Genomic DNA, 57,671 nt, shown 5'->3' with positions numbered 1-57,671 from the left:
TATTTGAATTTAATGGAACTCCAGTTTTTCTATCAATTGCCATAGTTCCTGTGATATCGCCAGTTGCCATTCCTGAAGATTTACCTGTAATTTCTAACTCAACTTTATCTTTTAAAATAGAAGTAACTTTATAAACAAAATCTAAAACCATTCCTTTTTCGTTTTTTTGAAAAGCCCAAGTAGAACCTACTTTTAAAGCTTCTTTTGGATATACAACATTAGATTGATTTGCAAAATCAGTCATTCCAGGCACATTTGGTTCTGCCATAACTTCTATAACTTCCCCTAAATCATTTCCTTTAGCAGTAAGCACAGCTTCTAACATAGGAGACATTTGACCTTTCATCATTTTACCAGCCTCATCCAATTCCTCATCACTTTTGGTAGAATCAAAACTCATTACGTTACCGCCTTGTAACATATCCATCGTCATTTTTGTAAATGTCATTTCGGTAATATTTGTATCACCAGTAACATCAACAACTTTCATATTCATATCTATGTTCATTCCCATAGACATAACGGTTCCCATTTCTTGAGACATCGTCATTTTTGCAGCATAAACGTCTCCTTTTGTGTAATTTAACCTTAACAATACTGTTTCTTGACCAAAGCTAATTGTACATGATACAACTAGAAATAAAACTAACAATTTTTTCATTCTTCTTTTTTAAATTAATATTTCTTTTTGAAAGACGAAGATACTAGTTTAAAACAAAAAACGCTTGGAATATTCCAAGCGTTTTTTACAATTATGTATAGAACGTTTAAAAATCTTGATTAGGATCCCAAGCTTCTAAAATTTCTTTAAGAGTATTAATAAACATTCCACCTAAAGCACCATTTACAACTCGATGATCGTACGAATGAGATACAAACATTTTCTGTCTTATTCCTATAAAATCGCCATCTGGTGTTTCAATTACAGCGGGCATTTTTCTAATAGCACCTAAAGCTAAAATTGCTACTTGTGGCTGATTTATTATGGGTGTTCCCATTACAGAACCAAAACCTCCTACATTTGTAACCGTGTAAGTTCCTCCTTGAATATCGTCAGGTTTTAAAGCATTCTTTCTAGCTCTTGAGGCTAAATCATTTACAACTTTTGTCATGCCAACTAAATTTAGCTGATCTGCATTTTTAATAACAGGCACAATTAAATTTCCATCAGGTAAAGCCGCTGCCATTCCTAGATTTATATTTTTCTTTTTGATGATGTTATCACCATCTATTGCAATATTTATTAATGGATATTTTTTTATTGTAGTTGCAACTGCTTGCATTAAAATTGGAGTATACGTAAGCTTCTCTCCTTCTCTATTAAAGAAAGCATCTTTTACTTTTTCTCTCCATTTTACGATATTCGTAACATCAATTTCGATAAATGATTGCACATGAGCAGAAGTCACAACAGAGTTAACCATATGTTTTGCAATGAGTTTCCCCATTCTACTCATTTCAATAATTTCGTCTTCACCGTTTACAGAAACAGGAGCAGGTTTCGCTATTGTTTTTTCTATTTGTTTTGGTGTTTCAACTTTTATTGCCGCTGGTGTAGCCGTTTTTTGTGGTGCTTTCCCTTTATTTTCTATATACGATAAAATATCTTCTTTGGTTACTCTACCTTCTTTTCCTGTCCCAGAAATACTTTCTAATTCTTGCATCGAAATACTTTCCGTTTGTGCAATATTTCTTACTAAAGGAGAATAAAATTTACCTGAATCAGAAGTTTTAGAAATTGGAGTTGAAACTATTTCTGTAGCTTTCTCAATTGATTTTTCTACTTCGGTAACTTCTTTAGGAGTTTCAGTAGCAATTTCAGCTTTAGGCTTTGCTTCAACTGCATTAGTCCCCACTTCAGTTTCTATAATTGCGATGGTTTCACCAACTGCAACAACATCATCTTTCTGATATAAAATTTCAATTAAAGTTCCTTCTACTTCACTCGGAACCTCAGAATCAACCTTATCTGTGGCGATTTCTACGATAGCTTCATCTAATTCAATGGTGTCTCCTACTTCTTTTAACCAAGAAGTAATGGTTGCTTCCGCAACACTTTCGCCCATTTTAGGTAACTTTAATTCAAATCTTGCCATTTTTAACTGATTTTGAGATTGCAAAAATACTAAAATTCACTGATTTTTCACAAATTTACGAATGAAAATAAAATAATAAATAAAGTGATTTTATGTTATTCGTAAAATACATAGCTATAGAATGTTTTATTTTAACATATCTATCACTTTTGAACTATAAAGCTACTAATTCATTAATTAACTAAACCCAATCTCTAGGATTCATCAAAATATACAAAAGTCTTTCTTCCTCCGAATTTTCTTCTGGTCGATGGTTGTATTTCCACTGCACGATTGGCGGCAAACTCATTAGAATGCTTTCTATTCTGCCATTTGTCTTTAAACCAAAAAGTGTTCCTCTATCGTGTACTAAATTGAACTCTACATAACGACCTCTTCTCACTTCTTGCCAATCTTTATGTGCTTTTGTAAACTTAATTTCCTTCCTTTTTTCAACAATTGGTACATAGCTTTCTAAAAAACTATTTCCAACTTCTGTTACAAAATTAAACCTATCTTCTATTGAAAAAGCTTCTGTTTCTTTCTGATAATCAAAGAACAAACCGCCAATTCCACGCGCTTCGTTTCTGTGTGAATTCCAAAAATATTCATCACACGTTTTTTTAAACTTCAGATAAAATTCCGAATTATGTTTGTCACAGGCCATTTTACAAACTGCATGAAAATGAGTTGCATCTTCATCAAATAAATAATAAGGTGTTAAATCTTGACCTCCTCCAAACCATTGAGTTACAATATTCCCAGCTTCATCATACATTTCAAAATAACGCCAATTCGCATGCACAGTTGGCACAAAAGGATTTACTGGATGCAAAACTAAACTCAATCCACAAGCAAAAAAGTTTCCTTCTTTTACTTTAAATTGATTTCTTAAAACTTCTGGCAATTCTCCATAAACAGCAGAAATATTTACGCCTCCTTTTTCAAAAATAGCTCCGTTTTCAATAACACGCGTTCTTCCTCCTCCACCTTCTTCTCTTTCCCAAATATCTTCTTCAAAGGTTGCAAGCCCGTCAACATCTTCTAATTTAGAAGTAATTTGTTCTTGTAAGTTTTCTATGTATTTATAAAACTGATCTTTCATCTTCTTGATTTAATAAAGCTACCGTTTTTACGGATGCAGCCGTTACAGATAATGGTAAAACGATGATAATTCCCAGAGCAGGGATTAACAAACACAACATAAAAACAATTCCGTTTCCAATAGAAACTCCTTTGTTTTTAGCAATAAAATTGATACTTTCCTTATAGTTTAAATGCCTTTCTAATGTATAATCCATATTTCCAAAACCTGCATAATATGCTTGTACTAGAACCAACAAAATAGTAGAAAAAATATTTACTATAGGAATAAACTTTAATAATAAAATAGGAATTGTAATCAAAATTTCTTTTCCTAAATTTCTGATATTAATTCTAATTCCTCTCCATAATTGCTCCTTGAAAGTAGTTTTTCTATGATTGTGTTTTAAACTTCCATTGATATGAATTTCTATCTTTTCTGAAACAGTACTCATGAATGGCGCTGATAATGCTAAAATAATATGCTTGTACAAAATTAAGCCAATCACTAAAACAAAAATGGCTCCGATAAAAGAAGTAATTATAGTGACAGTTTCTTTTCCCCAATCCCAAATCCATATTTCAGCTAAAAAGACGCCAATATTATCTGACAATCCATACGCTGTAAAACCAATAAATGTTGCCGTTAGAATGCTGATTACAATCGGAATTATAAAATATTGCCAAAGTTTTAGTTTAGAGATTAAACTAAAAGCACCTGCGTAACCACTAATTCCTGAAAGTATATTTTTAATCATTAGCGTTGGTTTGCGTTAGCGATTGAAATGACATCCTTTTATGAGTTTACGAATAAAAGATAAAATGAAAAGCGCGACCTTTAGGTAACGCCCAAAATAATACTATCTTTTTATGAAACTTTATATTCTTTTACTGCATCTACAAATGCTTTCGCATTTTCTACAGGAATATTTGGTAAAATTCCATGTCCTAAATTTACAATATACCGATCTTTCCCAAATTCATTAATCATTTGATGCACCATTTTTTTGATTTCTGCTGGCGGAGACAATAACCTTGATGGATCGAAATTACCTTGTAACGTGATATTTCCTCCTGATAAATAACGTGCGTTTCTTGCAGAGCAAGTCCAATCAACACCCAAAGCTGAGGCACCAGATTTTGACATATCTCCTAAAGCAAACCAGCAACCTTTTCCAAAAGCAATTACAGGTGTAATATCTTTTAAAGCGTCTATAATTTGCTGCATATATTGCCAAGAAAATTCTTGATAATCTACTGGAGACAACATTCCCCCCAAGAATCAAAAAGCTGAACAGCGTTTACACCTGCTTCCACTTTTGCTTTTAAATAAGCAATTGTTGTATCTGTTATTTTTTGCAATAATGAGTGTGCAACAACAGGGTTCGTAAAACATAATTCTTTTGCTTTATCAAAGTTTTTAGAACCTTGACCTTGCACACAATAGCATAAAATAGTCCACGGTGAACCTGCAAAACCAATTAACGGAACATCATCATTCAGCTTTTCTTTGGTTGCTTTTATAGCTTCCATTACGTAGCCTAAAGATTGATGAACATCAGGGACAATTACGCGATCTAAGTCTTTTTGAGTACGAATTGGATTTGGTAAATAAGGACCAAAATCTGGTTTCATTTGTACTTCAATATTCATTGCTTGAGGAATTACCAAAATATCCGAAAACAAAATAGCAGCGTCCATTCCGTATCTACGAATTGGTTGCACCGTAATTTCTGACGCTAATTCTGGAGTTTGGCAACGGGTGAAGAAATCGTATTTCTTTTTGATTACTTGAAACTCTGGCAAATATCTTCCTGCTTGACGCATCATCCAAACGGGAGGTCTGTTTACAGTTTCGCCTTTTAAGGCTCTTAAAAATAAATCGTTTTTTATCATTATATTCTCTTACGTCATTGCGAATGTAATGAAGCAATCTACTTATAAGTTAACAGATTACTTCGTCATTCTTCCTCGTAATGACGGTTTATTATTTACATTTTTGAAACAGCAAGCATCGCTTTATCTACCGCTTCAGCTATTTTTTTAATATCCTTATCTGTTAATGCTGATGACAAAAACCAAGACTCAAATTGACTTGGAGGTAAGAAAACTCCGTTTTTAATCATCTCCCAAAAGAAAACTGCAAATTTCTTAGAATCGGAAGCCTTCGCTTCTTCAAAATTAGTAACTTCTCCTTTTCTAAAGAAGGGGTTGAGCATAGAACCAAATCTATTTACTACTAAATTTACTTTATATTTTCTTGCAGTTTCTATTAAAAATATTTCAATAATACCTGCATGTTCTTCAAATTGCTCATACGGATTTTGTTTTTTCAACTCAGTTAAAGTCGCTATTCCTGCTGCCATAGCAATCGGATTTCCGCTTAAAGTTCCTGCTTGATACATTTCTCCTAATGGCGCAACTTGCTCCATAATTTCGTTTCTTGCACCGTAAGCGCCAACCGGGAAACCTCCACCAATTACTTTTCCTAAACACGTAATATCCGCTTCAACGCCTAATAATTCTTGAGCTCCACCAAATTTAGAGCGGAAACCTGTCATTACTTCATCAACAATTAAAAGCGCTCCTTTTGATTCTAAATATTTTTTTAATTCTTTTAGAAAGTCATCTTCTGGAAGCACAACGCCCATATTTCCAGTAATTGGTTCAATAATTACTGCCGCGATATCGTCATGCCTTTTAAAGTGTTTTTTTACACTTTCTAAATCATTAAATTCCGAAATTAGCGTATTTTTTACAGCGCCTTCTGGAACCCCTTTTGAACCCGGTAAACTTAATGTTGCCAAGCCAGAACCAGCAGCTACTAATAATGCATCTTGATGACCGTGATAACAACCTGCAAATTTTATAATTTTATCTTTCCCTGTAAATGCTCTTGCTAAACGAATTCCGCTTAATACCGCTTCCGTTCCCGAACTTACAAAACGTACTTTGTCCATTCCTGGAAAAGCACTACAGACTATTTCGGCTAAATCAATTTCACTTTCTGTGGATGCTCCATAGGAATAGCCATTCTTCAACGCTTTTTTAATTGCTTTTTGCACTTTTCTATGACGGTGACCTAAAATCATAGGACCGTAAGACAGCACTAAATCTATATATTCATTGTCATCAGCATCAATAATTTTACTTCCTTTTGCTTTTTTAATAAACAACGGATTTCCACCAACAGAAGTAAATGCTCGTACGGGAGAATTTACAGCTCCTACAAGATGAACTAATCCTTTTTCGTATAATTTTTGTGATTTTTCGAATTTCATAATTAATGTGTAATTGTATATTTGTGTAATTGTGTAATTGTTTCCTTTCGGATGCCAACAGGCACACAATTAAACGATTAAACAGTTTAACGCTGTAACAAAACCTTAGCTGCCTCCTTAGCAAAATAAGTGATAATGATGTCTGCTCCAGCTCTTTTCATAGATAGTAAACTTTCCATCATTACTTTTTCGCCATCAATCCAACCTTTTTCTGCAGCTGCTTTTATCATTGCATACTCTCCGCTTACATTATAACACGCAATTGGTCTGTCAAAATTATTTTTTAAATCCCTGATGATATCTAAATAAGACAAGGCTGGTTTTACCATTAAAATATCCGCGCCTTCTTGATCGTCAAAAGTTGCTTCACGCATGCCTTCATCTCTGTTTGAAGGATCCATTTGATAGGTTCTTCTATCACCAAAAGTGGGTGCAGAATCTGCAGCTTCTCTAAAAGGACCGTAAAAAGCGGATGCATATTTTACAGAATACGCCATAATTGGCAAGTTTACAAAACCTGAGTTGTCTAAAGATTCACGAACCATAGAAATTGTTCCATCCATCATCCCTGAAGGCGCAACCATATCAACACCTGCTTTTGCGTGCGAAATTACTTGTTTTGCAATATTCACTAGAGTTGCATCATTATCAACATCATTTTCATGAATAATTCCACAATGACCATGAGAAGTATATTCGCAAAAACAAACATCTGTAATTACATATAAACTTGGGTAGTTTTTCTTGATAAAACGAATTGCTTGTTGCATAATTCCTTTATCGTTCCAAGTTTCTGTGCCCTGGTCATCCTTGGTTGATGGGATTCCGAATAGTAAAACTGCTGGAATATTTAACGAAACAACCTCGTCTAATTCTTTCGATATTCTATCCAAAGAAAAGCGTTTGATTCCAGGCATTGAAACAATTTCTGTTTCTATATTTTCTCCTTCTTCTATAAATAATGGATATACAAAATCGTCAACAGATAATTTAGTTTCTCTTACTAATCTTCTGATTCCTTCTGATTTTCTAAGTCTTCTTGTACGAAACATAAAATTTATTTTTTTATTTCATTTTGAGTTAGATAGAAGTAATCTACTTTTTAAGCTTGAGATTGCTTCGTCATCCTTTCTCGCAATGACATTTATTCTTTTGAAAAATAAGTATTCACCAACTCTAAAGCACTATCAACACTTGGTAAATTAGCAACTTCTACTTTTTCAAAATGTTTTCTTGCTTCTAATGCAGTAGTTTCACCAATACAAAAAGCAACTCTATTTGTATTATTTTTTTGTAGATAACTCTCAATTCCTGATGGACTAAAAAATAAAACTCCAGAAACTTCAGCATCAATTTCTACGGGACTTAACATCGTTTTATATGCCTCAACTTCGTTCACAATGATGTCGTGACTTTGTAGATAAGCTGGTAAAATATCTAATCTCAAATTGCTGCAAAAATAAGTTACTTCTTTATTTTCTAGTTCTTTGGACAAGTATTCCGCTAAATTTTTCGCATTTTTTGCTACATGAACAACTTTACCAATTCTGTTTTCAATTAATTTTTTGGTTCTTCTACCAACGCAGAAAATATTCTTGAATTTTATTTCATCCTTTGTAAAAGAATTTAAAATTGCTTCGACGCCATTTTGACTCGTTATAATAACATTCTCAATTTTAGTTTTCATCACTTTTGGCGAAATTCTATTAAAACGAATTTTGATAAAATCACTATCTAGAATGTCAATTGCGCGAGAAATTATTTCCTTTTGAACTTTAGAAAGCTTTTTGGTAGAATATATAGATTGAAGATTTGCAGCAGTTTCTTGATCTTCTAGAATCAACTCTTTTCCTCCTCTATTAATTACGTAATCTGCACAATCTTTAGCCAAAAGTCTATGGCTTCCCATTTTTGCATTTTGATTTACAGTAATTTTTTTACTACCATCTTTTTTAAGTAAAACTCCTTTAAAATTAATTTCTTGAGTCTTTTCATCAACAAATGCTAATGCCCCAATTGGCGCCGTGCATCCACCTTCTAAAAGGTGTAAAAATTCACGCTCTATACCAACGCATACTTTGGTTTCATAATGATTTAATTGTTCGCAAGCTTCTTTCGTAAATTCATCATTTTCTAGACAAACAACCATAATTGCACCTTGCGCTGGTGCAGGAATCATCCAAGTTAAAGGTATTGCGCCAGCATCTCTGAGACCGAGCCTTTCTAAACCTGCAGCAGCAAAAACGGCTCCATTCCAAGTTTCGCTATTTTCTAACTTCTCTAAACGCGTAATTACATTTCCTCTTAAATCTTCTACTTTGTGCGTAGGATAGCGATTTAACCATTGTGCCTTTCTGCGTATACTTCCAGTTGCTATAATTCCGTTTGGCTGACCAAAAAACTCTTCGGTATCTTTTAAAACTAACAAATCTGTATAATTCGCACGTTTTAAAACAGCAATTTGAATGATGCCTACTGGTAAGACAGTTGGAACATCTTTCATAGAATGCACCGCAATATCAATTTCACCATTTAACATGGCAATATCTAAGCTTTTGGTGAAAATACCTGTAATTCCCAATTCGTATAAAGGTTTATCCTGAATAAGATCACCTGTTGATTTTATAGGAACTAGTACTGATTGATAGCCTAAGGTTTCTAATTCTTTACGGACTTTATTTGCCTGCCAAAGAGCTAATTTACTTTCGCGCGTACCAATTCTTATAATTTTTTGCATGTATTTTTTATTAGTGTTGAAACACTTTATTAATTACTTGAAGACTCTGAGCAACAGACGTTTCTTCATTTTTTAAATGTTTCACAAACTGTGTTGTAATTTTTTGAATGATGCGGGAAGTTAAGATTTCTGCTTGATTTTCATCAAAATTATTTATTTTCTTTTTCTGAAAATTTATTTCATCATTTTTAATATTCTCTAAGGATATTTTTAACGCCGCAATTGTTGGCGTAAATCTTCTGTGATTTAACCAGCTTTTAAACTCTTTTTTATGCGTTTCTATAATGCTTTCTGCAAGGGGAACTTCTTGCAAACGAATTGCCAAAGTTTCAAACGTAATTTGAGAAAGCTCATCAATATTTACCAAAGAAACGCCTTTAAGAGCAGCTACATCCTTCGATACATTTTGTGGCATTGACAAATCTAAAATCAATAATTCTTTATCTTTAGCAATATGTTTTGCAGTAATTGTTGGCTTGATAGCGCCAGTAGAAACGATTAAAACATCTGCTTTTTTTATTTCTTTGGATAAATTTTCAATAACCGATTTTCGAATAGAAACATGCTCCTCTATAAATTTTGCAGCTTTTTCTTCTGTTCTATTTATTAGACAAACCGATTTGTTCTGTGTGTATTCCGCTAAGTTTTTACACGTGTGTTTGCCCATTTTACCTAAACCAAAAACTAAAATATTTTTAGAGTTGTAATCTGGGAAATTTTTAATAATATATTGCACTGCTGCGTAAGAAACAGATGTAGTTCCTGAACTTAATTTAGTTTCATTTTTAACACGCTTACTCGCCTGTAAAACACTGTTTATCAATCTTTCTAAATAGGCATTTGTCGTCTTTAAAGATTTGGCTAATTTAAAAGATTGCTTTAATTGACCAACAATTTCATAATCGCCTAAAATCTGACTCTCTAAACCGGTACCAATTCTAAATAATTGATTTACAGCTTCCTGATCCTTATAAATATTAGATACTTTTGAAAATTCCTGAATTGTTCCTTCAGAGAATTCGCATAAAAGTTCTATTAATTGACAAGGTCGTTCTGCAAAACCAGAAATTTCTGTTCTGTTACACGTTGATAAAATAAATACTCCAGTATAGCCTCTTACTTTAGAAAGCTCTAACAGCGCAATTTGATTTTCTTTAGATAAAGAAAATTTACCGCGCGTTTTAGCATCCGCTTTTTTGTAACTAACTCCAATATTGTAAAAGTACTCTTGCCTGTCCTCTAGCATAATTTGTAAAAGTTATACAAAAGTAAATACTTCATTAATAAAAAAATGTCGCTAAAAGTACTTTTTATAACGATAACAGTTTTTTGTTATATTTTAACATAATAAAATTAAAGAAACCCTTATTTTTGCAAGAGAATTAAGACTATAAATCAATTTTATATAGAATGATTCTAAATAGAACTAAAACAAAAATTATGTTTAAAAATGTCGGAGAAAGTTCTTTTGATGAGATTACGCTAGAAAAAGGTTTTTATGTGCTTCATTTTCAGAATGAAAGCAACATTGTTCAAAATTTTGAAAGAGAAATTAACAGTACATTTATACAAATGCATTTTTGTATGCGCGGAAACTCGAAATTTCTTTTCAATAATGGTTCTTATTCTTTTGATGTTTTAGACAATAGATCCATTTTATTATACAATCCGCAACGAGTTTTATCTATTAATTTAGAAATTCAGCCAAAAACAACTTTAATTTCTTTATTAATTTCTATTGAAAAATTCCACTCCTTATTTTCTAAAGAATCTGGTTATATTCCTTTTTTAAGCAATGAAAATAGCAACAAAAAATACTATGATGATAAGGAAATAAAACCAACGGTATCAATCGTTTTACAACAAATCATCAACTCTAACATCAATAGTTCTATTAGAGAATTATATGTAAAAGGTAAAGTATACGAATTATTGAGTTTACACTTTCAAAAAGATGAAACGGCAGAAGGAGAATATTGTCCTTTTTTAGTGGATGAACAAAATGTTTTAAAAATTAGAAAAGCAAAAGAAATTATTATTTCTAGAATGGCGGAACCACCAAGTTTGCAGGAATTGGCTAATGAAATCGGTCTAAACATCAAAAAATTAAAAGAGGGCTTTAAGCAAATTTATGGCGATTCCGTATTTAGTTTTTTATTTGATTATAAAATGGAACACGCAAGAAGATTGCTAGAAACCAATCAATTTAACGTAAATGAAGTTGGCACACAAGTTGGTTACAGCACTGCAAGTCATTTTATTGCAGCCTTTAAAAAGAAATTTGGCACAACGCCGAAGAAATATGTAATGAGTTTACAAAGTTAAAAGTTAGAAGAAAAATATACAATTTGAAACAACTTACACATTATGATATCGAAAATAATCATAAACAATTTCCAATAACGATTGTTTGTGACGCGATTAGAACTCCAGAAAATATCGGAATGTGTTTTCGTATTTCTGAGAGTTTTGGTGTACAAAAAATCTATTTTCATACAAATTCGCCTTCTGTAGAAAACAGAAAGGTGATTAATACCGCAAGAAATACCATCAATCAAATTGAACATGATTTTTATGCTGATTTTAATACTATTATTCATCAATTAAAAGCAGAAGGAAATACAATTATTGGTATAGAAATTACTGATAAAAGCATCAATATTCAAGATTTTAATTTTAAAAATCATCAAAAAATCGTCTTACTTTTGGGTAGTGAAAGAAACGGAATTGAAAATATCAAATTAGTTGATCATACAATTGCAATACCAATGTTTGGGAGAAATTCGAGCATGAATGTAATTCATAGTTTGGCGATTACGCTTTATGAGGTTACCAACCAATTAGTAAAAAAATAAAAATTAATTCTGAAATAAGCTCAGAATAATAAGAATATAAATAGTTACTGAAATAAATTCAGCACACAATGAAAGGAGTTTTATTAGTTAATTTAGGGTCGCCAGCAAGCACATCCACAAAAGATGTTAGAAAATATTTAGACCAATTTTTAATGGATGAGCGTGTTATTGATGCACCATATTGGCTTCGAGCAATACTAGTTCGAGGAATCATTTTAAATACGAGACCAAAAAAATCTGCAAAAGCATATAAAAAAATCTGGTGGGATGAAGGTTCACCATTAATTGTTTTATCAGAAAGATTACATACCAAAGTACAAGAAAAAACAGAATTACCGGTTGCCTTGTCAATGCGTTATGGCGACCCATCTATGAAAACTGGGTTAAAAGAATTGCATGACAAAGGTGTTACAGATGTGCTGATTATTCCGCTATATCCACAGCATGCAATGGCAACTACCGATACAATTTTGGTATTAGCCGAGCAATTGAGAAAAGATTTTTTTCCGCAAATGACGTTCACAGATATTCCTGCTTTTTATCACAAGAAAGAGTATATCAAAGTATTAGCAGAAAGCATTAAGACTTCTTTAGAGGGTAAAGAATGGGATAAAATTTTGTTCTCTTATCACGGAATACCAGAAAGACATGTTAGAAAATCTGACATCACAAAAAGCCATTGTAAACCTAATGATAGTGTAAACTTTGAATGCTGTAAAACGGCTTCTCCTGCTCATGAATTTTGTTATAAGCATCAATGTTATGAAACGACGAGGCAAGTTGTAGAGTATTTAGGTATAGAGCCACATCAACACTTTGTTTCTTTTCAATCTAGATTAGCTGGTGACCCATGGTTACAGCCTTACACAGATAAAATGCTTGAGAAATACCCAAATGAAGGTGTAAAAAAATTAGCAGTTGTTACGCCGGCATTTGTGTCTGATTGTTTAGAGACTTTAGAGGAAATTGCCATGGAAGGTAAAGAAGAGTTTTTAAAAGCTGGTGGCGAAAAATTTTACGCAATTCCGTGTATTAATGATAATGACGACTGGGTAGATGTTTTAGTAAATTGGATGGAAGCATGATTTTTTTTTTAGCTGATGACTGATTGCCATTCATTAAAATACATCAGTTTAATACGTTCCATACCAAAGTCATTAAAATGTATTACTTTGAAATCAAATTATAAATAAATGGATTACTTATACGTAAAAGCATTACATATCATTTTCGTGGTTACTTGGTTTGCTGGTTTATTTTATATTCCGAGGTTATTTATATATCACGTTGAGGCAGAAAACAAACCTGAACCTGCAAAAGAAATTTTACAAACTCAGTATAAATTAATGACGAAACGGCTGTGGTACATTATTACTTGGCCATCTGCCATTTTAGCAAGTTTCTTTGCGATTTGGCTGCTTGTTAAAAACCCTTATTATTTATCTGAACCTTGGATGCATGTTAAACTAGCATTCGTTCTAGCCTTGTATTTTTACCATTATTATTGTCAAGTAATTTATGGTCAGCTACAAAGAGATATCATTAAATATTCCGCTTTTAAGCTAAGAATTTGGAACGAAGTTGCCACTATTATTCTTTTTGCAGTGGTATTTTTAGTGACACTAAAAAGTGCCATTAATTGGATTTGGGGAGTTATTGGAATTATCCTTTTTGGAGTTTTATTAATGTTAGGAATTAGACTCTACAAAAAAATTAGAGAAAAGAAATCTTGGGAAAAAGCTGAGAAAGAGGTTTTGGAAAACAATAATGATCTTAAATAGTTTTATACTTTTTGAAGGTCAAGAATAATGAAAAAAAACAAAAACCAAGCAGCTTTAGGATTCATTTTTATTACCATTTTAATTGATGTAATTGGCTGGGGAATTATTATACCTGTAATACCTGCTTTAATTGAGGAATTAATTAAAGGTGACATTAGCGAAGCTGCTAAAATTGGTGGCTGGCTTACATTTTCTTATGCAGTTACTCAATTTATATTTGCACCGCTAGTTGGGAATTTAAGTGATAAATATGGTAGAAGACCCATTATTTTAATATCTCTTTTTGGTTTTACATTAGATTATATTTTACTCGCTTTAGCACCTACAATTACCTGGCTTTTTATAGGTAGAATTATTGCAGGAATTACAGGGGCAAGTATTACAACAGCATCTGCTTATATTGCTGATATTAGTACCTCAGAAAATAGAGCTAAAAACTTTGGAATGATAGGTGCTGCTTTTGGTTTAGGCTTTATTATTGGTCCAGTAATTGGTGGATTATTAGGTCAATATGGCCCAAGAATTCCTTTTTATGCAGCTGCAATTTTGTGTTTTGTCAACTTTTTATATGGCTATTTTATTTTACCAGAATCTTTATCCAAAGAAAATAGAAGAGCTTTTGATATTAAAAGAGCAAATCCTGTTGGAAGTTTTATGAATTTAAAAAAATACCCAAAGTTAATTGGCTTGATTTTATCAATGTTTATTTTATATGTAGCCTCTCATGCCATACAAAGTAATTGGAGTTATTTTACTATGTATAAATTTAATTGGGATGAAAAAATGGTAGGTTTATCTCTTGGAGCCATTGGCCTTTTGGTCGCTTTGGTTCAAGGAGTTTTAATCCGATGGATAAATCCTAAATTAGGAAACGAAAAAAGTATTTACGTCGGTTTTGTTTTCTACAGTTTAGGAATGTTGCTTTTTGCTTTTGCAACAGAAAGTTGGATGATGTTTGTTTTTCTAATTCCTTATTGTTTGGGTGGAATTGCAGGACCTGCTTTACAAGCTGTAATTTCCAATCAAGTTCCATCAACAGAACAAGGAGAAATTCAAGGAACTTTAGCCAGTTTAATGAGTGCTTCTGCTATTGTTGGGCCACCGGTTATGACAGGAGTTTTCTATTTCTTTACACATGATGATGCTCCTTTTAAATTTGCTGGTGCTCCTTTTTTACTGGCTGCTTTTTTAATGATTATTAGTGCTTTTATGGCTTTTTATTCTTTTAAAAGAAATAGTGTAAAAACTCCAAAAAAAAAGAATTAGAAAAATAACTTTTTTTTTAGCAAACCTCTTAAATTTAAGTTTTCAAGTATCTATTTGCAAATTAACAATATAAAAATCCCTATATTTTATGAAAAATTTATTGAGTTATTTATAGCAATTATAAGCTTATCTTCCTGTAATTCTTATGATGACTATTTAGATCAAGATCCAATAATCGGAAAATGACAACTAACTTCTGCAAAGGAAGATAATATAGAATATTCTGACGATTGTAGTAGAAAATCAACAATAACATTTTTAGAAAATAAAACTTTAACTGTTACCAGTTATTACGATGATGGTAATGGTTGTGAAAACGAAGCAGACCCTTTTGGATAGGGGAATCTTGGTAATTCTAGTTACGAGCTTACTTATAACTCAACGGATAAAGAAACTATTATATTTATTTTCTCTCAAAACAACACTGTTTTTACTGTAAATGAATCTGAAACTTATGATAATGTTACGTACACTTCTTCTATCACTTACAAAAAAAAATAGAGTATACTAAGAATTAGCTGCCTTGAAGTCTTTTTAGGTAGCATTTTTTATGCTTATAAAGATTTAGAAAAAGGAATTCTATCCATATTACTCTTGCTTACAAAAATTAAAAAATAAAGACTACACTGTGAGATAATTTAAAACTAAAATGTTATGAAAAAAATTATCCTTTTACTTATTACTATTGTAAGTTTATCTTCTTGTTCGTCTAACGATGACGATACAGCTTCTTTAAATGCCATTATTGGGAATTGGCAATTAAAATCCATGACCGAAAATGGTGAAGAAAGCTCAACTGATTGCACAAAAAAAAGCACCTTAACTTTTTTAGAAAATGGAAACGGTTCTAATATTAGTTATGATGAAAATTATGATGGAAATGGAAATGTTGTTTGTAAAAATGACGACAATGGAACTTCTACTTGGCAAAATTCAACTGGTTCAATTTATAAAATTATCGAAGATGGAGATATTTCAGAAGTTCAAATCACTTTTTCTCAAGATAAATCGACCTTCAGTATTGAAATGTCAGAAACATTTAATGACGAAGTTTATTCCCTAATTATAACATACAAGAAGATTTAAATACCCTTAAAAGCTCATTTTTAAAATGGGCTTTTTTTATGCTCTTAAAGATTGAGTAAACGGAATTCTATTTACAATACTTCTTCCTAAAGTAACTTCATCTGCAAACTCTAATTCATCACCAACAGCAATTCCTCTTGCAATTGTACTTGTAATAATTTCAAATTTTTCTATTTGTTTGTAAATGTAGAAATTTGTTGTATCACCTTCCATTGTAGAGCTTAGCGCAAAAATAAGTTCTTTAATTTCTCCTTCAGCTATTTTTTTAACAAGAGACTCTATCTGCAAGTTTTGAGGCCCAATACCTTCAATAGGCGAAATTTTACCTCCTAAAACATGATACAACCCGTTGAATTGCGAAGTACCTTCAATTGCCATGACATCTCTAATGTCTTCAACAACACACACAATTTCAGGATTTCTTTTTACGTTATTACAAATATCACATAAATCAGTATCCGAAATATTAAAACATTTTTCACAATTTTTTACATCATTTCTCAAATGGAGCAATGCTTCAGATAAGTATGCTGTATTTTCTTTGGGTTGCTTTAATAAATGCAATACCAAACGCAAAGCCGTACGCTTTCCAATTCCTGGTAAACGTGAAACTTCATTCACTGCGTTTTCTAATATTTTTGATGAAAAATCCATAGTTTACAAAATTACAATTTTAAAGAGAAATAAGAAGAAAGTTGAAAGAGAAAAGAAGCTCATTTTAGAAACTAAGTCTTTTTTATTTTCTCTATTTTCTATCCTCTAAAATCATATATTCGTATTTTAAAATCATAATTAATTATGCAACCAATTCATATTATTCTATTAATAGTATCTTATTTTTCTGTATTAATTTTTATTTCTTACCTCACAGGAAAATCAGCAGATAATAAAACTTTTTTTAAAGCAAATAATTCTTCTCCTTGGTATTTAGTAGCTTTTGGTATGGTTGGCGCATCTCTTTCTGGAGTAACTTTTATTTCTGTCCCTGGTTGGGTAGAGGCTCAAAGCATGAGTTATATGCAAATGGTTCTGGGTTATATTGTTGGTTACGCCGTGATTGGTTTGGTATTACTCCCGCTCTATTATCGATTGAATTTAACATCCATTTACACCTACTTACAAGATCGGTTTGGAGATTATTCGTACAAAACTGGCGCAAGTTTCTTTTTACTATCTAGAACTATTGGTGCTTCTTTTAGACTTTTTTTAGTGGCAAATGTGTTGCAATTATTATTGTTTGATGCTTATGGAGTGCCGTTTTGGGTAACTGTAACCATCACAATTGTATTAATTTGGTTGTACACTTTTAAAGGCGGAATGAAAACAATCGTATGGACAGATACCTTGCAAACACTTTTTATGTTAATTGCAGTTGGAGTTTGTATTTATACCATTTCTTCTGAATTAGAAATCACTAATATTTTCTCTTATGTTGCTGATAGCGAACTTTCTAAAACCTTCTTTTTTGAGGATATAAATGCAGGAAATTATTTCTGGAAACAATTTTTAGCAGGTGCTTTTGTTTCTATTGTAATGACAGGTTTAGACCAAGATATGATGCAAAAAAATCTAACTTGTAGAAACTTAAAAGATGCACAAAAAAATATGTTTTGGTTTACAATTGTTCTGGTAATTGTAAACTTTTTCTTTTTAGCACTAGGAATTCTACTAACCGATTATGCTCAAAAAAACGGAATTGACGCACACAAAGACGAGCTATTCCCAATATTGGCAACAAAAGGAGCCCTAGGTTTAACAACGGCTATTTTCTTTTTATTAGGATTAATAGCTGCCGCGTATTCCAGTGCAGATTCTGCTTTAACCGCTTTAACAACTTCTTTTAGTATCGATATTTTAGAAATTGATAAAAAGAAAAGCGAAACAGACCAAGAAAAAATAAGAAAGAAAATACATATCCTTTTTTCATTCATATTAATAGGAACCATTTTAATATTCAAATACTTTATTGCTGATGCCAGCGTGATTGCCAAAATATTCACATTTGCAAATTATACCTATGGACCATTATTGGGTTTGTATGCTTTCGGTTTATTTACGAAGCTAAAAGTAAAAGACAAAGCAGTGCCTTTCATTTGTATTGCTTCTCCCTTTTTAACCTTTGTAGTAAGTACTTTGTGTTTAAACTATTTCAATTTCGACTTTGGTTTTGCTTTATTAATCTTAAACGGATTTATCACTTTTATTGGACTATCGCTCTTTAAATTAAAGAATTCGGAATCTTAAAATATTTAAAGTGCTTTTTTATCTATTATAAACAGTTTAAAGCTATTACTAAAATGCTAAAAACCTTGGGTTTTAAATATTTTTATTACAGATTCACTAAATCATTCTAACCCCCATATTATGAACATCACTAAAAACCCTTCTTTCAACTGAAATCATTATACTTTTTATTAAAACAGCGTACAGTTTTAATCTACTATTTTCTAAAAAAGAGTTCAAAATTTTAATAGTTAAGAGGCAACTATTACAACATCAATTAAAAGTTAATTCCTCTTCTTAAAATTGAATAGCAAACAAGTAAATTACGGAACTTCCAAAAATTATGTTTAAATAACCTATTTTAAAAAATAAATCTCAGAAAAAAGGAATGCTTAAAACCTTTCTCTTTTTTTGTATAAAACTATTTTATTCTATACTATTAAAAATAAACATTCGTATTTTTACTACTTATAATATTAAAAATGCAAGAAGACTTAAGTAATTATAGAAAATCTTACGAAAAGCAAGAACTCTTAGAAATTAATTGCCCAGAAAATCCAATCCAACTATTTCAAACTTGGTTTTTAAATGCAGATAATTCTGATTTGCTTGATGAAAGCAATGCCATGACAGTTTCGTCGATTGGTTTAGACGGCTTTCCAAAAAACAGAGTTGTTTTATTAAAAAAATATTCTTGGGAAGGTTTTATTTTTTACACCAATTATCATTCAGAAAAAGGAAAAGCGATTGCTAAAAATAGCCACGTATGTTTGTCTTTTTTTTGGCCAGGTTTAGAACAACAAATCATTATTAAAGGAAAAGCTGAAATACTAGCAGAAAATTTATCTGATGATTATTTTGATTCAAGACCAGACGGCAGTAAGTTAGGCGCTTGGGCATCGAACCAAAGTACGGTAGTTTCTTCAAGAAACGAATTGGATAAAAACTTAATATCCTTTGAAAAAAATTTGAAGGAAAAGAAATTACAAGACCAAAAAATTGGGGGGTTATTTAGTAAAACCTATATCCATAGAGTTTTGGCAAGGAAGACCCAATAGAATGCACGACCGAATAAGATATAATTTAGAAAAAGATTTTTCTTGGAAAATAGAACGTTTATCACCTTAATTTTTATATTTACAATTTTATACTAAATTTGAATGAAAACACTTTATATAGTTCGGCACGCTAAATCTTCATGGGAATATGAAGGCATTGAGGATATAGACAGACCACTAAAAAAACGCGGAATTAAAGATGCCCATTTAATGTCTAAAGTGCTCTCAGAACTAATTTCTAGACCAGACGTTTTTATATCTAGTAGCGCAAATAGAGCTTTACATACTGCTATAATTTTTTGTGAAAACTTTGAATATCCGTTATCAAACTTAAAAATTAGACGTCAATTATATAGTTTTAGTGATGGTTATTTAGTAAAAACTGTAAAAGCTTTGGATGATGGTTTTAGTTCTGCAATTATTTTTAGTCATGACCACGGTATAAATACTTTTGTTAATAAATTTGGCAATAAACCATTAACACATGTACCAACCTGCGGTGTTGTAGGCATACAATTTGAAGAGAAGTACTGGAAAAACATCAAAAAAGGTAAAACTATTTTAACTGAATTTCCTAAAAATCATAAATAAAAATAATTGTTAGAAATAAAAAAATACGGAGCAATCGATATTGGCTCAAATGCAATTAGACTTTTAGTTTCTAATATTATTGTTGTTGAAGGAAAAGAGCCTCAATTTAAAAAATCTGCTTTAGTTCGTGTTCCAATTCGTTTAGGAGCAGATGCTTTTGTTAATGGAATAATTAGTGAGCAAAACACGAGAAGAATGATTGATGCCATGGAAGCATTTAAATTGTTAATGAAAGTTCACAATGTAGAACGCTATAAAGCGTGTGCTACTTCCGCTATGAGAGAAGCTACAAACGGTTTAGAAATTGCAGACAAGATTTTTAAAGAAACAGGAGTTAAAATTGATATTATTGGCGGTAAAGAGGAAGCTGCAATAATATCATCCACAGATTTAAATCAATTAATTGAAGGCAACAATTCTTATTTATATGTAGATGTTGGCGGCGGTAGTACAGAATTTACTATTTTTTCTGAAGGTAAAATAATTATCTCCAAATCTTTTAAGATGGGAACTGTTCGCTTATTAAGTAATAAAAAATCTGTAAATAAAGAGATTTTCTCAAATGTTGAGAAATGGATTAAAAAAAATACAGCAGGCCTAAAGAATCTTTCTTTAATTGGTTCTGGTGGTAATATAAACAAACTTTTTAAAATGTCTGGTAGATTAGAAGGAAAACCGATTTCTTCTATATACTTAAATGCTCAATATCAGTTTTTAAAACAAATGAGCTACCAAGACAGAATATCAGAATTAAGTTTAAACCCAGACAGAGCAGATGTTATTATACCAGCAACTAAAATATATATATCTGCAATGAAATGGAGTGGAGCAACAAAAATATATGTCCCAAAAATTGGACTTTCAGACGGAATTATTAAAAGTCTGTATTACAACAAATTTTAATTTATTTTTATTTACATGAATTTTATAAAGAAAAAGATTGACTAATGGCACTTATTAAATAATAAGAGCAATTACAAATAATTCTATTTAAAAATTCTTGTAATCTCTTATTTAAAAAGGGTTTACCAAACTAAAAATATTTTTAATTGGACATTAATAATTTTAATATTAATCAATACCTCATCAGAAAAGCAGCTATTTGTTCCGTTTTAAACTACCAATCGAATCGAGCTACTTTAGGGCTGATAAATACATAGGAATACTATTTATTATCCTACGAATTAAAAAATGCGAAGCAGTTTATACTACTTCGGATTTCTTTTTATCGTAATTAATTTTTGTTAATAGCCATCTATTTTAGATTGAAAAAAAGGGTAATAATAAGCAGTCATTACAGATCCTTTTTTCTCCGCTAATTTTTTACCTCTATGATTTACAATCATTAAAGTTGGGAACGATTTTACATTGTATTTCTCTTGAATAGAAATATTCTCAAACATTTTTTCCGGAGAAATTATATCTAATATTCTTGGGATATCAACATCTAAAATAATTAAACTCTTATCTGCTAAATCCTTAAATCTAGTTGTATTAAACAAATATTTAACTACTATTTTACGTGATCCACAACAATCTGAGTCTGTAGAATAGATTAAAACAGGTTTTTTTTCTTTTTTGGATTTTATGAAAGCCTTCGTATCAGTTGAAACCCAGTTCAACTTAATTACAGGAATCTCGCGAATTTTTTCATCAGTAGAAACCACATTTTTTGCGAAATAAACTTAAGTTGTAAGTAAATAAATAATAAAAGTGTAAACTATTTTCTTTGTTATTAACTTTTCTATTTTAAAAATATCAAAAATAATACCGCAATTAAAAACGTAAACTGTGACTTCTTAAACTTTATTATGTCATACTACTATCTGGTATTCTAAAAATAAATACTTCTTGCAAAAATCAAAAAAGAACCGGTATTTTTAATAACGGTTTTATTGCATATGGCCTTTTATAATGGCATCAAATTTATGTTGATTTTCTATAAAATTAGTTTCAATCTCCAAAAATGAAAGCTCAATTAACTTACTGTTTAGACGCGTGTAATCCTTTTCTGTTGTTAAAATCAACTTTTTATCAGAATTAATAATTTTAAACTTCTCCTTAATAGCCTTTAAATCTTTGGATGAAAAATGGTGATGATCTGCGTATTTTAAATGTGTAAACTTGATGTCTTTTTTACTCAAAAATTCTAATAACGGACTTGGGTTTGCAATTCCGGTTATCAATAAAACTTCGAACTTTTTCAATTCTTTTAAACTAATTTCTTGACTTCCAGAAATTTTGTCAGCATACGAAATTATTGTAAAAAAAACTTTTTTATTAAATTTTTGTAACTTTACTTCAATACGCTTTTTCTCTTCTTTTTTTAAGTTAAAAGGACACTTTGTAACCACAATTACATCTGCTCTTTTAGCTCCGGCCCTACTTTCTCTTAAATTTCCTGTTGGCAATAAAAAATCATCCGTAAACAAATCATCATATTTAGTAAGTAAAATATAAAAACTCCCTTTCACTTTTCTATGCTGAAACGCATCATCTAACAAAACCACTTCTGGTGATTTTTGAACTATTAAATTAGTAATGCCCGCTACCCTTTTTTCATCAACAACTACATTTATATTTGTAAACTTCTTAAAGTATTGCAAAGGTTCATCACCAACATCATTTGCTGTATGATTTTTATTTACAAGCACAAAACCTTTAGTTTTTCGCTTATAGCCTCTACTTAAAACGGAAACATTATAAGTGTCCTTTAGCAATCGGATTAAATATTCTATTTGAGGTGTTTTTCCTGTTCCGCCAACACTGAGATTGCCAACAACGATGATAGGAATCTTAAATGAAGTCGATTTAAAATAATGAACATCAAACAAAATATTACGAATTGTGGTTATCAAATCGTATAACACTGCAAAAGGAAATAATAAAAATCTTACTAATTTCATCAATGTAAAAATACAATAAAAGATTTTCTTAAAAGCACCTAAAAGTTTTATGAAATCGTAAAAATAGTTTGCTATTTAATTTAGAGTTCAGAAAAATATGAAATTCCATTCTTGAGATTCCCTTTACGTATATCCAATTGCGCATATATTTTACTAGAAAGACCTTTTGAAGGAAACTCGAGTTAAAACCATGAAACTTTTTTGTTTAAAAATGGTAACTTTGGATTTCAATACATATTAAAAATGATCATTAAAGACATCACAAATTACATTGAAGAATTAGCTCCTTTAAACTATGCCGAAGATTTTGACAATGTTGGTTTATTAGTTGGCAATTATAACACAAATATTACCGGTGTTTTGGTAACTTTAGACACTTTAGAAGAAACTGTAAATGAAGCTATTGCCAAAAAATGTAATTTAATAGTTAGCTTTCATCCTATCATTTTTAGTGGTCTAAAAAAATTAAACGGCAATTCTTATGTTGAAAGGGTCGTGTTAAAAGCGATTAAAAATGACATTGCCATTTACGCAACTCACACCGCGTTAGACAATTCTAAAAATGGAGTTTCCGCCAAAATATGCGAAGTTTTAGGTTTGAAAAACACCCGTATTTTAATCCCTAAAACAGGAATTATTAAAAAGTTAACTACCTATGCGCCAATTATTAATGCGGATGCTTTAAAAACGGCTCTTTTTAACGCCGGAGCAGGAAACATTGGCAACTATGACAAGTGTTCTTTTACTGTTTTAGGTGATGGAACTTTTAGAGGAAATGAAGATTCAAATCCTTTTATAGGTACCAAAGGAACCCTTCACACAGAAAAAGAGGCAAAAACATCTGTAATTTATGAAAGTAAAAATGAAACAGCTATTTTAAAAGCATTACAAGAAAATCATCCTTATGAAGAAATTGCCTACGAAATTGTAACCACAGAGAATGTGCATCAAGATATTGGAATGGGAATGATTGGTGAGCTTTCATTAGAAATGGAAGAAAAAGAGTTTTTGTTATTTTTAAAGAAGACTATGAAAACGGATTGTATTCGTCACTCTGCTTTGATCAATAAAAAAATAAAAAAAGTGGCAGTTTTAGGTGGTGCTGGAAGTTTTGCCATTTCTAATGCAAAAAAAGCGGGAGCCGATGCTTATGTAAGTGCTGATTTTAAATATCATGAGTTTTTTACAGCAGAAAATAACATACTTTTAGCCGATATTGGTCATTATGAAAGCGAACAGTTTACAAAAAACCTTTTAGTAGATTATCTTACGAAAAAATTTAGTAATTTTGCAGTCATTTTATCAGAAAAAAGTACAAATCCTATATATTATATATAACCATGGCAAAGAAGAAAGAAGTTTCGATTGAAGAAAAATTAAGAGCATTGTACGATTTACAATTAATTGACTCTAGAATTGATGAAATTAGAAACATTAGAGGAGAATTACCTTTAGAAGTGGAAGATTTAGAAGATGAAGTTGCTGGGTTAAACACTAGAATTTTGAATTTATCTAAAGATCTTGCTAATTTAGAAACAGACATCAATAACAAAAAGTTAGCGATTGAAGAATCTAACGGTTTAATGAAAAAATACGATGAGCAACAAAAGAAAGTTAGAAATAACAGAGAGTTTGACTCCTTGTCTAAAGAAATTGAATATCAAGATTTAGAAATTCAATTAGCGGAAAAAAGAATTATAGAATACAAGGCTAAAATTGCTCAAAAGAATGAAGTGATTGATACTACTAAAGAAAAAATGGCAAAACAAGAAAAACATTTAGGTCATAAAAAATCTGAATTAAATGCTATTTTAAAAGAAACTGAAAAAGAAGAAAAGATTTTATTAGAAAAATCTATAGAATATTCTGATTCCATAGATGACCATTTACTTTCTGCTTACAGTAGAATTAGAACCAAAGTGAAAAATGGTTTAGCGGTTGTTGCAATAGAACGTGGCGCTTCTGGAGGTTCTTATTTTACAATTCCACCTCAAGTTCAATTAGAAATTGCAAACAGAAAGAAAATCACAATTGATGAGCATAGTGGCCGTATTTTAGTTGATGCAGCTTTAGCTATTGAAGAAAAAGAAAAAATTGATAAATTATTTGCTTAATAATACAATACTAATCATAAAAAAACTCGAAGTGTATACTTCGAGTTTTTTTATGCAAAATTGTTAAGGAAAACCTTAAGGTATTACCTAAAGGAATTCCTATCAATTAATAATCTAACTTTTTGAGGTAGCTTAATTTTTCTTTCCAAATTGCTAAATCTTCTTTATGCGCTTCCAGTTTATTTTTTACGTTCAAAAATAAAGGATTATTATGCTTTACATTCGAGAAAAAGCCCATGTTATTTTCTAGTTGTTGAATTTCTTTAAAGATTTCATCTATCTTTTTTCTGACAAATATTTCTTCTGAATCTAGTTTTCTACTATCATTATCATCCGCTAAAGAATCTACAACATTGGTAAATCTCAACATCGAAACTTCATTTTTATCCAAAGACAAGCTTTCTAACATTCTATCTATTTGCTTGTTAAACTTATCTTCTAAATGACGCACTTCCCTTGGTAATCTTCCTAAATCTTTCCAAGAATTAATAGCCTCTAAAACAGAATCTTTGGTTGTTTCTTCAGTTTCCTTTAGAGCATCTAAAAACTCTTTTTTAGCGTCCACAACTGCTTGTTGTTCTTTGCTTACTGCATTTTTTTGTTCATGAAATCTATCAAAATAATGATTACACGCTGCTTTAAAACGTTTCCAAATATCATCAGAAAATTTACGAGGAACATGACCTATTTTTTTCCAATCAGATTGTACTTTTTTCATGGCATTTGTAGCCATTTCCCAATCATCACTATCTTTTATAGATTCTGCATATTCAATTAATGCAATTTTCTGTTCTAAATTTTCTTGCTGTCCATTTTTTTCCTGCTTATAAAAAACATTTTTAGCAGCGTTAAATTTTTTAGTCGCATTTTTGAATTTTTGCCAAACCTCTTCACTTTTAGAATATGGTAATTTACCGGCGTTAAAATAGTCTTTTCTTAATTTTTCAATTTCATTAATACTTTTCTGCCAATCGCTATGAGATTTATTGTTAGAAGGATCATATGCACTAATTGCATTGATAGTAACCATTTTTTTCTCTATAATTTCATCATATTTTGAGCGCATTTCTTTATAATAGTCATGTCTTTTATCATGAATATTTTTAGTGGCGTCACTAAATTTTTGCCAAACCACTTCGCGCATTTCTTTCGCTACTGGGCCTACATCTTCTTTCCACTTTTTATGTAAATCTTGTAATTCTTTAAAAGCAAAATTAATATCAGCCTCTTCGGATAGCGCTTCAGCTTTTTCTATGATTTTTATTTTTTTCTCTAAATTATGTTTAAAATCCAAATCTCTAAAATCATTACTTAGATGCAATAAATCGTAAAAACGTTCTACATGATGATGATAGGTTTTCCAAGTATCGTTATAATGAGATTTTGGAACTGAACCAATTGTACGCCAAGTGTCCTGAATTTCTTTAAAATTTTTATACATTGTAGAAGTGTTTGCTTCGTCAATTAAATTTTTAAGGTTTTCAATAACTTGCTCACGCTTTACAAAATTTTCATTTAAATTATTTTCCAAGTTTTTATAAAAAGCATCTCTTTGCTTTTTATAATCGGATAATAAATTATTATAATTTGTTTTTATAGGACTTGAGAACTGAAAATCGATAGAATTTCCTCCTTCTTCTAAAAAAGCTGCTTTTTTCTCGGCTAAAATTGCTCCAAACTTTTGGTTAAAAGCACTTTTAATACCTTCAACTTGCGATTTTATTTTTTGAACAGGGCTGCTAGACAGCGTCTTTTCTAGACTAGAAACTAGTTCTTCTAATGAAAAAGTATCATAATCTACAGCAGGAGATTCATCTTCTTTAGACTCATCATTTTCAGCATCTTCTGCAACAGATTTTTCAATTTCATCCACGGCATCATTCGTTTCATCAACTTTTACCGCTTTTGGTTCTTCTTTTTGCTGTTCAGGTTTCGAAGTTGTTTCAATACCTATCTTTTCTACTTTTAATCCGTTTTTTTCAACATTTTTTCATTTTCATCTAACATATCTACAATGTTTAAGGTCGTTTATAAAATACTATTTACATAAAGCATAAAGATACAGACAACTTACAAAATCTACAAGTTAAGTGTACAAGTATAATTTATAATAAATTATTCATTCCAAATTCTCCAAGATTCCTCTGCTTGAAGTTGTAACATTTCAAATCCGTTTTTAATAATTGCCCCTTTTTCTTTTCCTTTAGATAAAAAAGTAGAAACTTCTGGATTGTATATTAAATCGTACAATAAATGAGCATCTGTTATAAAATGATACGGAATATCAGGACATTTTTCTATCTCTGGGAAGGTTCCTAAAGGTGTACAATTAATAATTACTGTATATTTTAAAAGTGTTTCTTCCGATAAACTATGGTATGAAATTTCTTTTTTACCCTCAGGATTTCTCGAAACAAATTTATATTTAATACTATTTTTATGCAGAGCAAAGGCTATGGCTTTCGATGCGCCTCCAGTTCCCAGAATTAATGCTTTTTTATGATGCTTTTTTAACAGCGGTTTTATGGAGTTTTCAAAACCAACAACGTCTGAATTATATCCTTTTAAGTTTCCTCTTTTGGTGAATTTTATGGTGTTTACCGCGCCAATATTTTTTGCAGTTTCATCTAACTTATCTAAAAACGGAATAATTTCCTCTTTGTAAGGAATAGTTACATTTATACCTCTTACATTTTTTTCTTCACCAATAATTGAAGGAAAATCTTTTATTTGCTGAATATCAAAATTTAAGTACTTGTATTTATTAAGCTTTAATTTTTCGAACTTTTCTGTAAAATATCCACGAGAAAATGAATAAGAAATATTTTTACCTAATAAGCCAAAAGTCTTACTTTCTTCTTCTTTCATAATAATCTATTGCTAATATTAAACCGATGCCAAAACAGATAAAAAAAATAGCTAAGAATGTTTCTAAGCTAAATGTTTCGGGAATATATCTTTTATAATTTTCAATTACTTTATTTCCTTTTTGGTCAAGCAAAAAGTCACCATTATTATTTGTGTAAATTTTATTTTTCCAAGGCCAAACAATGCCCAAAGAGCCCGTTATAAAACCAATAATAATTGCATTTACAATTTTATTCCAACGTTTTAAAACATATCCTAAAACGTGTGAGATAGAGACCAAACCAAAAGCTGAGCCAGCAGTGAAAACTGATATAATTTTTAAATATCTTATTTTAATAGGATCTGCTAAAACTTCAAAATTTCCTGAAACTAAATTTGTAAACACATTTAATAAAATGTTTACTGAGTCGACTAAAAGTAATACATAGTTTCCTAATAAAATTAAAATAAAAGAACCAGAAAGCCCAGGAAGCGTTATGCCAGAAACACTTATAATTCCGCAAACAAATACAAACCAAAGATTATCATTTTCTCTTGCGGGTGTTAAAAAACTGATTCCTAAACCAAGAGCTATTCCAAAAATTAAGAATACAAAATTCTTTCTATTCCATTCTCCAAAATCTTTTCCAATATAGTAAATAGAACCAATGATCATCCCAAAAAACCAACTCCAAACATACAATTCATAATATTTTAAAAAGTAGTCTAAAATTAAAGAAATGCTAAAGTAGCTAAAAATACTACCTGCCATTATAAGCGCTACAAATTGGGCATTTGTATATTGAAAAAAGCTTTTAAACCTCCCTCTTAAAAGAAATTTTAATGCATTTAAATTTACTTTTCTAAAAGAATAGATTAACTCTTCATAAAACCCAAAAACAAAAGAAACAGTTCCGCCAGAAACCCCAGGAACTTTATTTGCAGCTCCCATAACTAATCCTTTTAAAAAAAGAATTAGTTTTTGTTTAAAGGTTCTCTGTTTTTCCATTTATTGTTTCTTAACCGCTAATTTTTCCATCAATAAAATTAACGAAAAACCAACAAATGCCAAAACAATTGACAGTAATAATTGTGCATCTCCATCAAAAGAAAAAGGAGAAACACTTTGTTCATTAAATGCAACCTCAATTCCTTGAGAATTTGTGCGCCAAGTCAAGGTTTCTTTCCAAGGCCAAATTTTATTTAATGAGCCAATAATAAAACCCGTTAAAGCTGCTAAAGTATAATTTTTATAATTTTCAAATAACCATTTTAGCACTTTAGAAAAACTTAATAAACCAACAATTGCCCCTAAACCAACGGCTGTAACTGTCTTTAAATCTCTATCATTTACTGCAGCTAAAATTGGTTGATAGGCACCTAATAACACTAATATAAATGCCCCAGAAATTCCGGGTAAAATCATAGCGCAGATTGCTATTGCTCCTGCAAAAAACATAAATAGCAAAGAGGAGTTCTCTGTTACCAGCGGATTTAAAGTTGTTATATAATATGCTAAAAAAGCGCCTAAAACTAGTGCTATAATAGAAATGAAATTCCAATTTGAAATTTGTTTTACGATGTAAATAATACTCGCTAACACCAAACCAAAAAAGAAAGACCACAATAAAATAGGTTCATTTTCTAATAAGTATTTAATAGCTTTTGCCAAAGAGACAATACTGATAAAAATCCCAATAAAAAGTGAAAGCAGAAAGTTGCCATTTACTTGTTTCCAAGCCGCTTTAATGCCTTCTTTTTTTAAGGATTTTAACAAGCTTACATTTACATTGCTTATAGACCCTAATAATTCTTCATAAATACCAGAAATAAATGCAATTGTTCCTCCAGAAACTCCAGGGACAACATCCGCTGCTCCCATAGCAATTCCTTTTAAACCAATAACAACATAATCCTTAATAGTTCTACTCATTTTAAGTTTGATTTTTTTGAAAAACGAAGATAATAGAAATTTAAGAAAGATTGAGAAAAGCAATTTTAATTTGGTTTGTTTCTAAGCTTAAAAAAATATAGATAAGCTAACTTCTAAAACATCAAATTAAAACAAAAGTAAAATCACAATGGAAATTACCAGCATGACTATGAAAATTTTAATACTTATTTTTTCTATTTTTTATAACCACAACGAAAGTTATGCGCACAATTAATTAACCTTCAAATCTAAAACACTTGATAGTTCTCCTCTTTTACTAAATAAAGGTATTAATTACAAACTAAAGAAACACGTAAATGAAAAATTAGCTTATAAAAAAACCTGAAAATCAAATTCAGGTTTGTATTTTTAAAAAGAATATAAATTATTCCAAAGCCTTTTTATAATTTGCAATTAACTTCTGTATTTTTTTGTTTTCAAAAACTGTTGGATACAATTCTTTTAAAATTATATGATATTCATAATCTAATTTCATACCAGCAATTAAATGATGAAAACCATATTTTTCTTTGTTTAAAGCGAAAAACAATCCTGTTAATCGATACTCTATTTCCGCTAAATTTTTATGCGTTTTTTGTGCTTTTAACAGCACTGAAATTGCATCTTCAAACTCCCCTAAAAATGACAAAACATCAGTTAAACCAATATAAATTTCCAAAGCATCATCACTTAAATCTAAACAAGTTTCAAAACCAACAACTGCTTCCTCAAAAAAACTAAGTTTTAGTTTAATCTCTGCATATTTTCTCCAGTACAATGCATTCTGTTCATCGATTTTTAAAGCTTTAGAAATATAATACGATGCCTTTTGGTAATTTCCGTCATTATAGTATAAATCGGTAAGTAAAATCCAAGCTCTATCTAATAGAGGATCTTCATGAACTGCTTTCTTGTAGTAAGAAATTGCAGCATCAAATTTATGTATTCTTTCATAACACTCGCCTATTCTAACATAAGCAAATGCAGTTGGGTCATCTAATTCTAATGTAATTAAATAATTATCTATTGCTTCTTGATAACGCCCTAATTCTTCTAAGGTTTTTGCTTTTTCTAAATAACCACCGATAAAAAATTCATCGATTAAAACAGCATAATCAAAAGAATTTAAGGCTTCTTTATACATTTTTAGTATAAAATATTGTCTACCTAACTGATGCCAAGCAACTTCACAATAAGGATTTATATTAATATAGTTATCTAGGTATGCAATAGAATTTGCATGTTTTTGTTCCATATCATAACAATACACAATATTATAAAGGGCAGAATAATCTTCAAAATCTACTTCTATACATTTTTCGAAACTTAAACGCGCCTTCTCAAAATTATCTAAATACAAGTATTCCATACCAATTAAAGACCAAACATCTACTTTATCATCTGTAAAATTTAATGCTTTTTCTAAGTTGATAATTGCCTCTTGGTGCTTTCCTTTCTTCGAATTAATAGTTGCTTTTTGAATAAAAATTTCATCATTACTAGGTTCTATTCGCTCCAATTTTCTGAGTACACTAGAAGCTTTATCTAATTGATTTTCAAATATATAAATCTCTACTTGTAACAATTTTAAATCTACAGATTGCGCATGTTGTTCCAGACCAAGTTTCACCGCTTTTTTTGCCAGCGAAAGTTTACCGACATCTAAATAATGGATAATAATCTCCTCAAACTCAACTAAATCAAAAAAAAAGATATTGTTGGTTTTTAGCATGGATTCAAACTTCGTTAAAGACATAACTTAGGTTCTTTGAATTATAAAATAAAGGTACTACAACTCCTACCGCACTTTTAAACAAGTACTATTTGTTTTCAACAATTTATTAACAACAAATATCAGCCAAATTTTTAAGGATAAAACTTAGATTTGATTTAACATTTAACAAAAATACTTCTATGCTATTGCACTAAATTAAGTAAAATATTTATTTCGACATCCAATTTATAATAATTAGTGTCTTATTTTATTTTGCTCATACGTTTATTTACCCTAATTTTGATTTTCAATAACTATCAACTAAAATTTGATAGACCTCTAATGAGCAAAAAAACCTTACTTAACTCAAAAGATATTGAAATTATTCTTCACAGATTAGCTTGTGAGCTAATTGAAAATCATAATGATTTCTGTAATACTGTTTTAATTGGCTTGCAACCAAGAGGAACATATTTGGCAAACAGATTAAGTGCCTTGCTAAAAAACGAATACGGAATAAATAACCTAAAATTAGGCCTATTAGATATTACATTTTACAGAGATGATTTTAGAAGAAGAGATTCTCCTTTGGCAGCTACATCAACAAAAATCGATTTTTTAATTGAAGATAAAAAAGTAGTAATTATTGATGATGTCTTATTTTCTGGCAGAAGCATAAGAGCTGCATTAACTGCAATACAATCTTTTGGAAGACCCGAAAGTATTGAGTTATTGGTTTTAATTGACAGACGATTTAGCAGACATCTACCTATTCAGCCAAATTATAAAGGAAGACAAGTAGATGCAATTAATGAAGAAAAAGTTTTAGTTTCTTGGAAGGAAACACATAAAAAAGATGCTGTATATATAGAACAGAAATAATATGGATCAATTAAGCGTATCGCATTTATTAGGCATAAAATATCTAAAAGCAACTGATATTGATCTTATTTTTAAAACTGCAGATCATTTTAAAGAAGTTATTAATAGACCTATAAAGAAGGTTCCTTCTTTGAGAGATATTACAATTGCAAACTTATTTTTTGAAAATAGTACAAGAACAAAACTTTCTTTTGAGCTTGCAGAAAAAAGGCTTTCTGCGGATGTTATTAACTTCTCTGCAAGTCAATCATCCGTAAAAAAAGGTGAAACACTAATAGACACTGTGAACAATATTTTATCTATGAAAGTAGATATTGTTGTTATGAGACATGGAAATGTGGGTGCAGGCGTTTTTTTATCTAAACATGTAAATGCTAAAATTATAAATGCCGGTGATGGAACGCACGAACATCCAACACAAGCTTTATTAGATTCTTATTCTATAAGAGAAAAACTAGGCACTGTAAAAGGAAAAAAAATTGTTATTGTGGGCGATATTTTACACTCAAGAGTTGCTTTATCAAACATATTTGCGCTGCAATTGCAAGGCGCACAAATTAAAGTTTGTGGACCAACAACCTTAATTCCAAAATATATTACAAGCCTAGGTGTTGAAGTTGAAACCAATCTTAAAAAAGCGTTGGAATGGTGTGATGTTGCCAATGTTTTAAGAGTGCAACATGAAAGAATGGATATTAAATATTTTCCATCAACAAGAGAATACACGAAACTTTTTGGGATAAATAAAGAACTCTTAGACAATCTTGGCAAGAAAATTGTAATCATGCATCCAGGACCAATTAATAGAGGTGTAGAAATTACAAGTGAAGTTGCAGATTCTGATCAATCCATCATTTTAAATCAAGTAGAAAATGGTGTTGCGGTAAGAATGGCGATCATTTATTTATTGGCGCAACAAATTAAAAGGTAAAGAGATGATCGTAGAAAAAAAAGAAAATTATACGTTTATTTCCTCGGATGAAGATTCGTTTTCAGACTTTTATACTTCCTTTTTAAGATTACAAAAAAACCGTAAAGAAGAACATTTAGTGCTGCAAATTTCTAATAACATTAACATAACACAAGAGGAATTTTCACTATTTTTGATTAATATTAAAAAAGAACCTGACAAATCATTTGTAATCGTTTACAATAAAGTAAATATTGATGATTTACCTCAGAATCTTAACATTGTTCCTACCTTATTGGAAGCAGAAGATATTTTAGAAATGGAAGCTATGGAGCGAGAATTAGGATTTTAAAAAGCGGCATAAAATGATAAAAAAAATACTTTTTATTTTATTTTTAAGTATATCCACAATCGGATTTTCACAAGAAAAATCAATTGAAAAATTATCTGCTGCTCCAAATCCGTTTACGAATTCAACAAAAATAACATTTAACGCTACCAGTAATTCTGACATAATTTTTAAGGTATTAGATGTTTTAGGTAAAACTGTTTACGAAGAAAAAGTAAAGGCCAGTGTAGGTAGTAATTCGTTTACTTTTGAAAAAGGGAACGTTCTTACCGGTATTTATATTTACACATTGCAAGATAAAGAAAGTATAATTTCTAAACGGTTTGTAATTAAATGAGTTTAAACCTAACTATTTTAGGTTGTCATTCTGCAACTCCACGTATAAATGCGTTTCCTACGTCCCAGTATTTAGAAATTAATAATCGACATTTTTTAATTGATTGTGGTGAAGGTACCCAGCGTCAAATGCGGAAATATAACGTTGGTTTTTCTAAAATTGACCACATATTTATTTCTCATTTACATGGAGATCATTTTTATGGTTTAGTTGGTTTATTAGCTACCTACGGTATTTTGAGTAGAGAAAAAGAACTGCATATTTATGGTCCAAAAGACATAAAAAAAGTAACACTATTACAGTTAAAAATTTCTCAGTCTCATGCGCAATATCCAATTATATTTCACGAATTAACATCCAATGAAAGTGAACTTATTTTTGAGGATGATAAAGTTTCTGTGCGAACAATCCCTTTAAACCATAGAGTGTATACAAATGGTTATTTGTTCACAGAAAAAGAAAAACCTAGAAAATTAAACATGCTAAATATTAGCGGATATCCAGAAATTGATAAAGCTGATTACTTAAATATTAAAGCGGGTAAAGATGTTGTTTTATCAACTGGAGAAATTGTTGCAAATAAAGAGTTAACTATTGCACCAAAAAAACCATTAAGCTTTGCTTTTTGCAGCGATACTTGCTACAAGCCAAACATACTAAAAATTATAGAAAATGTTGATTTACTATATCATGAAGCCACTTTTTTAGCCGATAGAGAAGATTTAGCAAAAAAAACAAAACATTCTACTTCAAAACAAGCCGCGCAAATTGCAAAAGATGCTTCTGTAAAACAATTGATTCTTGGTCATTACTCTGGCAGATATAAAGATATTTCTTTGTTTAAAACCGAAGCAAAAGAAATTTTTGAGAACACAGAATTAGCACAACCTGGTAAGGTTTTTAGTATTCATTAATTGACAACATAACCAAAGTACAAGCAATTACGGGTTCTATACTATTTTCTTCTAACAGTTTTACAAACTCCTCATTCTCAGCACCAGGATTAAAAATTACCCTTCGAGGTTTTAAGCCAATAATGTAGTTATAATATTCCTCTTGTCTTTTCGGATTAAGGTACAAAGTAACAGTATCTATATTTTTATAATCTTGTTTTTCGTCATCAATTTTGATAGTTACAACTTTACCTTTTTTTATTCCTAACGCCTTTACAAATAATTTTTTATCTAACAACCTTTTAATTGCAATGTTAGAATATCTGTTTGGATTTGCAGATGCACCAAGAACTAATGTTACATTTTTCATACTGGTAATATTACGTTAAAGGTTGTTTATTCAAGTAACAAATATAAGTAATAGTTGGTCTGTACGCCAATCTATAAAGTTAAAATTAACACATAACGCAAAAAATAATACTCTTTATAATGCTCATGATTATTGGAACCTCATTTGCTCAATTAACAAAAAGGTCTACCAAAACTAAAATCAATTTTAGGAAATACAATTAATAAAGACAAAGGTTTAACTTTGGTTATAAAATAAAAATACTTAGAAAAGGAAAACATACTATTAAAGAAAGTAAAACAAAATGTACTGCAATTCATAAATTTAAATTTATTAAAAAACCCGAAGCAATATTTGCTTCGGGTTTTTAACTTTTTAAAAAATTAAGATTTCTATTTTACCAACGAATAACGACTGAACCCCAAGTAAATCCGCTTCCAAATGCCGCTAAAACGACTAAATCATTGTCTTTAATTTTACCTTTTTCCCAAGCTTCGGTTAATGCTATAATTACGGATGCTGCAGTTGTGTTTCCAAATTTCTGTATGTTGTTATGTACCTTATCGTCCGATAATTGAAACTTTTTTTGAATAAATTGTGCAATTCGTAAATTCGCTTGATGCGGAATTAACATATCAATATCCTCTTTTTGTAAATTATTTGCTTCTAAGCCTTCTACAATTGCTTCAGAAAAACGAGTAACGGCATGTTTAAAAACAAACTGCCCATTCATATAAGGAAAATAAGAAACATCTTCAGGATCATTAGCTTCCAAAATTTCCGGAACCCACCTTTGTGTTGATGGCCCTTCTAAAACCAATTCTTTAGCATGTTTTCCTTCGGAATGCAAATGAGTGGATAAAATTCCTTTTCCTTTTTCTTCACTTCTTGATAAAATTGCTGCTCCCGCTCCATCTCCAAAAATTACTGTAACACCTCTACCTTTAGTTGATCTGTCCAAACCTCCAGAATGATTTTCTGCGCCAATAACTAAAATATTTTTGTACATTCCTGTTTTTATAAATTGGTCAGCCACAGACATCGCATAAATAAAACCAGAACATTGGTTACGCACATCTAAAGCACCAATTGTTGGCATCTCTAACATGTCTTGCACTTGCACTCCGCCTCCTGGAAAATACATATCCGGACTTAAAGTTGCAAACACAATAAAATCAATATCATCATTTGTTAAACCAGCTCTTTCAATTGCAATTCTAGCCGCTTTTGCCCCCATAACTGCTGTTGTATCTCCAGATTTTGGATCAATCCAACGGCGTTCTTTTATGCCTGTTCTTTCTTGGATCCACTCATCCGAAGTTTCCATAAATTCCTTTAAATCATTGTTGGTAACAATATTATCTGGAACATAATATCCAAGTCCGGTAATTTTTGAATTATACATATTTTATGGGTGTATTTTTTAGTGATTTGTTTGTTTGTGTCTAACAAAAATAGTGATAAATTAACATCCTCACAATAAGTTACATTTTGAAACCTTAAAATATCAAAAGATATTTAATTCTTTATCAGAAATTTTACGCATCCCATATTCAGAAATTGCAGTAATTGATAAAGAAGGATTTACAACCGGATTTGGAGAAATCATAGAACCATCACAAACCATCTTATTTTTATATCCGAAGACATTATAATTTTTATTGATTACACCAGAATTAATATTTTTTTCCTTCACATAACCACTCAAAATATGGGCAGTTATTTTAGTTCCTAAAAGCACATCTGTAAAATTTGAATACTGAATTCCTTTTATTTTCTCACCTACTTTTTTACTTAAAGACAATGCTTCAGCGCTTCAGGAATATATCTTCACAAAAGTCTTTATATATTGCAAAGGCTATTGAAAAACAGCAAGCAAAACACCATTTTTTCATTTATCCAACAATGACTCTCTATTTAAATCTTTTTTTTATTACCTTTATTATTATAACAATTAATATATTGAAAACCAAAATCTTATGAAAAACCAATTTTTACTAATCATTTTATTCTTAGCGATCTTTTCGTATGCTCAAGAAAACTTACCGTATCAGAAACCTTCTAAAGAAATTTTAGAATTAGCAGATATCGATGTAGCACCTATAGTGCAAATTGACAGTAAAGGTGAAAATATGGTTCTTATTTACCGAAATCAATATAAATCGATTGCTGAACTTTCTGAAACCGAGTTACGTTTAGCAGGATTAAGAATTAACCCAGTTACGAATATTGGAAGTCGTACTACTTTTTACACTAATTTAAAGGTAAAAAAAACAAGAGATATTGACGCTAAGCAAGTAACGAATTTACCAGAAAATCCTCGTTTATCCGATTTTACATGGTCACCTGATGAAAGTATGATTGCTTGTTTAAATACTACAGAAACAGGTGTAGAAGTTTGGATTTTGAATGTAAGTGAAGGCAACGCCACTAAAATTACTACTGCAAATATGAATGCAAATATGGGAAGTACCATTAACTGGTTTAAAGATAATAAACATTTATTGATAAAAACGTTGCCTGCCGATAGAAAACCTCTAATTAATACAATTACAGCAGTACCAAATGGCCCCACTATTTCTGTTAGTGATGGTGCTAAAGCACAAAATAGAACCTATCAAGATTTACTAAAAACACCAAATGATGAATTTAATTTTGAACAATTAGCATCATCAGAAATAAAAAAAGTATCTATTGCCGGAGAAATAGCAGATTTTCTTCCAACGGACATGTATGAAGATATTAGCTTCTCTCCTGATGGATATTATGTAATGATTACTAAAATTAAGCGTCCTTTTTCTTATTTGGTAACCTATGCTCGTTTTCCCAGTGAAAGTAACATTTATGATTCAAATGCTAAGTTGATACAAATGGTAAATCAAGTTCCTATCGATGAAGTGAGACCTACAGGTTTTATGGCGACTAGGACTGGTAAACGAAACATGTCTTGGCGAGGTGACAAACCAGCCACCTTAGTTTGGGTAGAAGCTTTAGACAATGGAGACCCCGAAGTTAAGGTTGAATTTAGAGATGCTGTGTATCAATTAAATACTCCTTTCGATGGCAAACCTAGAATGATTTTAAAAACTCAACAACGTTTCGCAGGCATACAATGGGGAAATGACAATATCGCGATTGCTAATGATAGATGGTGGAATACCAGAAATACCAAAACTTATTTATTTAATCCTTCGGATATTAATAGTAAAACTAAGGTAATTTCAGACAGAAGTTACCAAGATATTTACAGCGATCCTGGAAATTTTGTTGTGTCTAAAAATGAGTTTGGTATCAAAACACTCGATATTCAAGATAACAAGTTGTTTTTAATGGGTGATGGCTTCTCTAAAAAAGGCCAATTTCCATTTGTTGACGAATATGATGTAAAAACAAATAAAAAGAAACGTTTATATGAGTCTGAGTTTACTGATAAACTTGAAAGTTTGATTTCAGCAATTGACATGAAAGAAGGTGAAATATTGGTTGAAATTCAATCTCAAACAGCATATCCAAATTACTATATTCGAAATTTAAAAAAGAAAAGTATAACAGCGATTACCGCTTTTCAAAATCCATTTAAAAGTTTAGAAAACGTAAATAAACGTGTTATTAGTTATAAACGTGATGATGGTTTAGATTTAGAGGGCACATTATATTTACCTCTTAACTATGAAGAAGGTAAAAAATATCCTATGATTTTATGGGCATATCCCAGAGAGTTCAAGAATAAAGCAAGCGCATCGCAGAGTACAGCAAACCCTAACAAATTTGTGTATCCATACTCCGGTTCTCCAATATATTGGATTACCAAAGGCTATGTAGTTTTAGATGACGCAGCTTTCCCTATTGTTGGCGAAGGATCTAATGAACCTAATGATAAATTTCGGACTCAATTAGTAGGTAATGCGAAAGCAGCAATTGATGCTGTGGATAATTTAGGGTTTATAGACAGAAACAGAGTTGCCGTTGGCGGCCATAGTTATGGCGCATTTATGACTGCTAATTTACTATCTCACTCTAATCTTTTTGCCGCTGGTATTGCAAGAAGTGGCGCCTATAACAGAACTTTAACCCCGTTTGGTTTTCAAAGTGAGGAACGAAGTTATTGGGAAGCTCCAAATGTATATTACGATATGTCACCTTTTATGCATGCTGATAAAATGAAAACCCCTTTATTATTGATTCACGGAGTTGCAGATAATAATTCTGGAACATACCCTTTACAAAGTGAACGATATTTTAATGCGCTAAAAGGATTAGGTGCAACCGTTAGATTAGTAATGCTTCCAAAAGAAAGTCATGGTTATGCAGCAAAAGAATCTATTTTGCATATGCTGTGGGAACAAGATCAATGGTTAGAAAAATATGTAAAGAATAAGAAAACAATTAATTTAAATACAAATACAATTAGAAACTAATCTTATAAAACTTTTAATAAAGCTACTCTTATTATAAGCGCCAAAATCCATCAAAGCTGCATCGTCTACTAAAATGAGTACAATATTTGGTTTTATCTCAGAATTTTGTGAATATGTTACACTTCCGAATATTCCCAAAAACAGAAATAAAAGAATATTTTTTGGGTTTATTATCATAAAATACGAATGTATTAACTTCTATAAACAACTGCATTACAATGCATTCCTGCACCAACTGAAGCAAATACATAGGTTTGGTTTTTTGCTAATTCAAAGCCTTCCATTTTGTTTTTATTGACCAAATCGAACAATGTAGGAATAGTTGCTACAGATGTATTTCCTAAAAACTCAATACTCATTGGAATCTTACTTGCATAGTTTTCATCATCAATATCATACAATTTCATTAAGTTGCTCGCAATTACTTTTAACATTTTTCCATTGGCTTGATGAAAGAAAAAATAATCAACATCTTTTGGATTGATACTCACTTTATCCATCGCTTTTTTAATTACTTGTGGTAACCAAGTTGTAGCATATTTATATACTTTTTTACCATCCATCTTAAAATAACAATCTCCAGGAATCTCTTTATTCAATGAACTTCCCATAGTAATATTATGTAGGTCGTTTTCTGTATGAGAAAACGAAGCGTATGCCAAAATTCCAATATTTCTTGAATCAGATGCAGAAATAATTGTAGCTCCACAACCATCTGCCATCAGCAAAGAGTCTAAATTATGCGGATCTAATAGTCTAGACGCTACTTCTAAACCAGCAACCAATACATGCTTTGCTTCTCCGCAAGCAATTAATCGGTTTGCTTGAATTACTCCTTGTAACCAACCAGGACATCCAAATAAAATATCATACGCGATACATTGATAATTTGTAATTTTTAATTCATTTTTTAAAACAGCTGCTAGGTTTGGTACGGTATGAAAAACTCCGTCCTTATTTGGAAGCATATTTCCAGAATTATGAGCAACTATAATAGCGTCTAATTCATTTTTATCAATACCCGAATTTTCTAGTGCCTTTTTACTAGCATCAAAAAGAATATCTACAGATTGTTCTTCTTCACCTATAAAGCGCCTTTCTTTAATACCAGAAATTTCTTCTAACTTTTTAATAACTTCTGTTCCTTTTTTTGGGTTTTTTGTACCCTCTTTAGTATAAAAAATGTTTTTAGAAAAATAGTCATTTTTTATAATCTGACGTGGCATTGCACTTCCTGTTCCTGTAATTATACCTCCCATAAATTATTTCGTAAATTCTTTAAAATCTTTAGATGGATTATAATCGTTATTTGTTTTAAGAGAATACAATTCACTTCGTGGATCCTTAGATCTTATAAACGGAAACATTAGCTGCACATACCAGGGTTCTTTCATCTGATTCCAAGCTCCAAATCTACTAGGGTATTTTCTTGTAATTTTTGCAGTTCCAAATAATACATCCCAAAAAAAAATTAAATTACCAAAATTACCATTTGGATGCGATATACCATCTTCTTCCGTTAAACCATGATGCGCATAATGTGTACTTGGCAATGTTATTGTACGTTCTATAACCCAAGCAATTGGATGTAGTATTTTGTATTTGAATAAAAATCGATCCCATCTTGTTTCGCTATGGGCTAATAAAATAAATACTAATTTTATTGGAAGATAAAACAAATACACATAGCCCATCCCGAAATAAATAAGCAGTCCTGTAAACCATAGACCTGGCATTAAAGCATAGTATAATGTAGCGTTTCTATAAGTTACCATAACACCCATTTCTTCTACTACGTGATGCGGCCTGTGCAATTTCCACATCGTCGGACTTACATGCGAAAGTCTATGCCACCAATACTGTGTCATGTCATCTAACACTAAAAATGCCGCAACATGCCACCACAAAGAAGAGTTTATAAAATAATCTTCTAACCCTGGAAACCAAGCCTTCATAGCAAACAAAGTTGTTAATAAAATTGCAGGTTGAATTAAGGTGGGTAAAGTTACCAAACATAAAATCTCTATAACATAATCATTTTTAGTTCTTCTATCATTATTAAAATACAAACCTCCTAAAGCCTCTATAACACCTAAAACTAATAAAAATATTGCCGGAGCTAGTTTACTTATTTGCTCTGCTTCCATCTTTTAAAACCATTTAATTGTTAGATTAATTAGTCTTTCTTTAAAATTAGTATATGGTGGCATCAACATTTCTAGAGCACCCGGAATGTGTTGTTTCAAAACTCCTCTTGCATTCGAAAATTCTTGAAAACCAAACACACCGTGAGACTTCCCTATTCCGCTATTATTTGACCCTCCAAAAGGTAAATTATTATTAAAGAAATGAACCGCATTATTGTTTATGCATGAACCGCCTGCTCTCGTATTCTTTAAAATATTTTTTATGTTTTTATTACTCTTACTATAAACGTATAAGGCTAAAGGTTTTTCTTTTGAATTGATAGTATCTATCACTTCTGATATATTTTTGTAAGAAATAATTGGTAAAACAGGACCGAAAATTTCATTTTGCATCACTTTAGAGTCCATATTTACATTGGTTAAAATTGTTGGCTCTATAAAGTTAGAATCACAATCAATTGTACCTCCATAAGCAACAGTTGCTCCTTGTGCTTTTGCTTCTGTTATCATTTCTCCAACTCTACTTTTATGCGATGAGTTTACAATTTGAGTATAATTAGCAGAATTGTTTGCGCCATCTCCGTAAAAAGATTGAATTACTTTTTTGAATTCAGCAACTAATTCCTCTTGTTTACTTTCATGAACATAAATATAATCTGGGGCAATACAAACTTGACCCGCATTCACAAATTTACCCCAAGCAATTCTTTTTGCTGCGGTTTTAATGGATGCTGTTTCGTCTACAATTGTTGGAGATTTTCCTCCCAATTCTAATGTAACTGACGTTAAATGTTTTGCTGCTGCAGACATTACTATTTTCCCTATAGATGGTGCGCCTGTAAAAAAGATGTGATTAAATGGTAATGATAATAAATCAGTTGATGTCTGTATAGCACCTTCAACCAATGTTACTTCATTTTCTTCAAAAACGGAAGCAATTAATTCTTTCATAACTTTTGAAATGTGTGGTGTCATTTCAGAAGGTTTTATGATAACGGTATTACCAGCCGAAATTGCACTCACTAGAGGTGCAATCGTTAAATTTACAGGGAAATTCCATGGTGAAATAATTAAACAAACTCCTTTTGGCTCGTATTGTATTGAAGAACTAGCTCCCATAAAAGCCAATGGAGTAGAAACACTTTGTTTGCGTGTCCAAGAATTTAAATGACTTAACGCATGTTTAATTTCACTAGTTACAGGGTAAATTTCTGTCAAATCTACCTCTGCCTTTGGCTTACCCATATCTTTATAAAGAGCTTCTTGTATTGCGCTTCTAAAAGTAACTTCTACCGCTTTTTTTAACGCTTTTAACTTTCTTCTTCTTTCTGATATTGGTTGGTTTGCTACTGCAAATTGATTTGCTTTTTGCAAATTAAAAACAGCAGTAATGTCTTTTAAACTTAATTGATCTTTGTTCGCTTCCATAATGTATAATTTACGTAGTTCTTTTTTTAATATTTTGCCGGTTGTACTCGATGGTAATGCTTTAATAATTTATATAACTCTAGGATATTTATATGCTGCTATGTTATCTTTAGTAAACTGCCTTAATTCTTCTTCGGTGGCTGAAGTGTTTTCTTTTAAAACAACAAACGCTTTCACTTCTTCACCCATTTCTTCATCTGGAATCCCAATTACAGCTGCCATAGAAATATCAGGATGTTTCATCATTACAGTTTCTACTTCTCTTGGATAAATATTTAAATCTCTACGAATAATCATGTCTTTAGTTCTATCAACAATAAAATAAAAACCATCTTCATCTTTTATCGCGATATAACCAGAATACAACCATCCGTTTTGTTTGGTTTTAGCCGTAGCTTTTGGGTTATTATAATACCCCTTCATTACATTGTGTCCTTTGTACAACAACTCTCCTTTTTCTCCTTGTACAACTTCATTTCCATTAGCATCTACCAATTTTACTTGAACTCCCCAAACTGGAGTCCCAACAGAACCTGGTTTTCTACCAGTATCTAATTGATTAAAAGTAACTACTGGTGAACCTTCAGACATCATAAAACCTTCTAAAATTGGGATATCAAATCGTTCTTCAAATTTTTCTAAAACCGCAACAGGTAAAGATGCTCCTTCTGAAAGACACATTTTTAAATTTAATTTTATAGTAGAAATATCAAAATCATTTGCATCTAAATAACTATTTAAGCCCCAATACATCTTTGGTACACCCGCAAAAACAGTAATTTTATGTTTATCTAATGAATCTAAAACAGCGCCAGCATCAAAACGAGGTAATAAAATAGATGTTGCTCCTTTATATAGTGCAGCATTCATTAAAACTGTCATCGCAAAAATGTGAAATAAAGGTAATACTATTAAAATCGTATCATCTTTACTACAGTTATATAAACCTTCACTTAAAGTAGTATTCTGTATCAAATTACTATGTGATAATTCTGCTCCTTTTGGCTTTCCTATTGTTCCAGAAGTATATACAATTACCGCTGTATCTGTTGCTTTGGTTTCTATCGTGTCAAAAGAAGTTCCTTTATTTGCTAGTAAACTGCCTAAAGTTTTAGTCCCTTTAATTGGCGAAGGCATTTCTGGTTTTGGCATTATCATAAAAAAATGTTCGCACTTTTTTGCTTTAGAGAAACCTGAAAGTCCCATTTTCCCCATAGGTAAATCTTCTGTTCCCATAAAACAAAAGTATGCTTTAGCTTCACTATTTTCTAGATGATATTTAATTTCGTCAGCTTTTAACAGAACACTTAAAGGCACCACTGTTGCACCTGCTTTTAAGATTCCATTATAAATTATTGGAAAATAAGGGAGATTAAAACAACTTAACGCTACTTTATCGCCGGGTTTAATCCCAATATCTACTAATCCGTTTGCAACTTGATTTGCAACTTCATTAATTTGAGAAAAACTCAAACTAGTGTTCATAAATGTAAACGCCGTTTTGTTTGGGAATTTTATAGCACTATTTTCTAATAAAATCGATAAATTTAACACACGCTAAACTTTTATTTTGTTTTTATTCTTAACAACTCCTGGTAAATAATTTTCTACAGTATTCTTGTTTAATAATGTTTCTTTTGGTCTATAATTTCTAAAATTCAATTTAAAAATACCTTCTTTTGGTATGGGTACTCAGTTATTCTTTTTCCCTTCGGGTTCTTCAGATTAAATATAAATGGTTCGACTACAATCTTTATTATATTCTAAGCCTTCACTTCGATCACTGACTGCATAATGTAAATCTTTTCTTGGTACTAAATTATATTCAGCATCGTAAGCCACGATAGACCAAAATGCATCTGCTTGATGCAATTGATCTTTTTGAAAGGTAATTGTATAATTATTGCCTCCCAATAAAGAATTTCCTTCACTATCATAATACCTATGAAAATATTGGCATTGATCTGCATCATGAACAACAAAACCCTGAACAGCGAATTCTGCTCTTGCCATAACATCGACATTGTAGGAACCTCCAATAGGATCTATATTCCAATTACTTTTAGATTTATAGCCTCTTGTTCTTGCTTTCCAAGAAAGAATTTCTTTTGCTTTTGGGATTGCTTGTAACAAGCCTTTTTTTATGTTTGGATCTACATAATTGAAATCAACTGTTTCATTTTTATCAATACCAATTTGTTTCATTAAAAACCAAAAGTGAGTATCATTTTTTAAATCCGGATAGGCTTTTACATATTTTAACATGCTGTTATAAAACTCTATTCCTATTGGCATTTTCTCTTTGGATAAAAGTGGGTAACGGTCTTTTCCTTTTCCTAGAAATGAATTTAATGATTGTAGTTTAAATTGATCTTGTATCGCAATCACCTTCTCTGTATCTCCTTTTTCGTTTGTGTTTAAGATTCTTAAAAGCACAAAACCAATATCGGTTGGCATTTCAATTACTTTAGAAATTGAACTTGGTTTTTCACCTTTCCAATTGGGCTTTACGACCATGTAATTCCCTTCATAATCTTCCTTATTGCTTCCTGCCAAATAATGAACATTTTCTAGATAAGCATCCGTTATCTGAATTGAGTGATATCGAGCTATTTTAGGTACTGTAAAAACAATAGGCCCTTCACTAACATCTATAAAGGCTGGCGAATATTGTGTGTCTATATTTGGTGTTACACCCGATTCAAAATAATGATTGGTAAGAATTCTTAAATGTACAAACTCATTTAGGTGCACTCCATCTTTGCCATTTTCAGAAAAAAAAGATTTGTTTGCGGTATTCACATCGGCAACCATCTTAGAAAATTTATTTCTAAACAGCATTTCTCTAACAATAGGAATACTATAAATGTATGCTTGTACTCCAATGTTTTCCCCTAATTGTCTTTTTGCTTCATCATCTAGCGCTTTCACATCTTCTATAGATGTTGCGTTTAAAATTGACGTGTTTTTAACTTTAGAAGTATTTACGGCACCCTCTTTTGCAGATTCTCCTTTTTGTTTACATTGATAGCTTAATGTTATTAGTAGAAGTAATGCAGAAATTTTAATTACTTTTTTCATTTTTGATTCTTGAAATTCTGGCATTATGCTTCTTTATTTGGAATTTTACTCATTGCATATTCTGTAATTGCTGTGATTGATAAAGAGGGATTTACGCCAGGATTTGCAGAAATCATAGCTCCATCACAAACCATCATATTTTGATACCCAAAGACTTTACATTCTTTATCAATAACACCAACAGAAATGTCTTCTCCCATTACCGCACCTCCTAAGATATGTGCTGTTGTTGGACTTCCTAATAATACATCTGTAAAATTAGCATATGGAATTGCTTTTACCATTTTAGCGAATTTTTTACCTAAAGTTAGCGCCTCAGGAATAAATGCATTAGGTTTTTGACCACCTTCTGTAACTGTTTTCATCCTTGTAAAAAATCCTTTTTTAATCCGTAAAGTACTGTCTAATGTTTGCATAAATAACAAAACAGTAGTTCTCTTAGCGTAGTTTTTTGCAAATACTGTTTTCAAAAAACGTAAAGGTTGTTTCAATATAATTCCAAACATTCCTAAAAGTCTAAATACAACAAACTTATTATGAATAGTTGGTATGGTTAGTGTTCTAAAAAAACTTGACCCTTCACCATAACGAACCGGCTCTAGATGACTATTCTCATCAGTGTGTAGAACAGAACCAATTGCGATTCCTTTAGAGTAATCTTTATGATTTTTTTCAGTAGAAGTCATCACCAATAGTGATTCGTTGTTGGTTCTAATATTACACCCTACTTTATCAGAAAGATATGGTAAACTTTTATCTTTTAATTCTAGTAATAATGGTACAGTTCCCATCACGCCACCAGAGAAAATAACTCCTTTTGTGGTTACTTTTCCTTTTAATTTCTTTCCTAATTTTGATTTATATTCAACTGTATACCCATCGCTTCCATCATCTTTATTTATAGGCAATACATTTATTACCTCTTTCTCTGCAATAATTGTAGCGCCTAATTGCTGCGCTAAATACAAGTAATTTTTGTCTAAAGTATTTTTAGAATTGTATCGACAACCTGTCATACAAGCACCACAATGCACACAACCTGTTCTGTCTGGTCCTTTACCGTTAAAATAGGGGTCTTTTACTGTACGCCCCGATTCGCCAAAATAGATAGCTACTTTGGCTGCTTCAAAATGTGCCTCTTTACCAATATCTTTTGCTAATTCTTTTAACGCTAGATCTGATGCATCTAGTTTAGGATTTGTTGCAGCACCTAACATTTTATATGCTGTTTCATAAAATGGTTCTAAAATATTTTTCCAATTGTTAAGATCTGACCAGCTACCTGATTCAAAAAAATCGCCTTTAGGAACTGGTAATGTATTTGCGTAGGTTAATGAACCACCCCCAACTCCAACACCCGAAAGTACTGTAACGTGATTTAAAAAAGTCATCTTAAAAAAACCTTGAAAACCTACTTGAGGAAGCCACAACCACTTTTTAAAGTTCCAATTAGTTTTAGGAAAGTCTTCTGCTTTAAACCATTTTCCTTTTTCTATAACTAAAACTTTATATCCTTTTTCAGAAAGACGTAATGCACTAACAGAACCACCAAAGCCACTTCCAATAATTACGTAATCATATTCTAAATTTTTCATAATATTTTAAAAAAAAGAGGAATAATTTTTAAACTATTCCTCTCGTGCAAGTAATTAATTGAATACGTTAATAAATAATTAATCGAAATGTAAAGTTAATTGACCTAAAATAGTTCTTCCAATAAATGGAGCATTTGCTATTGGTCTGTATTTAGAATCAAAAAGATTACCACTAGTTAGTTTAAATGCAATATTTTTATCAAAGTTATATCCAAAACTTAAATCTACTAATGTAGAAGCTTCTGTTGTACCTGTCCAAGCACCTCCATTCTCAGATTGAAATTCGCCTCTATAACGAACTGCTGCATTTGCATTGAAACCTAATTCTGGGCTGTAGTTTATAGCTAATTTTGCCATAATTTCTGGAACATTTAGAGAAAAAGGTACTTTTTGAGTTGATCCAGATATCGCTACTTCATCCCAATATGAATTACTTAACCAAGAAATACTACCATTTAATGTTACATCATCTGACATAAAATAATCTAACCCCAAATCTACCCCTACATAATCTACACTCTCAACATTAAAATAGGTAATATCTAAAGCATTTCCTGGTGATTGATCTGATGACATAAAACCTAAAGGATTTGGTGCTCCAGTTGAAGCATTCAAAGTTACACCGTTAATTCCTCCGGCAAAAGTTTGTGCTACAGTAGCACCAGAAGGTAATACGTAATTTGCGAAACCAGGATTTACAGCTGTAATTGCTGCTGCTAAATCAGATCCTGCTGTTGCATAACCATAAAATTTTGAAGACAATAAAGTAGATGATATATTATTATTTCTTTTATTATAATAGGCATCTAATGTAACTTTCAACTTGTTAGTTGGGCTGCCTGAATATCCAATTTCAAATTGACTAGATGTTGAGGGTACTAATGGACCTCTTTTTATTGGAGTTCCAAAAACGGTTGCAGATGTTGTACCTGTTATTTGCGTACCTACAGCATTAACACTTGCTGCTAAAGGGCTACCAGCAAAATTTGCAGCAACCATATTATATAATGCTCTTAAAGGAAAATCAGTACTTGTTACTGCAGATTGAGTTATAAAACTATACGCATTTCCATTATTATAGGTAAATGCTTCTGCACCACCTGTTAACCAAATTAAAGAACCCGCTGGCCCTTGACCAGTTGGCAAATCTGTAAATAAATTAATACCTAGTGGAGCACCAGTTGACTGGTTAAAAGTAGCTCTAAACGTATGATTATCACTTGCTTTGTAAACAGCTGCAACTCTTGGTGAAAAAGAAATATGATTTAAAGCTGCAAATCTATCAACTCTTGCTGCTGCTGTAATATCTAACTTATCTGTTGCATTATATTTACCTTGTGCATAAGCACCAATTATAGAATATTCATCTGCATCTTCATATTTACCATTAATAGTACCCTTGGTATCGGTATCAAAAGTTTTATAATCTGAACCGACAATAAGGTTTAAATTTTGAGAAACATCCCAATTGTATTGTACTTGTCCTTCTAATTGCTCTGCATTATTAAAGTTCGTTAATGCTGGTCCATACAACCACGTATTTTCTCCTGCATTTTGTTGAGACCAAAAAACTTGTGCAAACAAACCTCCAGATTGCATACGAACTTGAGCAAAACCTCTTGGTGCAGTTTGATATCCATCACCTTGCGCAGTTCTAAATAAACCTTCAGTCGTACTATAACCCGCTAAACTTGTTATTGTCGTTTTATCGGATGGTTTGTACTCTAGTGTCCCAGTTACACCATAGCTTTCAGTATGTAAATCTGGCACTTTTACTTCAAAAGTACGGCCATCCACTCCACTGGTAATTATCTTACTCGTAAACGAGCCATAGCTCTCTAAACGAGCTTGGCTTTCTGCGTCATCAAAAGAAAAGTCTTCTGCTGTTCTATGATACCCTGTAAATTTAAAACCTAATTTTTTATTTTCAGAAACTTCTGCATATCTAAATGCTGTTTGAAATTGACTTTGATTACCTAACCCCATAGACAAGGTTAAACCTTGTTTTTTAAATGGACTTTTGGTAATAAAATGCACAACTCCTGCTTCTACCCCAGGTCCATATAATGCACTTCCTGGTCCTTTAATAACCTCTACGCGTTCTAAATCGATTGCATCTACTGGATTTTGACCAGATTTGTTTTGCCCCAAACTTGGCATACTAATATTTCTATAATCTACAATAACAAGCGTTTCCGATTGAAAAACTGTAGACTTACCTCTTAAATTAATTTTTGATTCTCCAATACCATAAGTTGCTACATCAACTCCTGTTAAATTTTGTAATGCTTGTACAGGGTTTGAAACAGCATAAGCTGCTAATGCTTTTGCAGAAAGTACACTTACTGCTGCTGGTGCTTCTTGAATTTTCTCCCTTTTCCTAGAAGCTGAAACAATAATCTCATCTAATGAAATACCTTCATTTAATCTAATTAAAGAAACATCTGAAGCTTTATTAACTTTGATACTTTTAGTATCATAACCAGTAAAACTAACTGTTATAGTATAAGGAAATTGTTTCGTTACTTTTAAAGTAAAATTCCCATCAAAATCTGTTGATGCTCCTTCAGAACCTCCTATAATTAGTATATTTGCTCCTGGTAAAGGAGATTTGTCATTAGAATCTATAACCTTACCGCTCAGCACAGTTTGAGCACTTAATTGTACAGTTATTAGAAATGTCAGTAATGTTAATGTAATTTTAATTCCCTTTTTTAATTGTTTTATCATCTGATTTAAGTTAATTTTGGTTAATTATTTAGTTAATTTTGGGTTAATTATTTAGTTAATTTTTAAACATAGTCGAAAAAGCTTTTAAAAGTAAGTAGATTTCTTTTTTTAAAATTCATATTTCCAGAGAAGTAACTTTCAATACCGCCATCTACACCTGATGCTAATTTCTTCCAGTCTTTAGAATTAATTTCTAAAAAGATATCTGCATCATTAACATTAAAAGATTGAATTTCTGCGATACCATATCTAACTTGTACAGACCACTTTTCTTTTATGTCTGGAAAAAAGAAATTAACTTTTTTATTTTCATAAATGCTTTTTTCTGGTATAAGGCTTACTACCATTCCATCAAAGGTTGATTTTAGAGTTAATTGTTCTGCAATTTTACCTGTTGCAGGTCGTAACTTCATCTCTAAAACTTTTAATTCTAATGCGCTTGTTAAATAATAGTGCCTAGCATTTGGATTTGAATTTGACCCTCCTAGTTTTATTAGGCTATTGTACCTTAACTCTAATACTTCATTATCTTTTGGAGCAATTTTTAAAAGATAGTCTGTCAACTCCAAAGACCATTGATAATTTTTATTAGTAAAAGCTGCTACAGTTGTTTGCTTTAGAACATCAAAACCACCTGCTAATTCAATTATTTTTGCTGTTTTCTCTTTTAAAGGTAAAGGCAATAAGGTTGATGGGTTTCCATCAAATAAACCTAAAGAACGAGCAAATACAGATTTGACAGACCAATTTACTTTACTATAAAACTCTTTTAAATAAGGCGAATTGGATAAATGAGTTGGTAAAATTACTTTTTCAGCAATTTCGTCTGGCATTAAACCTAAATTTATATTTCTAATCGTCTGATCATGTACAAACTGAATAGCATCCCTATAATTAGTCAATATTTTCCGAATTGTATCTTTTTGTTTTATGGGTTTAGTGTGACTTGGTATTATAATTTCTGGATTTAAATATCGCATCTTATCAATACTTGATGACCATTTTTTTATGTCTCTATAAGAGGTTCCTCTAATTGTATAGAGATTTGGAAAGGTTTTATAAATATTATCTCCTGGTAATAAAATTTTCTTATCATCAATCCAAACAAATAATTGATCATCTGTTTCTCCCGGAGCATGTACTAATTTTAATTTTATACCCGCCTCTTCAATTGTTAATTCATCTTCAAAAGTATGTGTGGGCTTAATTACCCCCAACGAACCTCTTCATCTAACCCTAAAAAAGGACCAATACCCGCGTTTACTAATTCTTCATCATTCAAAAAATTACCAAACATTCTATAACTTCTTTTTGTTATGATTGGTCGAATTACATTTACTAGTTTTTCTATGTGTGCTTGTGTTGTGCTATGCGCATAAATTTTAGGATTATCATCTCCTGCCATTGTTTCTGCGCCAAATGTATGATTTGGATGAAAATGTGTGTAAATAATTGCTTTTACGGGTTTTGTTGTAATTTTATTAAAAGCTTCTTTAACTCTAGATGCTGTTTTTTCAGACTCTAAACAAGCTACAATTATAACACCGTCTTTACCTTCTATTAAAATAGAATTTGCCAAACCAAAACCTACAGCAACATAAATATTATCTGTTAATTTTATAATCTGCTCTTCAAATTCTTTAGAGTGCTCTAATACGTCATTATTAGATAAAACTTTGTTATTAAAAGCTACTTCTGTTTTTGTTTCTGTTTTGCAAGAAAACAAGAATAAAAACGCTAAAAATGCAATAGAAATGAAGTATTTTTCTTCTTTTAATAAATTAATACTCATAAAAAATCGAATTACACATAATAATGGCAACTACTTTGCATTATTATTAAAATAATAAGTTCGAAATCTAATACATTAGTTCTTAAAAAAAGTTTACAATTGTTAAGATTTATATAAAGGTTTTTATGCTTTTAATTTTCCCTTTCCAATTTCATAAAAAACAAAATACCCAACAACAAATACTGAAGCAATAAGATATATTATCATAAAAATAGTACCTCCATTTATAATTTCATCTAGTCCAAACCAGCTTCCCATACGATAGATAATAGCTAAACCAAAAATTGATTTCACTAATTCCATCCATATAGAATTGCGATTTCTATCCATTAATGACGTAAAACAATAAACCATAAAAAACAAGAATACCCCATAGATAAAGATATCTGGATTTCCTATTTTGGCAATAGCATATAATAAGTGAAATGTCATACCGATTAGCATACAAATCTGAACCCAAGACCATGCTTTTAACAAAGAAGAAGCTTCTGTATCATACTTGACAAAATTTCTGGGATCTGCAGAAGTAATTGGATACTTCTCTTTAACATCAGCAGGTCTCCATCCTGTTGGCATAAACCAAATTCTTAACTTATCTAACCAACTCTTTGCTCTCCAAGCATCTTTAATTAGCAACCATAAATGAGCTAAATTAATAAGAATTGGATTCCAAGTATTTACTTGCCTAGTAACTCCATATATACATGGCTCTTCATCTAATTCTTCTTGAAAAGTTCCAAACAGTCGATCCCAAACACAAAATACTGGCGACATGTTTTTGTCCATATAAATTTTATTTAATGCATGATGGACTCTATGTTGTGATGGTGTTACTATAATGTACTCTAACCATCCTAATTTCCCTATATGCGTTGTATGATACCAAATTTGTATAAATAAGTGAAGCGGCGTAACCATAATAATTACTTCAGTTGGAACCCCTAATAATGCCGCAGGAAATAAAAAGAATACGGCTATATTTACAAACTTTGAAACAGATTGGCGTAATCCGGTAGCAATATTAAATTCTTCACCTGAGTGATGAATTACATGCCTGTTCCAAAAGATATTAACTCTATGAGCTAATCTATGATGCCAATAGGTAGCAAAATCTAATGCAACTATGGCGATTATATATGTGTGCCATTGAATATCTAAAGGAGCAATTGCAAACTGGATAAATAAGTGTTTGTATCCAAAAATGACAACAGTTAGTCCTAAAACATTTTTTAATATATTTGTCATTCCAGCACTTAAACTAGTAATCATATCCATTGTTCTAAGCTTAATTTTTTTTACAAAATAGGCATAAAGTGCCTCTACAATAACTAAGCTAAGTATTACTAAAATTACGATAATTAAAAGATTTGCATATGCCTCCATAAGATATTATTTTTTTAACGAGTTTCTATTTATTTCGAAAATAATATGTTTTTTAAATATATTACTTTCTAAAAAGTTTGTGTGCCCATATTTTTCGAATTCATAAAGATGTATTCTTGGATGATTTTCTTTTAAAGTCTGAGCATGTTTAAAAGAAAAAACTGAGTCCTCTTTTCCATGAAAGATGCTTATTGGACAGTTTACTTTTTGAAGTCTTTTGTTTGTGTTTAATTCATACTTCCAAATAAAACCAGGGACAAAAGGAAGTTTTTCTTTTAGCACTTTTTTAAAGCTAGAGTATGGAGCCGTTAAGATTAATGAATGTGGGGTATTATGAGCCGCTAAATAGGTAGCAATACCACTTCCTATCGAAATACCAAAAAGTATTATTTGAGATTCTTTGTATTCCTTTTTTAATGAATCATAAACTATTTGTGCATCTTTTAATAATTGGCTTTCGCTTTTAATAGTACCAGAGCTTTTACCATATCCTCGGTAATTGATATACAAAACATCATAACCATTTTCTGTAAATAGACCAGATCTCTTGCCTATTACAGATAAATCCCCCTTATTCCCATGAAAAGATAATACAATTCCTTTTTTAGCTGCACTTCTAAAAAGAAGGCCATTTAGTGTGATTTTATTATCAACTAAAATATTAATTTCTTCAAACTTTTCATCGAACTGAAATTTATAATTTTCAGCTAATTTAGTCGGTTTAAAAATTAATTTTTCCTGAAAAAAGTAGAGTCCTAAAAAAATAAATATCGGGACTATAAAAAGTATTATAATAAAATTCTTCCTCATAAAAAATTGAATTACATATAATAATGGCAACTATTGTGCATTAATAATAAAATAATAAGTGCGAAATCTAAAACAATAGTTCTTAAAAAAAGTTTACAATTGTTAAGATTTATATAAAGGCCTTTATACTTTTAACCCGTTGTGCATTATAAATAGTTAAAAAAAGTTATTCATTTGACTATTAAAAGTCGTATATTTAATTGACAATCAATCGATTAAATACGATGAATAACTTTAGAGCAAATTACGATAAAATTTTAGAAGTCTTAGCCACAATTACAGAAAAGGAACAATTTTTACGTCAAAACAGGAAACCAAAACTAAAAGACATTGAATTAATCGCTATGAATTTAACAGCAGAATATATGGGTATAGACAGTGAATGTCAGTTGTTTCGGGATATTCCAGAATATTTGTTTGCTAAAATAGAGCGATCAGTTTACAATAAACGGAAGCGAAAATTATTTTTTGCCATTGAATTTATAAGAACTCAACTCTCCAATAAGTTCACGGAGTTTGAAAACTATTATGTAGTAGATAGTATGCCTTTGGAGATTGTAAAACTCTCAAGAAGCGGGAGAAGTAAAGTTTGTAAAGAGTACTTTTATTCAGCCCCAAATAGAGGTTATTGTGCTAGTCAAAACATGCATTATTATGGCTATAAAATACATGCTGTTTGTTCTATTGATGGCGTGTTTAAAAGTTTTGATATTAGCAAAGCTTCTGTACATGATATTCATTATTTAAAAGACATTAAAAATCAGTTTAATAACTGTGTGGTTTTAGGGGACAAAGGATACCTAAGTGCGGACTATCAGTTAGATTTATTTGAGAGTAAACAAATTAAATTAGAAGTTCCAATGCGTAAAAATCAACAGAATTACAAAAAACAAACGTATATTTTTAGGAAGAAAAGAAAACGAATTGAGACCTTGTTTTCTCAACTTTGTGACCAGTTTAAAATACGGAATAATTATGCGAAAACTTTTGAAGGTTTTAAGACAAGAATTCTCTCAAAATTAACAGCACTAACTATCATTCAATACATTAACAAATTTGTTTTTAATAGGAATATAAACAATTTAAAAGTCAATATTGTTTAAATGCACAACGGGTACTTTTAATTCTTCCTCATAAAGCTTATAAAATATTAAGATATTTTTTTTCTATTCTTCTGCTAATTATTCTAGAAAGGGAAACTGGAGTAATTCCTAAATAACTAGCAATGTCTTTATGATACGCTGTTTCAAAAAGCTCAGGCCTTTTATCTAACAGATCTTTATAACGCTGCTCGGGCGTTTTATCGATCATAGATTCTAATCTATAAAGTAAGGTTTGTATCATCTCTTTATAAGAGGATAAAAGAAACTTTAAAATATTTGTGCTTTTTAAGGTTAATTTTTCAAAGTCGCTAAATTCAAAAACCAATAATTCTGTATCTCCTATTACTTCAAAAGTATATTTAGAAATTTTATTATCCAAAAATGCATCAGGTGCTCCTATGATTGTGGAAGCAGGTCTTAAAAAAACACTTTTCTCTACCCCATCTGTATTTGTTAAATAACCTCTAATAACACCTTTTAATATAAAAAAAACCAACGAAGATTTTTGGTTAGGCTCAATTATTACTGCTTTATTTTTAAGTCTTTTAAAGGTACAAATTTCTAAAAAAGAGTAAATATCTTCATCTGAAAATTCAGGCAAAATTTCTTTAAATTTTTTGAATAAAAATTTATTATCGTTACTAATCATATATGTAAATATATATTTTTTATTTCATTAGCAATGTCAACTTGTCAGAAATATTGATTTGGCATTTTTATTGACTAAAAGTTAAATATAAAAATAAATTTAAACAAAACATTTATAAAATGGCAAAAGGAAATATTAATGTATCGGTAGAAAATATTTTTCCACTGATTAAAAAGTTCTTGTATTCTGATCACGAAATATTTTTACGTGAATTGATTTCGAACGGAACAGATGCTACAACGAAACTAAAACACCTTATTTCTATTGGTGAAGCTAATACAGAATTAGGCGATGCTAAAATTGAAATCAGCATCAACAAAGAAGCTAAAACCCTAACAATTAAAGATCAGGGTTTAGGAATGACCATGGATGAAGTTGAAAAATACATCAACCAAATTGCATTTTCTGGTGCTGAAGAATTTTTAGAAAAATATAAAGACGATAAAAACGAAACTGGCGTAATCGGTCATTTTGGATTAGGTTTTTACTCCGCTTTTATGGTTGCTGCCAAAGTAGATATTTTTACAAAATCTTTTAAAGAAGATGCTGCTGCTCATTGGACTTGTGATGGTTCTCCAGAATACACCTTGGTTGAACATGACAAAAAAGACAGAGGAACAGAAATTGTTTTGCACCTTGCAGAAGATTCTTTAGAGTTTTTAAAAGAAGATAAAATTAAAGGTTTATTAAACAAATACAATCGTTTTAATCAAGTACCAATTAAATTTGGAACTAAAAAAGTAAACGATCCTGATTTTACGCCTCAAACTACTTCAGATAAAGACGGAAAAGAAACTACAGAACCTCACAAAAAAATTGATGTAGATAATATCATCAACAATACAAATCCTGCTTGGACCAAAGCGCCTGCAGATTTAAATGATGAAGATTACAATAATTTTTACAGAGAATTGTATCCAAGGCAATTTGAAGAATCTTTATTTCACATTCATTTAAATGTTGATTACCCTTTTAACTTAACCGGAATTTTATTCTTTCCTAAGTTAAGTACTTCAATGGATATGCAAAAGGATAAAATTCAATTGTATCAAAACCAAGTATATGTAACGGATAATGTTGAAGGAATTGTGCCAGACTTTTTACAAATGTTAAAGGGTGTTATTGATTCTCCAGACATTCCTTTAAACGTTTCTCGTTCTTATTTACAAGCAGACGGCGCTGTTAAAAAAATATCCGGTTACATCACTAAAAAAGTAGCTGATAAATTAATCACTTTATTCAAAAATAATCGTGAAGATTTTGAG

General features: G+C 30.8%; 50 protein-coding genes and 2 pseudogenes (2 of these 52 running past the window's edge). 20 read left to right on the top strand and 32 right to left on the bottom strand.

What is annotated here, in order from left to right; genetic code table 11:
* From BST83_RS03440 to hemA, 9 genes and pseudogenes are all read right to left on the bottom strand, one after another.
* On the bottom strand, positions 1–661 hold the 5' portion of the coding sequence (locus BST83_RS03440; protein WP_104808587.1) for a hypothetical protein. Its footprint begins 71 nt before the window's first position; 661 of the gene's 732 nt are visible here — the first part of the coding sequence; the start codon lies at positions 659–661; the stop codon falls past the left edge of the window.
* A gap of 106 nt (positions 662–767) precedes the next feature.
* Positions 768–2,096, bottom strand: coding sequence for a dihydrolipoamide acetyltransferase family protein (locus tag BST83_RS03435; RefSeq protein WP_104808586.1), 1,329 nt, complete (start codon positions 2,094–2,096; stop codon positions 768–770).
* 181 nt (positions 2,097–2,277) lie between these two features.
* Positions 2,278–3,180 carry an oxygen-dependent coproporphyrinogen oxidase gene (gene hemF, locus BST83_RS03430; RefSeq protein ID WP_104808585.1) on the bottom strand — a complete coding sequence of 301 codons (903 nt, stop codon included), beginning with the start codon at positions 3,178–3,180 and terminating at the stop codon, positions 2,278–2,280.
* Positions 3,161–3,916, bottom strand: a complete 756-nt coding sequence (locus tag BST83_RS03425) for an EI24 domain-containing protein (RefSeq protein ID WP_104808584.1) — start codon at positions 3,914–3,916, stop codon at positions 3,161–3,163. The genes hemF and BST83_RS03425 overlap by 20 nt, the downstream gene beginning before the upstream one ends.
* Before the next feature lie 110 nt (positions 3,917–4,026).
* Positions 4,027–5,054: pseudogene (gene hemE, locus BST83_RS03420) on the bottom strand (uroporphyrinogen decarboxylase).
* A gap of 95 nt (positions 5,055–5,149) precedes the next feature.
* Complete coding sequence (gene hemL / locus BST83_RS03415) at positions 5,150–6,439, bottom strand: glutamate-1-semialdehyde 2,1-aminomutase (protein WP_104810770.1); 1,290 nt, start codon at positions 6,437–6,439, stop codon at positions 5,150–5,152.
* A gap of 86 nt (positions 6,440–6,525) precedes the next feature.
* On the bottom strand, positions 6,526–7,491 hold the full coding sequence (gene hemB / locus BST83_RS03410) for a porphobilinogen synthase (RefSeq protein WP_104808583.1): 966 nt from the start codon (positions 7,489–7,491) through the stop codon (positions 6,526–6,528).
* Positions 7,492–7,583: 92 nt separating this feature from the next.
* Positions 7,584–9,176: a hydroxymethylbilane synthase gene (gene hemC / locus BST83_RS03405; RefSeq protein WP_104808582.1), complete on the bottom strand. Its 1,593-nt coding sequence runs from the start codon at positions 9,174–9,176 to the stop codon at positions 7,584–7,586.
* Between the two features lie 10 nt (positions 9,177–9,186).
* The gene (hemA, locus tag BST83_RS03400; protein WP_104808581.1) at positions 9,187–10,422 is read right to left on the bottom strand and encodes a glutamyl-tRNA reductase; all 1,236 of its coding nucleotides are present in this window, start codon (positions 10,420–10,422) and stop codon (positions 9,187–9,189) included.
* A gap of 194 nt (positions 10,423–10,616) precedes the next feature.
* Between hemA and BST83_RS03395 the strand changes: the two genes are divergently transcribed.
* From BST83_RS03395 to BST83_RS03370, 6 genes are all read left to right on the top strand, one after another.
* A complete protein-coding gene (locus tag BST83_RS03395) occupies positions 10,617–11,501 on the top strand; it encodes a helix-turn-helix transcriptional regulator (RefSeq protein WP_104810769.1) in 885 nt (294 codons plus the stop codon).
* Positions 11,502–11,524: 23 nt separating this feature from the next.
* Positions 11,525–12,031 carry a TrmH family RNA methyltransferase gene (locus BST83_RS03390; RefSeq protein ID WP_104808580.1) on the top strand — a complete coding sequence of 169 codons (507 nt, stop codon included), beginning with the start codon at positions 11,525–11,527 and terminating at the stop codon, positions 12,029–12,031.
* A 68-nt stretch (positions 12,032–12,099) separates the two neighbouring features.
* The gene (hemH, locus tag BST83_RS03385; protein WP_104808579.1) at positions 12,100–13,116 is read left to right on the top strand and encodes a ferrochelatase; all 1,017 of its coding nucleotides are present in this window, start codon (positions 12,100–12,102) and stop codon (positions 13,114–13,116) included.
* Positions 13,117–13,224: 108 nt separating this feature from the next.
* Positions 13,225–13,812 carry a CopD family protein gene (locus BST83_RS03380; RefSeq protein ID WP_104808578.1) on the top strand — a complete coding sequence of 196 codons (588 nt, stop codon included), beginning with the start codon at positions 13,225–13,227 and terminating at the stop codon, positions 13,810–13,812.
* 27 nt (positions 13,813–13,839) lie between these two features.
* Entirely contained in the window at positions 13,840–15,078 is a 1,239-nt protein-coding gene (locus BST83_RS03375) for a TCR/Tet family MFS transporter (RefSeq protein ID WP_104808577.1), read from the top strand.
* A gap of 654 nt (positions 15,079–15,732) precedes the next feature.
* A complete protein-coding gene (locus BST83_RS03370) occupies positions 15,733–16,164 on the top strand; it encodes a lipocalin family protein (RefSeq protein WP_104808576.1) in 432 nt (143 codons plus the stop codon).
* Positions 16,165–16,200: 36 nt separating this feature from the next.
* Here BST83_RS03370 and recR read toward each other — a convergent pair whose 3' ends face one another.
* Positions 16,201–16,818 carry a recombination mediator RecR gene (recR, locus tag BST83_RS03365; protein ID WP_104808575.1) on the bottom strand — a complete coding sequence of 206 codons (618 nt, stop codon included), beginning with the start codon at positions 16,816–16,818 and terminating at the stop codon, positions 16,201–16,203.
* 144 nt (positions 16,819–16,962) lie between these two features.
* Here recR and BST83_RS03360 point away from each other — a divergent pair, with 144 nt between their 5' ends.
* The 4 genes and pseudogenes from BST83_RS03360 (at position 16,963) to BST83_RS03345 (ending at position 20,939) form a co-directional block, all read left to right on the top strand.
* The gene (locus tag BST83_RS03360) at positions 16,963–18,408 is read left to right on the top strand and encodes a sodium:solute symporter (protein ID WP_104808574.1); all 1,446 of its coding nucleotides are present in this window, start codon (positions 16,963–16,965) and stop codon (positions 18,406–18,408) included.
* A 461-nt stretch (positions 18,409–18,869) separates the two neighbouring features.
* Positions 18,870–19,515, top strand: a pseudogene (gene pdxH / locus BST83_RS03355) (pyridoxamine 5'-phosphate oxidase).
* A gap of 32 nt (positions 19,516–19,547) precedes the next feature.
* Positions 19,548–20,036: a SixA phosphatase family protein gene (locus tag BST83_RS03350; RefSeq protein ID WP_104808573.1), complete on the top strand. Its 489-nt coding sequence runs from the start codon at positions 19,548–19,550 to the stop codon at positions 20,034–20,036.
* 6 nt (positions 20,037–20,042) lie between these two features.
* On the top strand, positions 20,043–20,939 hold the full coding sequence (locus tag BST83_RS03345; protein WP_104808572.1) for a Ppx/GppA phosphatase family protein: 897 nt from the start codon (positions 20,043–20,045) through the stop codon (positions 20,937–20,939).
* Positions 20,940–21,280: 341 nt separating this feature from the next.
* Here the strand turns inward: BST83_RS03345 and BST83_RS03340 are convergent, their stop codons facing one another.
* Both BST83_RS03340 and lpxK read right to left on the bottom strand, forming a co-directional pair.
* Positions 21,281–21,703: a thioredoxin fold domain-containing protein gene (locus BST83_RS03340; protein WP_104808571.1), complete on the bottom strand. Its 423-nt coding sequence runs from the start codon at positions 21,701–21,703 to the stop codon at positions 21,281–21,283.
* Between the two features lie 225 nt (positions 21,704–21,928).
* Positions 21,929–22,942, bottom strand: coding sequence for a tetraacyldisaccharide 4'-kinase (gene lpxK, locus BST83_RS03335; RefSeq protein WP_104808570.1), 1,014 nt, complete (start codon positions 22,940–22,942; stop codon positions 21,929–21,931).
* Between the two features lie 243 nt (positions 22,943–23,185).
* On the opposite strand from lpxK, the gene BST83_RS03330 reads away from it, so the two are divergent.
* Together BST83_RS03330 and BST83_RS03325 are read left to right on the top strand one after the other, a co-directional pair.
* Positions 23,186–24,280, top strand: coding sequence for a Nif3-like dinuclear metal center hexameric protein (locus BST83_RS03330; protein ID WP_104810768.1), 1,095 nt, complete (start codon positions 23,186–23,188; stop codon positions 24,278–24,280).
* A 2-nt stretch (positions 24,281–24,282) separates the two neighbouring features.
* Positions 24,283–25,056, top strand: a complete 774-nt coding sequence (locus BST83_RS03325) for a zinc ribbon domain-containing protein (protein WP_104808569.1) — start codon at positions 24,283–24,285, stop codon at positions 25,054–25,056.
* A 106-nt stretch (positions 25,057–25,162) separates the two neighbouring features.
* Here the strand turns inward: BST83_RS03325 and BST83_RS03320 are convergent, their stop codons facing one another.
* From BST83_RS03320 to BST83_RS03300, 5 genes are all read right to left on the bottom strand, one after another.
* Positions 25,163–26,929, bottom strand: a complete 1,767-nt coding sequence (locus BST83_RS03320) for a DUF349 domain-containing protein (protein WP_240614633.1) — start codon at positions 26,927–26,929, stop codon at positions 25,163–25,165.
* Positions 26,930–27,171: 242 nt separating this feature from the next.
* Positions 27,172–27,924: a shikimate dehydrogenase family protein gene (locus BST83_RS03315; RefSeq protein ID WP_104808568.1), complete on the bottom strand. Its 753-nt coding sequence runs from the start codon at positions 27,922–27,924 to the stop codon at positions 27,172–27,174.
* Positions 27,905–28,912, bottom strand: a complete 1,008-nt coding sequence (locus BST83_RS03310) for a DUF368 domain-containing protein (protein ID WP_104808567.1) — start codon at positions 28,910–28,912, stop codon at positions 27,905–27,907. The genes BST83_RS03315 and BST83_RS03310 overlap by 20 nt, the downstream gene beginning before the upstream one ends.
* Positions 28,913–29,836: a polyprenyl-phosphate transporter gene (locus BST83_RS03305; RefSeq protein WP_104808566.1), complete on the bottom strand. Its 924-nt coding sequence runs from the start codon at positions 29,834–29,836 to the stop codon at positions 28,913–28,915. It abuts the gene before it with no gap.
* Between the two features lie 385 nt (positions 29,837–30,221).
* Positions 30,222–31,592, bottom strand: a complete 1,371-nt coding sequence (locus tag BST83_RS03300) for a tetratricopeptide repeat protein (protein WP_104808565.1) — start codon at positions 31,590–31,592, stop codon at positions 30,222–30,224.
* A gap of 300 nt (positions 31,593–31,892) precedes the next feature.
* Here BST83_RS03300 and pyrR point away from each other — a divergent pair, with 300 nt between their 5' ends.
* From pyrR to BST83_RS03275, 5 genes are read left to right on the top strand one after another with little or no spacing between them, the layout of a single operon-like run.
* Positions 31,893–32,432: a bifunctional pyr operon transcriptional regulator/uracil phosphoribosyltransferase PyrR gene (pyrR, locus tag BST83_RS03295; RefSeq protein WP_104808564.1), complete on the top strand. Its 540-nt coding sequence runs from the start codon at positions 31,893–31,895 to the stop codon at positions 32,430–32,432.
* Position 32,433: 1 nt separating this feature from the next.
* Complete coding sequence (locus tag BST83_RS03290; RefSeq protein WP_104808563.1) at positions 32,434–33,363, top strand: aspartate carbamoyltransferase catalytic subunit; 930 nt, start codon at positions 32,434–32,436, stop codon at positions 33,361–33,363.
* Between the two features lie 4 nt (positions 33,364–33,367).
* Positions 33,368–33,694 (top strand): hypothetical protein, encoded by a 327-nt coding sequence (locus BST83_RS03285; RefSeq protein ID WP_104808562.1) that lies wholly within the window; start codon positions 33,368–33,370, stop codon positions 33,692–33,694.
* A 13-nt stretch (positions 33,695–33,707) separates the two neighbouring features.
* On the top strand, positions 33,708–34,028 hold the full coding sequence (locus BST83_RS03280) for a T9SS type A sorting domain-containing protein (RefSeq protein ID WP_104808561.1): 321 nt from the start codon (positions 33,708–33,710) through the stop codon (positions 34,026–34,028).
* Entirely contained in the window at positions 34,025–34,942 is a 918-nt protein-coding gene (locus BST83_RS03275) for a ribonuclease Z (protein ID WP_104808560.1), read from the top strand. Before BST83_RS03280 ends, BST83_RS03275 begins: the two co-directional genes overlap by 4 nt.
* On the opposite strand, the gene BST83_RS03270 is transcribed toward BST83_RS03275, so the two are convergent.
* From BST83_RS03270 to BST83_RS03260, 3 genes are all read right to left on the bottom strand, one after another.
* Positions 34,929–35,291, bottom strand: a complete 363-nt coding sequence (locus tag BST83_RS03270; RefSeq protein ID WP_104808559.1) for a CoA-binding protein — start codon at positions 35,289–35,291, stop codon at positions 34,929–34,931. The two genes, BST83_RS03275 and BST83_RS03270, sit on opposite strands and share 14 nt — an antisense overlap.
* Before the next feature lie 376 nt (positions 35,292–35,667).
* On the bottom strand, positions 35,668–36,675 hold the full coding sequence (locus BST83_RS03265; protein ID WP_104808558.1) for a 3-oxoacyl-ACP synthase III family protein: 1,008 nt from the start codon (positions 36,673–36,675) through the stop codon (positions 35,668–35,670).
* Between the two features lie 102 nt (positions 36,676–36,777).
* A complete protein-coding gene (locus BST83_RS03260; protein WP_104808557.1) occupies positions 36,778–37,074 on the bottom strand; it encodes a GMC oxidoreductase in 297 nt (98 codons plus the stop codon).
* A 175-nt stretch (positions 37,075–37,249) separates the two neighbouring features.
* Between BST83_RS03260 and BST83_RS03250 the strand changes: the two genes are divergently transcribed.
* Positions 37,250–39,688 (top strand): S9 family peptidase, encoded by a 2,439-nt coding sequence (locus BST83_RS03250; protein ID WP_104808555.1) that lies wholly within the window; start codon positions 37,250–37,252, stop codon positions 39,686–39,688.
* Between the two features lie 191 nt (positions 39,689–39,879).
* On the opposite strand, the gene BST83_RS03240 is transcribed toward BST83_RS03250, so the two are convergent.
* The 11 genes from BST83_RS03240 to BST83_RS03190 form a co-directional block, all read right to left on the bottom strand.
* Positions 39,880–40,947: a 3-oxoacyl-ACP synthase III family protein gene (locus BST83_RS03240; RefSeq protein WP_104808553.1), complete on the bottom strand. Its 1,068-nt coding sequence runs from the start codon at positions 40,945–40,947 to the stop codon at positions 39,880–39,882.
* Positions 40,948–40,950: 3 nt separating this feature from the next.
* Positions 40,951–41,835, bottom strand: a complete 885-nt coding sequence (locus BST83_RS03235; protein ID WP_104808552.1) for a sterol desaturase family protein — start codon at positions 41,833–41,835, stop codon at positions 40,951–40,953.
* Between the two features lie 3 nt (positions 41,836–41,838).
* Entirely contained in the window at positions 41,839–43,263 is a 1,425-nt protein-coding gene (locus BST83_RS03230) for an aldehyde dehydrogenase family protein (protein WP_104808551.1), read from the bottom strand.
* A gap of 69 nt (positions 43,264–43,332) precedes the next feature.
* Positions 43,333–44,817 (bottom strand): long-chain-fatty-acid--CoA ligase, encoded by a 1,485-nt coding sequence (locus BST83_RS03225; RefSeq protein WP_104808550.1) that lies wholly within the window; start codon positions 44,815–44,817, stop codon positions 43,333–43,335.
* Positions 44,818–44,988: 171 nt separating this feature from the next.
* Entirely contained in the window at positions 44,989–46,344 is a 1,356-nt protein-coding gene (locus tag BST83_RS03220) for a DUF1254 domain-containing protein (RefSeq protein ID WP_170062723.1), read from the bottom strand.
* A 23-nt stretch (positions 46,345–46,367) separates the two neighbouring features.
* Complete coding sequence (locus BST83_RS03215) at positions 46,368–47,939, bottom strand: GMC oxidoreductase (RefSeq protein WP_104808548.1); 1,572 nt, start codon at positions 47,937–47,939, stop codon at positions 46,368–46,370.
* A gap of 78 nt (positions 47,940–48,017) precedes the next feature.
* On the bottom strand, positions 48,018–50,669 hold the full coding sequence (locus BST83_RS03210) for a TonB-dependent receptor (protein WP_104808349.1): 2,652 nt from the start codon (positions 50,667–50,669) through the stop codon (positions 48,018–48,020).
* Between the two features lie 62 nt (positions 50,670–50,731).
* Positions 50,732–51,886: an alkyl sulfatase dimerization domain-containing protein gene (locus BST83_RS21055; RefSeq protein WP_104808547.1), complete on the bottom strand. Its 1,155-nt coding sequence runs from the start codon at positions 51,884–51,886 to the stop codon at positions 50,732–50,734.
* The gene (locus BST83_RS21050; RefSeq protein WP_104808546.1) at positions 51,877–52,461 is read right to left on the bottom strand and encodes an MBL fold metallo-hydrolase; all 585 of its coding nucleotides are present in this window, start codon (positions 52,459–52,461) and stop codon (positions 51,877–51,879) included. Before BST83_RS21050 ends, BST83_RS21055 begins: the two co-directional genes overlap by 10 nt.
* 123 nt (positions 52,462–52,584) lie before the next feature.
* Entirely contained in the window at positions 52,585–53,844 is a 1,260-nt protein-coding gene (locus BST83_RS03195) for a sterol desaturase family protein (protein WP_104808545.1), read from the bottom strand.
* Between the two features lie 6 nt (positions 53,845–53,850).
* Positions 53,851–54,654: an alpha/beta hydrolase gene (locus BST83_RS03190; protein WP_104808544.1), complete on the bottom strand. Its 804-nt coding sequence runs from the start codon at positions 54,652–54,654 to the stop codon at positions 53,851–53,853.
* A 224-nt stretch (positions 54,655–54,878) separates the two neighbouring features.
* On the opposite strand from BST83_RS03190, the gene BST83_RS03185 reads away from it, so the two are divergent.
* Complete coding sequence (locus BST83_RS03185; RefSeq protein WP_104808411.1) at positions 54,879–55,757, top strand: IS982 family transposase; 879 nt, start codon at positions 54,879–54,881, stop codon at positions 55,755–55,757.
* A 37-nt stretch (positions 55,758–55,794) separates the two neighbouring features.
* Here BST83_RS03185 and BST83_RS03180 read toward each other — a convergent pair whose 3' ends face one another.
* Positions 55,795–56,406, bottom strand: a complete 612-nt coding sequence (locus BST83_RS03180; RefSeq protein ID WP_104808543.1) for a Crp/Fnr family transcriptional regulator — start codon at positions 56,404–56,406, stop codon at positions 55,795–55,797.
* A gap of 119 nt (positions 56,407–56,525) precedes the next feature.
* On the opposite strand from BST83_RS03180, the gene htpG reads away from it, so the two are divergent.
* Positions 56,526–57,671, top strand: the 5' portion of a protein-coding gene (htpG, locus tag BST83_RS03175) for a molecular chaperone HtpG (RefSeq protein ID WP_104808542.1). Its footprint extends 768 nt past the window's final position; the window shows 1,146 of its 1,914 coding nt (coding positions 1–1,146); it begins with the start codon at positions 56,526–56,528; the stop codon falls past the right edge of the window.

This window comes from Polaribacter filamentus (assembly GCF_002943715.1).
Taxonomy (GTDB): Bacteria; Bacteroidota; Bacteroidia; order Flavobacteriales; family Flavobacteriaceae; genus Polaribacter; species Polaribacter filamentus.
This window is presented reverse-complemented; position numbering and strand designations above follow the sequence as displayed.

What these genes read in the sequence shown, in the direction of transcription:
- BST83_RS03435 (WP_104808586.1), bottom strand. Translation starts at nt 2,096, where the DNA reads ATGGCAAGATTTGAATTAAAGTTACCTAAAATGGGCGAAAGTGTTGCG.
- hemF (WP_104808585.1), bottom strand. Translation starts at nt 3,180, where the DNA reads ATGAAAGATCAGTTTTATAAATACATAGAAAACTTACAAGAACAAATT.
- BST83_RS03425 (WP_104808584.1), bottom strand. Translation starts at nt 3,916, where the DNA reads ATGATTAAAAATATACTTTCAGGAATTAGTGGTTACGCAGGTGCTTTT.
- hemL (WP_104810770.1), bottom strand. Translation starts at nt 6,439, where the DNA reads ATGAAATTCGAAAAATCACAAAAATTATACGAAAAAGGATTAGTTCAT.
- hemB (WP_104808583.1), bottom strand. Translation starts at nt 7,491, where the DNA reads ATGTTTCGTACAAGAAGACTTAGAAAATCAGAAGGAATCAGAAGATTA.
- hemC (WP_104808582.1), bottom strand. Translation starts at nt 9,176, where the DNA reads ATGCAAAAAATTATAAGAATTGGTACGCGCGAAAGTAAATTAGCTCTT.
- hemA (WP_104808581.1), bottom strand. Translation starts at nt 10,422, where the DNA reads ATGCTAGAGGACAGGCAAGAGTACTTTTACAATATTGGAGTTAGTTAC.
- BST83_RS03395 (WP_104810769.1), top strand. Translation starts at nt 10,617, where the DNA reads ATGTTTAAAAATGTCGGAGAAAGTTCTTTTGATGAGATTACGCTAGAA.
- hemH (WP_104808579.1), top strand. Translation starts at nt 12,100, where the DNA reads ATGAAAGGAGTTTTATTAGTTAATTTAGGGTCGCCAGCAAGCACATCC.
- BST83_RS03380 (WP_104808578.1), top strand. Translation starts at nt 13,225, where the DNA reads ATGGATTACTTATACGTAAAAGCATTACATATCATTTTCGTGGTTACT.
- BST83_RS03375 (WP_104808577.1), top strand. Translation starts at nt 13,840, where the DNA reads ATGAAAAAAAACAAAAACCAAGCAGCTTTAGGATTCATTTTTATTACC.
- BST83_RS03370 (WP_104808576.1), top strand. Translation starts at nt 15,733, where the DNA reads ATGAAAAAAATTATCCTTTTACTTATTACTATTGTAAGTTTATCTTCT.
- recR (WP_104808575.1), bottom strand. Translation starts at nt 16,818, where the DNA reads ATGGATTTTTCATCAAAAATATTAGAAAACGCAGTGAATGAAGTTTCA.
- BST83_RS03360 (WP_104808574.1), top strand. Translation starts at nt 16,963, where the DNA reads ATGCAACCAATTCATATTATTCTATTAATAGTATCTTATTTTTCTGTA.
- BST83_RS03350 (WP_104808573.1), top strand. Translation starts at nt 19,548, where the DNA reads ATGAAAACACTTTATATAGTTCGGCACGCTAAATCTTCATGGGAATAT.
- lpxK (WP_104808570.1), bottom strand. Translation starts at nt 22,942, where the DNA reads ATGAAATTAGTAAGATTTTTATTATTTCCTTTTGCAGTGTTATACGAT.
- BST83_RS03330 (WP_104810768.1), top strand. Translation starts at nt 23,186, where the DNA reads ATGATCATTAAAGACATCACAAATTACATTGAAGAATTAGCTCCTTTA.
- BST83_RS03325 (WP_104808569.1), top strand. Translation starts at nt 24,283, where the DNA reads ATGGCAAAGAAGAAAGAAGTTTCGATTGAAGAAAAATTAAGAGCATTG.
- BST83_RS03315 (WP_104808568.1), bottom strand. Translation starts at nt 27,924, where the DNA reads ATGAAAGAAGAAGAAAGTAAGACTTTTGGCTTATTAGGTAAAAATATT.
- BST83_RS03310 (WP_104808567.1), bottom strand. Translation starts at nt 28,912, where the DNA reads ATGGAAAAACAGAGAACCTTTAAACAAAAACTAATTCTTTTTTTAAAA.
- BST83_RS03305 (WP_104808566.1), bottom strand. Translation starts at nt 29,836, where the DNA reads ATGAGTAGAACTATTAAGGATTATGTTGTTATTGGTTTAAAAGGAATT.
- BST83_RS03300 (WP_104808565.1), bottom strand. Translation starts at nt 31,592, where the DNA reads ATGTCTTTAACGAAGTTTGAATCCATGCTAAAAACCAACAATATCTTT.
- pyrR (WP_104808564.1), top strand. Translation starts at nt 31,893, where the DNA reads ATGAGCAAAAAAACCTTACTTAACTCAAAAGATATTGAAATTATTCTT.
- BST83_RS03290 (WP_104808563.1), top strand. Translation starts at nt 32,434, where the DNA reads ATGGATCAATTAAGCGTATCGCATTTATTAGGCATAAAATATCTAAAA.
- BST83_RS03285 (WP_104808562.1), top strand. Translation starts at nt 33,368, where the DNA reads ATGATCGTAGAAAAAAAAGAAAATTATACGTTTATTTCCTCGGATGAA.
- BST83_RS03280 (WP_104808561.1), top strand. Translation starts at nt 33,708, where the DNA reads ATGATAAAAAAAATACTTTTTATTTTATTTTTAAGTATATCCACAATC.
- BST83_RS03275 (WP_104808560.1), top strand. Translation starts at nt 34,025, where the DNA reads ATGAGTTTAAACCTAACTATTTTAGGTTGTCATTCTGCAACTCCACGT.
- BST83_RS03270 (WP_104808559.1), bottom strand. Translation starts at nt 35,291, where the DNA reads ATGAAAAATGTAACATTAGTTCTTGGTGCATCTGCAAATCCAAACAGA.
- BST83_RS03265 (WP_104808558.1), bottom strand. Translation starts at nt 36,675, where the DNA reads ATGTATAATTCAAAAATTACCGGACTTGGATATTATGTTCCAGATAAT.
- BST83_RS03250 (WP_104808555.1), top strand. Translation starts at nt 37,250, where the DNA reads ATGAAAAACCAATTTTTACTAATCATTTTATTCTTAGCGATCTTTTCG.
- BST83_RS03240 (WP_104808553.1), bottom strand. Translation starts at nt 40,947, where the DNA reads ATGGGAGGTATAATTACAGGAACAGGAAGTGCAATGCCACGTCAGATT.
- BST83_RS03235 (WP_104808552.1), bottom strand. Translation starts at nt 41,835, where the DNA reads ATGGAAGCAGAGCAAATAAGTAAACTAGCTCCGGCAATATTTTTATTA.
- BST83_RS03230 (WP_104808551.1), bottom strand. Translation starts at nt 43,263, where the DNA reads ATGGAAGCGAACAAAGATCAATTAAGTTTAAAAGACATTACTGCTGTT.
- BST83_RS03220 (WP_170062723.1), bottom strand. Translation starts at nt 46,344, where the DNA reads ATGAAAAAAGTAATTAAAATTTCTGCATTACTTCTACTAATAACATTA.
- BST83_RS03215 (WP_104808548.1), bottom strand. Translation starts at nt 47,939, where the DNA reads ATGAAAAATTTAGAATATGATTACGTAATTATTGGAAGTGGCTTTGGT.
- BST83_RS03210 (WP_104808349.1), bottom strand. Translation starts at nt 50,669, where the DNA reads ATGATAAAACAATTAAAAAAGGGAATTAAAATTACATTAACATTACTG.
- BST83_RS21050 (WP_104808546.1), bottom strand. Translation starts at nt 52,461, where the DNA reads ATGAGTATTAATTTATTAAAAGAAGAAAAATACTTCATTTCTATTGCA.
- BST83_RS03195 (WP_104808545.1), bottom strand. Translation starts at nt 53,844, where the DNA reads ATGGAGGCATATGCAAATCTTTTAATTATCGTAATTTTAGTAATACTT.
- BST83_RS03190 (WP_104808544.1), bottom strand. Translation starts at nt 54,654, where the DNA reads ATGAGGAAGAATTTTATTATAATACTTTTTATAGTCCCGATATTTATT.
- BST83_RS03185 (WP_104808411.1), top strand. Translation starts at nt 54,879, where the DNA reads ATGAATAACTTTAGAGCAAATTACGATAAAATTTTAGAAGTCTTAGCC.
- BST83_RS03180 (WP_104808543.1), bottom strand. Translation starts at nt 56,406, where the DNA reads ATGATTAGTAACGATAATAAATTTTTATTCAAAAAATTTAAAGAAATT.